We start from the raw sequence: 57671 nt of genomic DNA, 5'->3' as shown, positions 1-57671 counted from the left end.
GCGCGCGAAACTGCTTATTGGATTGCTGATTCATGACTCTCTCCTGTTGCCCGAGGGCTTAAAAAAGGAGAGGGCAGCGGAGAACCCGAGTGCCCAGATGAGAGCAAACGCTCAACGAGACGTGTCGGGGTTATTGCAGATGCGCTGTGAACGCGCGGTACGGCTCAAATCGTCGTGCCGATCCAACGGCTGAAGTCATTCTACACCGGTTTCGCGCCAAGATCGCTCGGCAGCCAACGCGATCGACGTACATCGATCGCGGCCGGGCGGCAGGTCCCCCTTCGACCTCGAAGCACTGAGGAGGCGGGCCGTAGCATTTTGTCGTGGCACAGTTGCGCTGTAAGATCGAAGAATCAATTCCCCACGTTCACCCCATGCGTAGAATCATCACCCGGCGGTCTTCGGTTCACGGCAAAGGCCTCTTTGCACTCGCGCCCCTTCGTGAGGGCGAGCGCCTGATCGAATACAAAGGGACTGTGAAGTCCTGGCGCGCCGCGACGCGCGACTGGGAGCGTAGTGGCGCGCCAGGGCATACGTTCTTCTTTGGCCTATCGAACGGCCGCGTGATCGACGGCGGTAACCGAGGTAACAGTGCGCGATGGCTAAACCACGCGTGTGAGGCCAATTGCCAGGCCTTCGAAGAGGCCGGGCGAGTATTCATCTACGTTTTGCGGGACATTCAAGCTGGCGAGGAGCTTTTTATCTCCTACGACCTCGCCCTCGACAATGACGCCGGTGATGCGTCACGTCTTGACTACGTCTGCCGGTGTGGCAGCGGACAATGCCGTGGGACGATGCTGGCCGCTTGATCCCCTGCCAACGAATCCACCATCGAATATCTGCGAGACGCGGAGCGTTCACGGTGAGTCGGATTCTCTCGCAAGCCGCCCACGCGATAGGTCCATGTGGGGCGTGCGATATCGAATCTTCTGCGTTTGGGGTGCCGCCTTGTGGGCGACACCAGCCCGTTGTGGTGCGCTGGCGTCCATGAACCTCGCGGTAGGGATGCGCAACGCGTGCTCGTCTGCGAGGGGGCGATTGCTAACGTAGGCCGCAATAAGTTTGTCACTAGGGCGTCCCCAACGTGGCGGGGCATCTCGACGCCGAAGTGACAGATTTGCTTCCACTCGGATCGCAATAAAGACGTCACTTCGCGTGAGTCCGCAATAAATCTGACACTTCGCATCGTAGTTCGGCCGGCCGGAATTGCGGCAGCTTGATCAGCTCGAGCGCAGTTTTGTTGAAAAACGTAGCTATATCGCAAATACGTGTTAGCGACAGGGCCCCGCTTTTGTGGCAGGGTCGCCTCATGCTGGCCGACGCGAATGGCCGTTCTCTGGCGATACGTCAGGCGCTAGTCCGTCGGCCACCACCGGCCGCCCTCGACATTGCGTAGAGTGGCTGCTTCCGAAGGGATAGCCGACGCACCTTCGGCTGTAGCGTTGGTGCGTAACAAGTATGACAGTGTGTCTTGGTAGAGCGGATGAGCTGGACGTGCGCGGCCTTCGCTGTTCTCGCCACATCTCCGCACGCCGCGAATACTCGAGGCCTACCCGCCAGGCCCTTTCTCACGTTAGCCTAGGGTTTGCCACCACCAAGTGGAACGGTAGATCTTAGTGCCCTTCAGATCTCCGCATGCCTCCCACATATTCGTGCCGTTGCTGAACTTCACGGAATCGTTCATGTTGCTGTAAATGGCTTCGGTGATGTACTTGGAATGGCTGGAGGGCATGGCCGACAGTTTGGCGGCATAGTTCGCGGCCCGGCCCACCCACACCAGATCGTTCGCGCCCCGCACGCCGGTTTTCGCAACAAAGAGCTTGCTGGTGTCGATGCCGCAGACGTGCTTCAGCTCGAATGGCGTGCTTGTGTAGAAGCCGTTAAAGGCGCTCTGGACAATGTTGCGGACGGCCCAAGCGATTTTCATTGATGTCCGTACTGCGCTCGTGTTCTTTGAATCACCTATGTAGACCGCCATGATGCGATCGCCGTCATACGCGGTGATTTCGCCGCCTTCTGAGCGGATGATTTTCGCGCAGCAATGCAGAAAAGCCTTATAAACCTCCGCCGAAAACTGCGACTTGTAGTAATTCACCATGTCGGTGGAATCTGCAAGATCCGCATACAGCACGGTCGCATCAATTTCCACGCCGTCATTGCCGAGGGTCACTGAATTGTCGCCTGGAACTACCGTGCCGTTGCGCGTGGACCAAGCTGAACGAACGATTTTGCCGATTTCTGCTTCGAGGTCTGCCAGTAGCGTCATGGTTTTATGCGATCGGGCCGAAGCTCAGAATGTGGGTACGCAGGGCATTGCAAGCAGGGCCGAACTTCGCTTCAGTATCAGCCTTGGGATCGTAGACATACGGTATGGTAGTGATCCCGGCCATGTCGCTTGGCAGCTTGACACCTTCCCCGCGCGGTTCCATCAAGATGGCCCGTTTCCGGCCCAGCCGGCCCATGAACATGCCAAGCTCGAAGATGACGTTATCGCGGGGGGCCGGCCATTCCGCGCCCCGGCTCGTCGTGCTGTCATCGCCGTGTGCAATCGCTACCGCGAAATCGCATTGATCCAGCTCTCGTTCAATGTCCTCAAGGGTGTACGAGGCCACCTTGAAAACGCCTTGGTTCCACGGCACCGTCAGGAACGGATCGCGGGCGAATTGGTCCTGGAGCAGCCGCGCGACCGGGATGGCTTCGGCGCTTGAGATCACGAAGACCCTAATTTTCTCGCGCTTGGCGTTCACGAAGAGGTTCCGTTCCATCAAGCGCTTTGAGAGGGCTTTCGCCATACGTCGCCAAATGTCGGGGAAACGCGCGCCGAGTTCGGAAAGCTGCGCTTCCGTAATCTTGGCAACAAGTGAATCCTCGACCGCGCTGACAGTCGCGGAACGCCGCTGAATCGGCTCCACGGCTGCCATTTCTCCGACTGAATCACCGGGACCGCGCTGCTGCACGCGGGTTGCATTCACCGTAATATCGAAAGTGCCAACGATGATGAAATACAAGTCGTTATCCGTGGCGTCTTGCTGGATGATGGACTGGCCAGCCTTGACCGCGACCAACTCGGCCATATCGGCCAGCTCCGTTGCAAGCGTATTGTCGCCGCCGACGAGCTTTTGATTGAGGAAGGCCTCAATACGTAGTCGCTTTCCGGACTCACCGGAAAATCTCTCGATCATTTTTCTTCCCCAGGGTTTGCGCCGCGTCTGCGTTGCAGCGGCAACAGACTAGCACCAATTGTTCGACGAAGCCTGCGCGCTGAGGCTGGCCACTTTGTCACCGGGCGACGCCACCGGTCGATGTCACGATTGTCCGCAACGAGATCGACAAACGGCCTTCGATCCGTTTCCTCACATGACGCTTGTGGGTCGACACCGGAAGTTTGCAGGTAGCGGCACCTGTTTGCCGCTGTCGCGTCTCGGTGCCACGCGGTTGGCATCAGGTCAGGCGCCCGGTGACACAATTATTGTCGCAACGGTGTCACTCTTAATTCGGTCTACGGCTGAGGCGCACGATTCAGGAAGCCTTCAGTAACGTATCTCGCGCGTGACGCTCAAGCATCGGCTGCTTGAGCGTCAAAGCTGTTAGCGGGAGGTGTAGTGCTTGATCAGGTACCGACGGTCTTCCGGGTGAAGACTAGGGTATGAATACGTATCGACCGAAAGCTGCTTTGCGAGCGCGTCGTACCATTCCTCTCGGACAGTTCCCCGGTCCTCGAGAACCAGCATCCCGACGGGGGCGAGCATCGTGTTGCGATAGACCGGATTCAGATCGCCGGCTGGTCGAGACAAGCTGGCGGAGTAGGCACCCGGCCAGCAGCTTTCATGAGCGCCTCGCAACGCCTCCTGCAGCATCGTCAGAAACAGGGCGGCAACCTCCTGTTCGGGAAGGCCCGAGGCAAGTTCCAGCGTCGGAATGAGGATGCCGAAATCTGCTGCACTCGTGCTACCCGGTGAGTGCCCTTCGCGCGCGACGACAAGGCTATTGAAAGCGTCGTCTACGCCGTCTGCCAACGACGCAAGCCAGGGCGAATGCTCTTCCATCCCGGCTCTGATCTCCCACGGACGGGCCTCGTGCCCGTGGTCGTCGAAAGGGACGATGAACACCCCCTGCAAAAGTGCGATGGGGCGCATGGAACGCTTGCGCGGACTGACGATCACACCAGTAGCGGCGAATTCCCAGAAAGTCGCTTGAGACTGCCTGGCGTCGTGCGAGATGGAAGCAGACGGCTTCAAATGCACGTACAGCTCGAGATGCTCAGCCTCGAGCGTTTTAGAGTGCCTATCTGGCAGCGCTCGTGTGATCTGAAACACCAACTGGGTGTTCGCTACGTTGTCGAGATAGCGCCGGGCCTCCGTCGTCACAGCGTTCGCCCTCAGATAGCGGGCCAGACCCATCGGGTCATTGACCTGCTGGAGCACCTGATTTCCCTGGAGCACGGCTTCATTGGGTGTCAGCATGAACTGGCAGATCGCGGGCCAGTTGACATTCTCGTCGGCCACAAGGGCATCAAACTTCGCGTCCTCCGCGTCGTCGTCGTTGTCGGAGATCGGGAAGACGTCATAGAGGACGGAAGTCGCGCCCATCTCCTTTACCCACGTGGCAAGTCGGTCGCTCAGCAACAGATGCTCGAACTGGGAAGGGGTAGCCGGTCCATCGTCCACCCAGCCGCCGATGATTGCAAGCGGGTGCGGCTCGACAGGCTGGACGTGGTCTTCAACGAGTCGGGCGACGTGATACTCGCGCAGGGATTCAAGCTGACGCGCAGGCAAAAACTCCGGAAGACCTGCGCCGACGGGTCGGTCACGGTACGTCGTGAAGGACTTGAGTTCGCGCTCCTCGAGCGACCAAGCGCACTGATAGCCCACTAGTGGCAACGCGACATCTGGGTCGTAGCCCAGTTCCTCAATCGCGCGCAGGACTTCCTTCACACGCGCCACGCACCGTCGATGGACATCAGGGGTCGTGAAAAGGCCGAGGTGCGCAATCAGGTCGAGGCGCCATGGCGGCGCAGCACGTCCGATCGCATTCAGGTGCTCGACGACGATTGCCCGCGCGCTCGCGACCGCTCGCTCGAACCTGGGGGAAATGTGGCCAGGACGGAACGTCAGGGGGGCGCGTTCGTTCTCGAATGGCCCCGCCGTGCCGGACTTGGCCAGAGTGGCGTTCAATTCGCCCCGTGTGGAGTAGCCGTAGATGCGGCAAAGCGCGCCCTGAGCGGACTGAAGAGGCAGTCCTGTGAGCCTGGCGAGGCTTTGCGCATACAAACCGTATTCGGCCTTGGACGTGGGGCGAAACTTACGGGTATCGGCCGGGGAGTCAGAAACTGCGGGATGTGCCTTGATCGGCATGTGAAGCTCCAGACAAAAGCGCGTGCTTCTTCCTCTCTCGCTAGCCTGGGGGCGCCGGATTACCAGCAGACCTCGCGATGAGAAAGACGCACCTGCGCAGTTGGCTGCAAGCATGTCATGGGGTACTTCAGTTCCCGTCGGTACACACCGACTTCTGCGCATCAGGATTGGATCCCGTCCGGCGGCGAACGGCCTGGGCTGGCCGCGAGCCCGAAATTTAACAGTTCCGCTGTGCCGAGGCAAGCGTTCGACTGTCGCTTGTCGCGAATCGAGCGCAGCCACACCGCGGGCGGAGGTCGCTGAAAGCCTCCCGGCGGAGCGCGGTCGCCTGAGCGGTGCTGGTGGCGGCGAGGCGTTCCCGGGATCGTCGGGAGGATCTCCCGAGGCGTTCGGCGAGCGGCGTGACGCGCCCGCGGCTAAGTTCACGAGAGGCTGACCGGGGAGCGGGAAGCTATTTGGCTAACTTTGGACAATTGCGTAAGACCCGCTTTCAGCCAAATATACTGCTGCGCGCGGCCTCCTTGCGTGACCACGGCGGTAAGCGGCGTGTAAAACGCGGCGAGCGTGATTAAACAGCGAAGGCATTCTGCCCAGATTAACTGCGTAGCGTTCCGGGAGTTCGCCGTGCGCGACGAGAGATTCGGAATCCTGATGGAGGCTGTGTCGAAAAATATGCGTCGAGAAGAATTCGCCACGCAAACTGTGAAAGGTGACGCGCGACAATTCGGGTGCCGGTCAAACATCTAGTGAATACGAGAAGAAGAACGAAATAGGCCCAGTATTCGCCGGTACTCTCCAGATAGTAGTAATGTGCCTTTGGTATCATCCTCAGCATCAGAAACCTTGACCGGTACAAAGGAGGAGTGAAACAAAATGGCGACTTTGGAAGCAATTCAGGCGCGTATCCAGAAACTTCAGGGGCAGGCCGCTGAACTCGAGGATCAATCGAAACATTTGGCGCTCGCAAAGATTCGCGATCTGATGATCAAGCATGATGTAACACTCGAGCAAATTGAAGGCGCGCTCTCGAAAAAGGGCCGTGGTGCATCCGTTGCCAAGAAGGGTGCAACGAGCAGTGGCGCGCCGATTGCGAAATACAGAAATCCTAAGACCGGCGCGACGTGGAGTGGGCGGGGCCGCCGTCCGGCGTGGATGGGCAAGCGCAACTTCGACCGCTTTCTGATTGAAGCCGGCGCATCGGATAGCAGCGCGGTGAGCACGGCAGTCAAAGCCAGCGCGAAGAAACCGGAAGAGCGCACGAAGCACACTGTCGCCCCGAAATATCGTGATCCGGCGAGCGGCACAACGTGGTCCGGCCGTGGCCTCGCTCCGTTGTGGATTCGAGGTGCCAAGGACCGCACGGCGTATCTGATCGCGTGACCATCCAGGTCAGTGAAAATCGCGACTCTCGGTAACGAGGTCGCCGAGCAGGTGTGACATGTCGACCAGGCGCTGGGCAATCAGGTGACGCACGTCGCCTTCGCGCTGCCAGGTGCCGTAGACAGCAAGGAGGCTCGCACCAAGAGCCTCCTTTCGTTGTCTCTCAACCACGCTGGGCCATACGATCACGTTCAGCGGCCCGGTCTCATCTTCGAGCGTCACGAACATCACCCCCGACGCGGTGCCAGGCCGCTGGCGGCCCGTCACCAGTCCGCACCCGCGCGCGAGCCTGCCGTTGCGATAGCCGTTGAGCGTTGCCGCGGGGATGAGCCGATGTTCGGCGAGGATGGGGCGCAGCATCGCGAGCGGGTGACGCCCAAGTGTGAGACCAGTCGAGCGGTAGTCCTGCACCATGTCGTCGACCTCAGACGGCGCGCCGAGATCGGGTGTTTCATCGTCAATGCGCGCGCCTGCCAGCAGGTCCTTGTCGGGGACCGCCGCGACTGATTGCCAGAGTGCCTCCCGACGATTGCCGGCGAGCGACACGAGTGCGTTGGCGCTGGCGAGCACCTGTAGGTCATGCCGGTCTAGAAGTGCACGCCGGGCAAGATCGCTGACGCTCGCAAACGGCCGGACCGCCCGAGCAGTCTCGATGCGCTCCGCCGCTCCGTCGCGCATTCCCCGCAGCAACGAGAGACCTAGGCGCACGACGGGCCGCTGATACCGCACATCGTGCTCGAGTACTGAGTCCCAGCCGCTTATCGTGACGTCGATCGGCTCGACGCGCACGCGATGGCGGCGGGCATCCTGCACCAGCTGGGAGGGGGAATAGAAACCCATCGGTTGCGAGTTCAGCATCGCCGCGAGGAAGGCCTCCGGCTCGTGGCGCTTTAGCCAACTGCTCACGTACACGAGCAATGCGAAACTCGCCGCATGGCTTTCCGGAAAGCCGTAGTCCCCAAACCCCTTGATCTGCTCGAAGATGCCGTCGGCGAACTCGCGCTCGTAACCGCGCTCGGTCATGCCGTTGACGAGTCGATCGTAGTACTTCTCCAGCCCACCCTTTCGCTTCCAGGCAGCCATAGCACGGCGCAGCTGATCGGCTTCACCCGCCGAAAAGCCCGCAGCGAGGATGGCCACCTGCATCACCTGCTCCTGGAAGATGGGCACGCCAAGCGTGCGCCCGAGCGCAGTTTCGAGCGCCTCGCTGGGGTAGGTGACCGGCTCGAGGCCTTGCCTGCGGCGCAGGTACGGATGTACTGCGCCGCCTTGTATCGGACCTGGGCGCACCAGCGCCACCTCGATGACGAGGTCGTAGAACGTGCGGGGCTTCAGCCTCGGCAACATGCTCATCTGCGCCCGCGATTCAATCTGGAACACGCCGACCGTGTCCGCTCGCGAAATCATCTCGTACGTCGCGGGGTCTTCTGGCGGAATGTCCTGCATCTCGAAGCGTTCGCCGCGCTGCTCCGACACGATGTCGAGCGTGCATCGGATGGCGGACAGCATGCCAAGCGCGAGAATATCGACCTTCAGGAGTCCCAGGGCTTCCAGATCATCCTTGTCCCATTGAATCGCGCTGCGGCCATCCATCGCCGCATTTTCGACCGGCACAAGCCGTGTGAGCTTTCCCCGACTGATGACGAAGCCGCCGGAGTGCTGCGAGAGATGCCGCGGGAAATTCAGTATCTGACCGGCGAGCGACGCCCACGCCGCAATCATCGGGTTCTCTGGATCAAGTCCTGCCTCGGCGAAGCGTACCAGCAGGTCACGCGACGAGTCGAACCAGTGGTGGCTCTTCGCGACGAGCTCGACAATCTGGGGATCGATGCCAAGTGCCTTACCTGTCTCGCGCAATGCGCCGCGCGGTCGGTAAGTTGACACGGCAGCCGCGATCGCGGCGCGCTCGCGTCCGTAACGTCGATAAATATACTGAATAACTTCTTCTCGCCTCTGATGCTCGAAGTCGACATCGATATCTGGCGGTTCCGCGCGTTCTTTTGAGAGAAAGCGCTCGAAAAGCATGTTGCCGCGAGCTGGATCTACCTCAGTTATCATAAGGCAAAAGCATACCGCGCTGTTGGCAGCGGACCCGCGTCCCTGACATAGGATCTGCTGGCTGCGCGCGAAGCGCACGATGTCATAGACCGTCAGGAAGTAGGGTTCGTATTTCAACTCGCGGATGAGCTTCAACTCGTGCTCGAGTTGCGCTTGCACGTTGTGTGGAATCCCATCCGGATAGCGCTGGCGTGCGCCGACATACGTCTCCTGGCGCAGATACGACTCGTGCGTATAACCCGAGGGCACGAGTTCGTCCGGATATTCGTATCGCAACTCGTCGAGTGTGAACGTACACCGTTCAAGCACATTGAGCGTTTCTTCGAGCGTGTGTGCGGGATAGATGTTCGCCAGGCGCAGGCGGGAGCGCAGGTGCTGCTCGGCATTGGGTGCAAGCTCGAACCCGCATTCCGCGACAGGCTTGCCGACACGGATGGCCGTCATCGTATCCTGCAGCGGCTTGCGCGAGCGCACATGCATCAACACATTGCCGGTTGCCACAACTGGCACGTCATAGCGTTGTGCAATGTGCTCAACGACACCTCGGTGCATGTCATCCATGGCGCGCTGATGCAGTGTCAGCGCAACCCACGCGCGTTCCGGGAAGGTCGTGCGCAACCACTCGATCTGGGAGGCGAGGATATCTTCGTTACTCGGAAAATCGGGAACCAGAAGTGCAAGGCATTCGGGCACGCCACGCAGGTGCGCGTGAGTTTTCTCGGGCCGCGCGATGTCATCAGGGGTAAGGAAGTAGCTGCCTTTTGGCGCGCGCATGCGCGCGAGGGAGATCAGCTCTGACAGGTTGCCGTAGCCCTCGCGGTTCTGTGCGAGCAGTATCAGGCTGAATGCAGGGCTGCCGTCCCGGTTTGAGAGACGGAAGAACGAGCCGATGACGAGCGGCAGATTTTCTTGTTTCGCCTGGACGTGTGCGCGCACGATGCCCGCGAGCGAACACTCATCGGTGATCGCAAGACCTGCGTAGCCGAGCTTTGCCGCGCGGTTGACCAGTTCCTCGCCGCGCGAGGCCCCGCGCAGGAACGTGAAGTTGCTGAAGCAGAAAAGCTCCGCGTACGCTGGCAGAATCTGGGAGTAGGTGGCGTCCATGTTGCGTGCGGGCCGTTAGCCAAATAGGCCGTGCAGATACCACACAACCTCATCAGACGTTGCGCTCGGCCGTTCCCGGAAGATCCAGTAGTAGCTCTTGTCGTCTGCCTCGGCAACGAAGTAATCGCGCGCGGCGTTTCCGCCATCGAACCATCCGGCCTCGATGCGCTCGGCTGTTGAGACCAGGCGCAGTGGGCTACCGTAGAACGGACGGTGCTGCTTCATGAGCAGGCGCACAGGCGGTTCGACGAGCCACGTCGGGCGCGGAAGATCGGCGGGTGCACCGGCCGACTTTGCATCCGAGTGCACGGGCACCCATCTATTCGCATGCTCAGGCCGGTGGTCGGCCGTGAGCGCGGGGCGCAGGACATTTTCGGCGCCGAGCCGTGCAGTGAGGAGTTCCAGGAGGCGGTTGTGGTCCTCGGGCGTGCCTCCTGGCTCAGGAAAAAGGGAGTCGCTTGGTGGCTCAGCGGCTTGCACCTTGGTCGCCTCGAGACTCACGGCAAGGACCGCGGCGACCAGCTCGAGGCGCCCGAGGCGTTCCTTGAGCAGGCGCACGAGGTGATCTTCCTTCCATGTTGGCTCGGCGAGCGCGACCTCCAGCGTTGTGGGCTCGATCGCCTCCCGTCCGCGTTCGTGCTCAAGGATGAGCGTCGCCTGTGTAAGCGCCAGCTGCTGTGCGCTCAGCCACCCGCACATCTGCGCGATGAGACGGCGCGCAGCGAAGAGAATGGCCTCGGCGTGCTCGACGCGGTCGGGTAGCTCGACGCGAGCATGGAAGGTAGGCGGGAGCTCCAGCCACTCATACAGTTCGGGCGAGAGGCCATAGGCCCTGTCCATTGAATCCAGCATGCCTGCACCACATCTCTTTTTCAGGCCGGCGCGCGGAAGGCGCCGGATATCACTTAAATCATTGCAGCCGAGTCCCTGTAGCCAGTCGGCGAACCTGCGAACCTCGGGGACGGCGGTGAAGGCAAGCACGTCGAGGTTTCGCTCGAGTGACGACATCTTGAGAACGCGCTTGTGTCGACGCCTGGCCAGCAGCCAGGCGCCCTGTCCGGTCGGCGCCACGCACATGAACCCGGAAACGCCGAGCGTGCGGACGGTCGCCCGCATCTGGTGGCAGATGCGGCGGATTCCGCCGAAGAGGCGCAAGCTGGCGGACACGTCAACGAGCACCGTCTCTTCCTCGCAGAGCGTGACCATTGGGGAGAACTGCAGCAGTGCGAAAGCGATCGCGTGTAGCAGGTCCGATTCCTTCAACGTATCCCTGTCGTAGAGCAGCGCGTTCGGCGCGAGCGTAAGCACGCCGCCGCGCTTCATCCCCAGGCCGACACCAGCGTCACGCGCCCGGGCATCGGCGATGAGGACCTTGTCCCGTTCGAGGACGACGCAGCCATACTCCGCCTCACGCGACCACCGCGGACGGAACGCCTCGAGCGACAGTCGGGGCAGGTGAATGGCGACGAATACGGCCATACGGGCTAAGCAAGATCGGTGAGGGTTGAAGGGTGACGGATAGGGATTCGTCTTTTGTGGGGCCGCGGCGTTTGATGACGTCGATGACTAGGCCTCCCGCCGCAGGTCGCAGGCCTAGCCGTAATGTCGCGGGTGAGGCGTCGGCGGCGCATGCCAAGGGCCGCATTAACAAAAAGAGCACGTCCGAAGATTGGGCCGCCAGGTGCAGACGCCGCAGCGCGTCCGAACGGATGTGTTGCTGCCATAGGAGCAGCGCGCCACAACTGCCAGTGCGCAAAATCTGCTCTGCGCTCCACAACGCATCGGCGGTCTTCGGCGCCCGTATGCGCAGCACCTTGTCGACTGGCAGGCCGAGGTACGCAAGCGCCTGTGCGTTAGGCGTGTGCGGCGGCTGGATAAGGGCGACAGGCCGCTTCGCTACCTGTTGCAGAGCCGGCTGCAGGAGCCGGAACTCCCCGACGCCCGGCTGCTGTACCAGCAGTTCGACGAGCGCGCTCAGCGGCCAGCCTCCCCCCGGAAGCTCGGCGGAGAGGGCCGCGTAGCCGGTGTCCACGATCTTGTCGGTGCCGCGCGCGAGCTGGGACCCGAGCCAAAGGGCCGGATGAATACTCTCCACGTTTTTCGCTAGGGCAGCCATGACGATCGACCTGTATAGGGTGACGAGTACTGTACGTCCATACAGTATATTAGCCGAAAAGTTGGCTTCCAGGTATCCGCGCACAACAAAGTGTGCGGGAGCCGCGCTGTACCGCACGACGACTGGCTCAGCGGCCGGCGACCCACTTCTCCCGCACACTCTGTGCGACCACCACGCCCACGGTCCCACAAGGTTTTTCCCGAGGTTTCCCCGAACACTTTGTGGTACGCGTCTTCCTGGGCGAGTATTTTCTGTGCGCCGATGCGCGAATGCCCAATGGCTGAAGTTCCGGTGTACCGTTCCCATTTGGCGCTCTGTTCAATCTCGACAAGAGTGGGTAATGGACTATCTGGAGCGCGCAACTCAAGAGTCGCCATTTGCGGACGCTTCACGTTCTTGCGAAGAGGACCTGCCGTACATCGGTCCCTTTGCGGCGCAGGCCAACGCGAGCGCGACCCAGTCGAGTGCTCCAACCGTTTCGACTGATCCAATCGCTGCCAGGCATGCGCGCTCGCGGAGCGCCGGTGGCGTTGTCAGCGCAATCGTCCGTGACCGTGAGGCTCAGATTGTCCCGGCGGCCGGGCTTGCCATGGTCGCCGTGTGGATCGTGAGATACCCTCGAAGCTCGTGCGTGGTGCGCGAGGCAGTCGGGCCGCGAAACCGGATGACGGTGAGGCGTGATTTTGCCGGGCTGGAACGTCGGTCCCACTGGTCAAGTCGTCTGTAGCGACTGCGCGTATGCTGAAGCTCGGGGCAGGGCCGGTTCCTTCGCGTCGACTGGAGTGCGTGGCTAGGCGGTGGGCGGGCATGAGACTGAAGCGGTTCATTGCTGCAATCGGTCAACTCGAGAACGCGCTATCCTGGGCCGCCCTCATCCTCGTCGTCAGTCTCCTCTTCGTCATCATCCCCATCGTCGTTCTCTTTCTCACCGCCTTCTTTGTCCGACCCTTCGGTGTCGCCACCTTCACTTTTGGTACGCGACGCGGTGGTCGCTCTTTGAAAGTCGGAAAAATCCTGTGGGTAGTAGTAACGGAATTGCCGGCTCCAGAGTTGCCAGAATCGCCTCTGATTCTCCTCCGTATCCGGCAACAGGAATCCCAGCTTCTTCGTTAGGGCGCCGAGGTAGAGGTCGTAAGCGCTCCTGTATGTCTCGCCCCACCATGTCAAGGCCGACTGAGTCGCCAGGAGATAAAACGCCCAGGAAGCCGCGAAGGCGATAGCGATAGTGATGGTGAACTGGGTGAGTGAGGGGTCCCAGGTGTAGTGGTTGCCGACAAAGCGGGCAATACCTCGACCGATTGCAGTTGCTGCTATGACGAGAGAAACGACATAGAGGCTAAGAAACATGTCAACCGACGCACGCGCGTCCGAGAGAACTTCCTTGTAGTCTTTCGATATGACGTCAACCAGTCGCGGCCACATGACAACCGAACTAACGTTGTACATCTGATGCGGGTACATCTCAAAGCAGCGGATCACGTTCCCGAAGCTGGTACCTAAAATGAACTCTTCATTCTCGTAGTCGTAATAGTGCCGGTTGGATTTCTCAAGCAAATCGTTGCACTCAACTCGTAGTTTCTCTCTTCGGTAATAGCATTCCTGAAGCGCGTTGGCGAGCCGCCTACGCGGCGGCCCCCCATCGGTCAGTTTGCGTAGCCTCCTTATCTTGATGTCCGTTCTATCAAGTTGCCTGCGGGCGTCGTTAAATGGCTTTCGAAGCTTCCTGCTTCGACGGACTTGCCACTGTATGCAAAACCTGTTGTTGAAGGGGCCAACGTATCCTTCCAGAAGGCGGTATGTCAGGTCGTTCAGTGCCATCAGGAACACGGCGACCGCCCAGATAACGAACAGCGCCACCACCACATCCCCGAAGCCTTTCTCGCCCTCTTCGGCAGCCTCCAACCAGCGACAAAGCAGCGGAAGGTCGCGATTTGCAAAAATAAAGGCCATCAGGCCGAGAAGTGATGGCAAGAAAAACCCCATAACAAATGGCTTATCGGCAAGCTTCGATAGTCCAGAAAACATTGAATGTCCCTTTGTTGGTATGGTCTTTTTGGCACAGCTAGTTAGTTTTTCTTCGACGGGCTCGCGACGTCGAAGCCGGTGTCAGCCGGTGTGTCGCCACCAGGTTGGCGCCCAATCGCGAGGGAATTGCTACCCCGGGTAACCGCCACCGTTCCGCTCTCGAGAGCGTTCTTCGCTGCTTGGGATAAATTCCCGCTGCTCGTGGCGATGAGCCACCACGCTAAGAAGCCACACACGGCAACGATGAGACAAACCAGGACGAAGGGACGTAGAAGCTGGTGAAACCGCATTCTGGGCGTCGCGGCAGGCGTCCTCTTGTGATACAGCGACCGATAGACCAGCACCAGCACGCCAGCCACAGCCGCAAGGCTTAGGGCCATCTTTACCAGCTCAGCGCCCATTGGGTAGCTCCTTTGGTCTCAACGCTTACGTCATGGCTATCTTGTCGGGTGCGCTAGGTCGAAACCGGTGTCGGCTGGCCGGTCTTCTCCAGGTTGGCGTCCAATGTGTTGGCTCGGTTCGAAACCCGGGTCCGCTGGTCGGATGGACGGGGGCGACGTTAGACCGTCCTGCCGCTGTTGAGGCGCCCTCGGCGCACGGTGGGCGTCCGCCTGTTGCGATTGCCGGTTTTGCGCTTGCTGGAAGGCTTCGTCGGCCTTCGCTGGGTCAGCGCTCGTCATCGCGCCAGTATCCGATCGAGCGAGCGGAGAGCCCACCAAGGCTGCTGCTGCCGACAGGAGAAGCAGAATGGCTAGGCACGTTTTCTTCATCAGTGCCTCCGTGGAGGGTAGTTGTGCGTCCAGGACGCCGTTCTGTTTGACCGCGCGAAAGTGGTCGCGCGGTTTTAGTTAGTTCTTTTTTCGCGGCATTGTGACGTCGAAACCCGCGTCACCCGGTGTGTCGTCGCCGGGCTGGCGGCTGAAATTGGTGTCGTGCTCTTGGGGAGCGGGTTCGTCGTCGTGTTCAATGTCGTCGTCGTCGTGTTCAATGTCGTCGTCGTCGCCGGGTTGGGGGCCGACGCTGGTGTCACGGTCTGGGGGGGCGGGCTCTTCGAGGTCGTCGTCATCGGCGTCTGGCCGCGATGGGTCGTTCCGTCTCGGGGTAAGGGAGTAGGAAGGGTAGAAGCGCGTGATCTGCGGATGCTTCAATGAAGCGTCCGTTGAACCTTCAGAAGTGTCCATACTGGCAGCTCCAACGTTGCTGCGTTGTCGACGATTGCTACTGAAGTCTAGATAGTGATTCTCACCCCCGCAAGCCGCCACCACCAGTACCGGACGAGCGACTGAGTCGCTGCCGGCGGTGCCTGCACAGCAACGCACGAGTCACCCGGTCGCCCTCAGAACGTCGCCACGGTGACGCCGCCTGACCGGGCAAACTGGCGCATTGCTGGCGGAACCCTGCGCGCAACACCCAGGGGTTACGCGAGACCCGCTGCCCGCCCGTCGACTGCGGGAGGGGGCAATCGAGAGATCTTCTATAGTACGCCTCAGACATCTACCAGCTCGAAGGCTTAGCGCTCGCAACCGTTGGAAGTACGCACGTCAGCGTGCTCTGTGGATGATGTTGCGGTGAGGCGGAGGCGGCCCAGGCTTATTCGCCTTAGGGCGCATGCAGGGAGGCGATCACCATATCGGCACTCGGGAGGATGGCACCGGAAAAACGTCTGTGCCGGAATGCTCATTGAGGGGCGGGCGCGGATGCGGAAGGCGGCGTACGCGGTTCGCACGAACGGCTGGGATACTCAGAGACGCTCAAGCATAGGTTGAAGATGCTGGAGCACCCTGAGAACCTCAGGGTGTTTGACATTCTTCCCTTGTTCATATCGCTTGAGCTTTCTATCGATCGAATATGACGCGGCGAGCATTTGATTGCCAGACTTCGTCGTGTCGAGAGCATTCGTCATACCTTGGTATTTGCTCGTTGCCTTGTGCGTCTGCCATGTACTGTCGAGCGCCTGTGCTATTTCCCCCGTCTTTTGACCGGTCCCCCAGTCATACATCTGCAACGACTTGATGGTGGGCCCCATCTGCGAGAGCTGATGCATTCCGAGCGTCGGTTTATCCAGGTGCTGTGCGTGAGTGCCAGGATCATCTTGCGCAAAGATTACCTTGCAATAAGGGAATGCATGCGCGATCATTGCTGCGCACATTTTGCATGGCTTTAATGTTGTGTATATGGCAACCACACCCTCACGTCCTTGCGCAAACGAATCGAACTTTGACATGTATGCCTGAACGAGATTTACCTCGGCATGATAGGTCTCGTTCTTCGCTTTCATGTTTTCAGCTATTGCGAGCACTCGACCTTGCGAACTGACCAACAGGGCAGCGATACTGTGTCCGTGGTCTTTGATCATGCCGGCGCCTTGGCTCGTGTGTCCGAGCATGGCTCCACGAAACCCCGCTCTTCGGTATGCCGCAGCCATATAGAGGCGATGAACATGCGTAGCGTTGCCTGAAATGACGTCGACGACAGGAATTTCCCCGGTTTTCGGGTTCGCACAACCCGCTAGGTAGGGCCTATCGAGCACAAGCTTAGGGTCAATCGCTGTGAAGCGCACGGTTTGTGCACGTTTATAAGCTGCCTTCACTGCACCATCGCGGTCCGGGTCCTCAACGTCATAGATTTCATCTTCCTCGAGTGATCTGAGCGAGACCGGGGTGTTTTTAAACTGGTTGATGGCGTAGAAATACTCAAGCATTCCTAAGCACATCATGGTTGCAGGGGATTTCAGCGTACTATTGCAGACGACAAAGTTTTTTGGCGAAAGTTTACGATCGCATACACCCTGAATCAGATTTATGATCGGCGGCCACGATTTATATGCGGGTGCGTAGAATATCTCGTCTGGAGTGCTCTCAAAATAGCCATACGCAATGTTGGCACTCCCCAGCAGATCTCGCAAATGATTCATGATACATGCGTGCTCGATATCGCTAAGCATGGGAGATTCTCCGCTTTGCACGTCGGCGACTGAGGTCTAACCGCGCGTCAAGCCGGTTGAAGACGCTCGCTAGTTACGGATTCTGTAAAGCGTTATAGGCCGTGCAGCACGCCTACACTACTTGATGACTTTAGGATAAGTGCGAAGAAATCACCAGGGGCGACGATTTTCGTCAGAAAGAAAATGCGTATTGAATTTGCTATTCGCCTGGCGTGAAGTCTCCAATCTTTTTCGCCACCATTACCGGGTGGCAGTACTTCAGGCTTTTCGCCAGAGCTTTTTCAACGCTGTCGTATCGGGTTCAGGCGCTCGAATGCGCCCGTGATGGTCAGTCGCGCGCTCGTGGCGTCGTTGGTGTAGACCCCTGCGCCCGTCATTAACTTCGGTGCCGGCGGCAGCGTCACGCCGTCGGTGCCGACCAAAGGCCGGTCGTATCCGACTGCGCAACGAACTCGGTCACGGCGACGGCCAGGATGACGGCGACCATCTGCAGCAGGATGGGGATGCCACGCTGGCGGGCCGCGCGGCAGAGGCCGCGCGAGGCGGCCGGCAGGGTATGACGTCGGGACATCGAACACTCCGTCTGGGGGCGCCTGAAGGTCATGACTGCGTGACCGGGCGAGCGGCAATCGGACGGTATAGTGCTGCCGCGGACGGATGACGCCGGAACTGGCGGGCACGTACTCCGTATATCTCGGGGACCCATGGGCGGCCCACGGACGTTAGGAAACCCGTTGGTTTTCGCGCGCAATGGCCCGCGTGGCGGCGCGTGTCTCACTAGGTTATCGTACGGGGCTGACACTGCGTCGATGCGGGAGGCCCAGATGTGCCTGTTCCGGCTTTGCGTGCTCCTAGTCATGGTCGCGCTCTTCGGGAGCGGCCAGTTCAATCTGGTGCATTCCGCCGAGTCTAATGCGCAGGACATCTGCCTGCACCACGAACCGGATTGGAGCGTGACCGAGCGCAATGTCTGGGCTTCGGGTTGCCGTCCGATCCAAACCTACGCACGGTGGTGCAGCGAACTACGAGGCTTCCGCGAAGCCTTGATGCCCCCTCGAAGGCCACCACTTCGCGAACTGGCGCGGCCAGGTGAATTCTTCCGTCTGGGAGATAGAATTACAAGTCCTCCAGAGCTTGCCTATCTTACCGCTCACGGTGACACGTACGCGCGCTGTTTTGATGGTCCCGGGCGTGGTCCGCGCTTCTACGCAGGGACAACACAAATAGGCGGCGCAATGCAATCCTTTTCAGGAATGGACTGGAGGCACTCTTGCAGCGGCTCGCCTTCAATCATCTCGGCCGCTTTTGTGTTTACGCTGCTGACTAAAAGCCCATATCGTGAGCGAGTGGCCGAAACGGGACTAGTGCTGAGAGATGTGCGGATAATCGGCGACCTTGACCTCTCACAGCAGGCCATCGGAGGAGACATTCGGTTCATCTGCTTTTCGTTTGAAAATTCCACTTCGTTTTACCAGGCCAAGCTAGACAAGCTTAGCTTCATTTCCGGACAATTTACCGGGATCCCTAATTTTTCGGGTAGCCGAACTACTTGGCTGGAGGTGGACGACGTATTCTTATCCAGCTCGCCGCCTGTTTATGATTTCTCGTTTATGTCCGCTCATGAGCTAGATATTGGCAACTTAAAGCCGGAAGGGTCCGTAATTATTTTGGAGTCTGGTAGCTTCGAAGGCATGAAACTCTTCGGCCTTAACGCCGATAAGCTTGTTGCAAGCAAGCTTAAAGTGCAGGGTGACGTGACGCTGACCGGAAGCGCCCGCGAAGTGTCTATGTCAAACACCGATATTGGCGGTTCGTTGAATTTTTCCGAGTTGGACTTCACCAACTTCGACGCATCGAGTAGTCGCATACATGAACTCGATATGCAACCCCGTCGCCACCCTATTCCCGCAGTCTCTCCACCCACGGAACAGAATGACGGTTCATTTCTGAACCTCGCCGGCACGCATATAGACGAAATTCGCACCGCCTACGATGAGGAAGCATGGCCTGATGTAATCATCCTGTCTGGTTTTTCATTCAATGCTTTTCGGGTAATGGACTCGAGCTTGACCATGATACCGATAGGCCTAACCGCAAAAAAATGGTTTCCTTCCTGGCTTGAGCGGGCATCGATATTTAGTTACGACGCCTACGCCTATCGCGTAGTAGCAGATTTCTTGGAAAAATCAGGAGAAACCGAAGCTGCCGCGGCGGTTGGATTTGCAGGAAAGAACAGGCAAAAGACCGAGACCTGCATCGGTCTGCTGAAACCCAACGCATACGACTTCGTGTTACCTTGCGCCTATCTGTGGCTTTCCTGGGCGCTGGTTGGGTACGGTTACCGGCTGTACCTGTCAATTCTCTGGGCCGCGTTTTTCGTCACTGTCGGCACGATAGTCTTCAAACACATGGAGGACGCCTATTACAGCAAGGTGCCCATCGGCCTTGCCTACAGCTTCGACATGTTCCTGCCGCTCGTCAAACTGCGGGAAGAGCACTACAAACTCGATGTGAAGTCTCGCGCCCGGTATTACCTGTACGTCCATAAACTCGCAGGATGGGTGCTCGGTTCGTTCATCGCCGCGGCACTGACCGGGCTGACCAAGTGATGGGCCAGGCATTCGCAAGGGGCATGGCCTATGTTGGCGCGCCCACGGGCGGCAGCGGGAATCTCAAGACTACAATCGCCTCACAACGAATTCAACGAGCTACGGGGAGTACGCAGCGTGTGACGGGTGCCGCGCGCAGGATGCCGACGACGTCCGATGGCGGTCTCTCTGCCTGCACCTGCCATTCTCCTCGAGCATAAACGGCTGCCAACGCGTGCCATTTTGCGGCCGCTGTGCGGTACGAAGCTACAGGTTCTTTGCGCTTTCACGCCTGCGCCCAAATCTCGGGCCACGCTTGTATGCGGCCTTCGCACATACTCCTAGACCTGGAATTAGGCACCTACGAAGCGTTTTAGCCCAACGGTCGAGTGCATGGCGTGTCGGGATTTTGCTACGGTAGGTCAAGCGCATCGAGCATCTCGAGCGTTATCGTTTGACTTACCTCTGGGTATCCTGCCCACGCGTCGAATCCAAGGCGGCGCTGCCGGACGACAGCTGATTGCATTGACCATTGCGCGCCGCCGGTAACGGCGTCCAGTTCCTCCCATGACACCGGCATCGATACACCCATGCCAGGGCGCGCACGCACCGAAAACTCAGCAGCAGATGTTGCGCCCCTGGCGTTGCGCAGATAGTCGATAAAGATTCGTCCGACGCGATTGCGCGGTCCGGAGACGGCCGAGAAGCGATCTGGAACGACGTGCGCGACGTGCCGCGCGAGTGCCTTTGAAAATGCCTTCACCTCTGACCACCCCAGCTTACCAGTCAGGGGGACCACGATATGTAGTCCCTTGCCGCCGCTCGTCTTGACGAACGAGCGTAGCGTCAACTCGTCGAGGACAACTTTCATCATCTGCGCGGCCTCGAGCATTCTTGACCAAGGCAATGCAGGATCCGGGTCCAGGTCGAAGATGACGCGATCGGGGTGTTCGAGGTCGGGCGCGCTCGCGTTCCACGAGTGCAACTCGATGACGCCCATCTGCGCTAGTCCGACTAGCGCGCGCGAGGTGTTCGCCAGCATCAGGGGCGCTTGATCTGGGTACGTCCCAGCGCGCAGTTCTTCAACACCCGGGATCGGAGCGCGTTCGGCGTGCTTCTGGAAAAACATCTTGCCTCCGATACCCTCGGGCGCGCGTACGATTGAAAGCGGGCGGTTGTGGATATGCGGGAGCATCCACTCGGCGATTGCCTCGTAGTAGCGAGCGACCTCCAGCTTCGTATGGCCGGAGCTCACATCGACGACACGCCCAGGGTTGGAGATGCGCACACCTGCAGCGATAGCCGCCCCGCGCGCGGCGATGGTCGGCTCGGTAGCTTCGGGGTCTATCGCTACCTCCGCGGTAACATCACGGGCATTCTTATCGGTTCGCATGCCCTCAAATATTGGATGACGCAACTTGCCCGCTTTGGTCCATTCTACAAACGAGACCTCGCAAACGAGTTCCGGGCGCAGCCAGATGACGGAGTGTGCATCCCGCGGCCGACCCTGGAATGGCGATCCATACTGGGTGAGCTCACGCGCGCGAGCGAGGAAGAGGTCAGTACCTCGCCCCTTAATGGTCGGCTGCACGCGCCCAACGTAACGTAGATCTCCGTCTATATCAAAAAGGCCCAGCAGCAGAAAAGCGATGCGTCCGGTAGTTCCGTCGCCCCGAATAAAACCGCCAATCACGAATTCCTGGCGCTGCCCACACTTGAACTTCAGCCACGTCGCGGTGCGGCCCGACCGATAGGGCGCGTCCGCACGCTTGCCCATTAAACCTTCGAGCTTGAGGGTGCGCGCCGCAGCGAGAAGCGATGGAAGGTCATTGGGAAACGCCTGAGAGACGCGCAAGTGCTCGCTGTCGACGTCACGCATGACGTGCTCGAGCTTCCTGCGGCGCTCCGCAAGCGGCAGGGGCCGAAGGTCGACACCATCGAGCCACATCAAATCAAAGACGAACATGACGATGCTGACGGTGCGCTTGCGGTCAAACGCGTTCTGGAGGGCATTGAAGTCCGGGCGCCCAGTCTCGCTCAGCACAGCGATTTCGCTGTCGAGCCACGCCTGCTTCACCGGCAGCCTGTCCAGTTCCTTCTGCAGGTGGCGTAGCTTCTGCGTCCAATCGTGGCCGCCGCGGGTGATGAGACGCACATCACGGGCGTCGATACGCGCGAGCATCCGAAAACCGTCAAATTTGATCTCATAGACCCACGCTCCACGCTCAGGGGCTTGCTTTGCCGCGCTTGCGAGCTGCGGCTCGATGCGCTCTGGCATCGTCGAGGGCTCGATCGGCGGATTCGCCTTCGGATGTCTCATGGGCAGGCACGGATATTGATGCGACGCCAGGCGCTCAGGTGACGGATAACGGCTTGCGTATCATCTTCGAGCTTGTCCATCAGCGATCGCAGCCGCTGCAGTGCCTCGTCGTGACCAGGGTTGATCTTAAGGCAATCGATATACGCCTTCGCCGCGTCATCGAGCCGACCCTTGTCTTCGAGAATGGAGGCGTGTGCGCAAATCGCATCCTCGTTACGGGCGTTGATCTCGAGGCACTTTAGATAGCTCGCTGCGGCGTCATCGACTCGATTCAGAAGCTCAAGGAGCACGGCCCGGTTGTAGTGGAGCAATTCGGCACCGTTGAAGTGCGTCAGCGCCTTGTCGAAGACTGCCAGTGCATCCGCGCTGCGCGCGTGGTCGCGCGAGATTAACGCGCCGAGGTTCGCGTATGCCATGTAATGGGGCTCCGGCGCAACTTCGAGCGCCTTCCGATACGCGTCTTCGGCGCCGACGCCGTCGGTGTCCTGCAGTTCCTCGGCGAGCGCGTACCAGTCGGCGGCTTGCCGCCGGCGCGAATTGACGCTCGTAGGCGCGCTTTGCATTGAGGCGATGGTGCTTGACTGGGGCGGATCGGTGAAATCGAACAGTTGCTGGTCGGAGGATGCATCCCACAGCGCGTTCCCCTCCCGCACGGCCACCGCACCGCCGACGGCGACGATGCGCATGCTCGTCAGTGGGGTTCCCTCAGGGTCCGTGTAGCGGATTCGGTTGAGCGCGTCGAGAATCCGGCGGCTCGGAATGCCGGCCGATTGCAGTTCGAAGGCCGTTCGCAGTAGTGAGACTTCCCGGAAGCTAAAGCGCATCTCATTGCGCGGCCCGCGCACGGGGCTCACGAAGCCTGCGTCAATGAGTCCGGTCAACACCCTGCGCGAAACGCCAAGGAGGGACTGCAGGTCGCGCAGCGAGTACCCCTGCGCGTGCTGGTGTCGATTCACCGGCGCGCCCGCTTCGCTGGCGCAGCGTCAGGCGCGGCCTCCGCCCGCTTTACAGATCGCTTAGGCTTCACCGGTATGGGGGCAACTTCAGCCGCGTTTGTCAGCGGTGCGTCCTGCGTAGATCCCGGGTCCTTCGCCTTCCCGCGTGTCAGGCTCGCACGCAAAGCTTCCATGAGGTCGATGACCTCCCCTCCAGCCGCTACCGTCTCTTCGGGCGGGGCTACGATCTGCTTACCGGCGACCTTTGCATCGATAGCTGCGAGGACCCGCCGCTTCTCCGTATCGACGTACTGCTTGGGGTCGTAGGTGTCGAGCTCGCCCTGCTCGATGATCTTTTTTGCAAGGTCCAGTTCGGCCTGCGTCACTGCCACATGTTCGATGTGCAGGTCGCCAAGCGATCGGACTTCATCAGCCCAGAGTAGCTGCTGGAAAACCAGCCCGTCCTCGACCGCACGGATCTGAACGATGTGCGTCTTTCCCTTGCTGTTCCATCTTGCGAGCGCGCAGTGCTGGGTTTCGCGCAAGGCGTCCTGCAGCAGTGAGTAGGGCTTCGCACCGCGCTTGTCGGGCGCCACGAAGTACGCTTTGTCGTAGAAGATCGGATCGACGGATTTGTCCGGCACGAACCCGAGGATCTCTACAAGGTGACTCGGGCTTTCTTCGATCGCTTTGAGTTCGTCACGGTCGAAGGTTACGAACTGCCCTTGCGAGAATTCGTATCCTTTAACCATGTCTGCGCGCTCGACCCTCTCACCTGTCGATTTTGATACGTATTGCTGCTCGACTCGTGATCCGTCGGGCGCCAGAAGATTAAATTTGACGTCGGATGAGGTTTCGGTGGCCGAGTAAAGCTTTACGGGGATTTGAACCAGGCCGAAGCTGAGTGCGAGGGATGCTATCGAGCGCATGACCGTCTCCTTACTGGCCGGCATAAGTGATGTGCGTATGACCGGCGCACGTGCGCGAAACATGCAGTCATTATGGAGCGATTCCACCGCTCAGTCTCGGCAGATGCAGGCGGCACGAGGGACGTTCCCGGTCGCGCAGCGACGCGCAACGCTCCCTATAATGCGGGAGTTGCCGTGCGCCGACGCCAGGGAATGAACAATATGGTCGACCTTCGGAAAGTCTGGAACATTGTGTCAATCGCCTTGGGATTCGCACTTCCGTGCCTGCTGGGCGCCTATGAGGCGAGTCTGCGAACCATGGCGGGTGAGCCCGATCTGCGATTCTTCCCGCCGTCGCTGGCGTCGGCCGGACTGGCGCTACTGCTCCCCTGCTTTCCGATCGACAGCCGACCTGAGCCGGGAACCACCCGCGAGGCGCTTCTCGCCGCCAGGCTTTACAACTGGAACGCCTGCGTACTGGTTGTGGCCGGCGCCTGGTTTCTCCTCGGCGCTCTTCTGTGGGTCGTGGTCCTTTCATTTTCGATAAAGGGGACGTATCCGACCTGGTGGCCCGAATGGAGCCTCGGTGAGCGGCTCGGTCCGGCCGGAACCCAGAGCGTGCTTTACTACGTGATCGCCGTCGTGCTCGTGATTTGCAAGCTGGCGGCGGCATGAACGCCTTCCTCACCTTCATTCAAGGCGATCCGGCAGTGGTCGTCCTTCCCACGTTGGGCCTCGCCGTCTCGCTAGCGATGGTGCGTCTCAAGCGTCGTTACGTACGCGGCGATGCAAAAGCCGACCGTGACGCCTCCCAGGATTGGATTTCATTCGCCGGGCGGCGAGAGGCGACAGTTAGCCGAAACGGGCCCGCTGTTGACGAGATCGCCGACGAGTTAGTTGCTGTTCTAAGCGAGCTCCACGGCCTGAGGGACACATTGCGATCTCTTTCTGATACGACTGTTCCGCCCGCCACGATCTTCCTAACCTTGCGCAGGCGCGTGGACCTGGTGGACAGGAAGTGGAACGCGGCGATGAGGAGCGTCATTCGTGCAGACGCCCCGGCCTGGTGGGACGCAGCGCAGGCGGCTTACACCGAAGTGCAGGAGGCGGTCCTCCTTGTGCTCGACGAAGTCGCGGCGCGCTATGACGAGCGTATCGATGTGGACGTTTCCGTGGCGGTTCAAGCCATCGGGACCCTTGAGGCGCATATCAAGAGCGTTGTGTTTTGGCGATAACTGTGCCGACAAATGCGGGTGACTCGCGCCAAAGCAATGCGGACTACAGCAGACGGGCGGCGCTAGGCTTTTGCGGAGGGGGGCGAAGAATCGCATGTGCCGCATTGACGCCCTGGTGTTGCTGAGAGCCTCGGAGCCGCTGGTCGGAACACGTTATCCTCGAATGGATCAGTATGATTTTTAGCGGTCGCTGGCGACAAACCGCCGCATACGATTTCCTTACATTCACATTTATAGTTGAAATGTCAACCTGATCCTCGGTTCCCTTTTGAACTCCCATCGAAGGCAAGGTTGCTTTCGTTTGGGTTCGCGCGAATTCCGCTCAAATCCGACCATTTTTTACCATCCAAAGATTCTTCAGAGCTTCTACTGCAGGACAACTAACGATGATTTACACCGTTGTTTTCTCTATCGCCCTGATCCTCCTGATTGTCTACAACAGCACTCCGGGTGCGAAGGCGAAGCGGGCCATCCGTGATTTTCGCTGGCGCTGTTCACGTCATGCCGACACGATCCATGACTACGACGAGCGCGTGCACTATCTACGCGAGGCCGCATATATGCGCGACTGGATTGTGGCTTCTTCGGTCACACCTGATGTACCGTACAAGCTCGCACGTATCGATACGGTCACGCTAGAACTGCGATCAGACCACGAGACGGAATTCAACACGGATTCCCGGGTCTCACAAGCGAGTGGGGAGCGGCGAGCTACTGGAGACGTGCGTTGCAAGCCAGTTCCGACCGTCGAGCCTGTGGCGGCATCGGTTGCGCGCAAGCCCGAAACCAAGGCGCAGACTCTGAAGACCGGACCGCTCGGAGCGGCACCTGCTTCATTGTCGCGCAAGCAAGAAACGGTGCGTCGCGAAGAGCGCCTTGAGCCGACGTGGAGGGCAAAATAATCATCTTGATGGATGGTGGCCTGCGCCACGTTCGGAGTGCCACACAAAGTGAACGCACAAGACAATCCTCGCGACGCTCGATCGCCGGTTCACTCGGCGGGCACCTGAGGACCTATTGCCTGCGAGAGCCGAGAGCAACTTTCTCATAGGGAGTTCTGCGCGCAACGCGTCGATGACGGATGTCCCCTTGGCGGGCCGGCATTTCGCGGCGGCAGTGATGAGTATGTGCACGCGGGCGTTACTGCTGATCCTCGACCGGCTCAACGGGCCCGTCTTTCGCTTGTTGCGCTGCTTGCGCCTTTGCCTTTTCAATTGCTTCTTGCGCCTGTTGCGCGTTGTACGCAACAACGGCGGCGGAAATGCTCTGCGACGGCGCGGGTGAAGTTGGGGATCGTCCGGGCACCTTAAATCCGACATAAACGAGACTCGACACGCCCATCAGGTACAACGCCTGCTCGCTCAGAGGAACGTTGCAATCATGCGTGGCGCCCACCTGAATAAAGAAATAGGCTCCGTAGACCAACGTGAAGAGCACCATCTGGAGGCGATGGAGGCTGTTTCCGTTTTCGTCTACGAGGAGGTCTCTGAGAAATTGAGTATGTGTCGCGGTCCGCCTGTTTCGCTCGATCACCACGGCGGGCTTGGTCATGGTCGCCCTGTACCGGGACCGTTGCTCCTTTAGCGTCTGCAGTTGCTGGCGCGCGAGTGTGCCAGTGACACCGCCAGCGGAGCCCGCCGCGACCGGTAGTGTCGACGCGATCTGCCTGTTCAGGCCCACAATGGCTCTCGCGCTAGCCCGAAAAGTTGCCGCAGCGGTTTGCACCATTGAGTCCTTCTGGGCATCCACAGCCGCAGAAACAATGCCTGTCGCGCCGCTGATTCCCAGCAACGCCGCCAGGTTGCCATTGATGTTGCCTTTAAAGTTCTCGGGGATGCCGCCCTTCACTAGGTGGAACGCATCCCACGCATAGATGCCAAGCACCCAGAACAGGGCGCCGACAACCAGCACCGTCCAGAATGCCATCTGGACTCTAGCAAGGCTGTATGACGTCGTCTGTCGATCAGGGTTGTCCGGCGTGGGGCCATCGCGCAGGATTGGAAAGCTACGGTCGAGGATGATGACGAGGGCTCCGCAGGCGAGAACAAGCAAAAGGTACGGGAGCATCGTTGATATATTCACGACTTTTCTCCTCAGTGAAGCGGTGATGGCGCGCCATTTGCGCGGTCCGGCTCCAAGATCGCGTGGGTTAAGAAACTGCGACCCCGCGGAATGTGCCTACGGCCTCTGCGGCGCCCAGTATGATCTGCGAAGTTGCGGCTGAGTCGGCAATCTGCGTTTCAAGACTTGTGAGGAGGCCATCAAGTACCGCGATCGAATCTGGATCCATTTGTGGCACCGTCGCGGGCGCTCCGTAGGACAGGTAGAGGTTGTGAAGAGCCTCTTCGTAGTCGGTAACCGCAGTGAACGCATTCGGGTCGTCAATTGGTCTAAGCGCAATGGCATCCGCCGCGTCGCTGAGGGCGGTAATCTGCCTCAAGATCTCGGTCTGCATGTCGGTAGCAGTGGTGACGTCGCTCATGATTTCGCTCCTGGTTTCGCCCCTGGTTTCGCGGGCTCCGCCGCGGTTCCGCCTGATGCTGCTCCACCAGCCGCAGCGCCGCTAGCCGCAACGGCGCTGGCTCCGGTGGTCGGTGAAGCGGCGGGGGCGTTCAAACTGGTTCCCACGCTCTGACCATAGGCCACCAGGAATTCAAGGTTTTCCTTCCGGCCAGGCTTTTTCGAAAGGGCGGACAGACTTGTTGCGACTGCGGCAAGCTTGTCGGTCGGCAGTTGGGCCGGCGACGGCTGCACGGGTGCCGTTGTAAGCTCGGCGGACAAGGATGCCGCTCCCTGGCTCTGCAACGTTGAAAAGACCGCTCCGGGCGTTGTGCAGGCCAGGAGTGCCATCACGTTTTCCGCCTGCCCGGCGGTAGCAAGGTCTCGAGATGTCTCGGCCACGCGTTCACCGTTGATGGATGCCAGTCCTTTCTGGTAGTTCGTCAAGTCGGCCTGCAGGTTGGTCAGGTCGACCTGGAAAGCCGAGACGTACTTGGCCGTGACCCCCGCGGAGTCTGCCAACCGGTCACTGGCGCAACCCGCGATCGCCACACAGGCGGCGATGAGGTATGGCGCCCCAAGACGACGCTTGCGATTTGCCGGGATCATGATCGAAGTCTCCAGGTGTCACTTCGCGGCGATCGCGATGATGCCGAATGCCTGCAGGAACGCTGCGATCGTCGAAGGCTGCACGCCACCCTGACCGTACGCGCCGATCTCATTGATCACGATCTCGATGACCGTGGCACGTGCATTGGCGACCTGCTGCGTTCCCTGAAGCCTCTGGCTGAAAGCGACGTTCGAAGCCTTGACGAGATCCACACGCGCCACGCTCAACCCGTTCGAGAAACTCTGGTTCACTGCCACGAGAGCTTTGGCAACGGCCTCCTGGTACTGTGGTGAGCACCCAGCCGAGCGATCCGTGAGAGCGCGCCCGAACCCGGCATTGAGGCACGCGGCGCTGGGAGGCGGCTTGCTTGTCCGCGCATCGTTAAGCCGCGAATGAGCATCCAGGAGATACCCCAGCTCGAGCACAAGGTGGTCCCGTTCGTCGAGGCGTAGCGCCGCCTGTTGCTTGATCAAGGCAATCTGGGTTTCAGCGACATTCCCCACGGCATTCTGATAGGCGAGCGCCACGGAGGTCACGCCAGGGTCCGGTGGATCGTTGAGCGCCGCGAGGCCTGCCGAGATGTTCCCGATTGCGGCAGTAACCTGCCTTGCTACCGGGTCCGGCTTGTCACCGGCGCAGGACTTCCCTGCCTCCGCTGCGATGACATCGCAGAGGCTCGTCTTCCTGAATTTCACATTTGCCAGGGCCGTGCCCGGCTGCTTGATTCCAAATGCGCCAGCCAATTGATCAGCGGTAGTGAGCGTGTCGCCGAGATCGCGGAGAGCATCGGTCAGGCTGGGCATGGAAGCAGCGATCGGCGCAGACGCTGCCCCTTCAGACGCTGCGGAAGCCGCGGCAGCCAGTACTGCCTTCTTCTTCGCGTCCAAAGCGTCCGCCTGCGCCTTTTCGGCGGCTTCTGCTGCAGACGCTTGTGCATCGAGTACGGCGGCAGCACTCGCCGCTACAGCTATCTCGCCGCGGTAACGTGCAGAGCCATTGCCTAGTTTCGATATGGTGCTCTCCTTTCTGGCCACATTCTGACAGGCGAGGTCAAGCTGGGTAGCGATCTCAAGGATATCGCCGGTCAATCCTGCTGGCGGCGTAAACGGGCAAGCCGTTGATCCTTTCCCCCCCGCCGCGCTGTACTCCGCAGCACGGCTGGCGACGTACATCTGGAATATCAAAAGATCAGCCGTGAGCACCTTTAGATATCCTGAATTCTTCAGCACATCCGCCGTTGCGTCTGAGGCGGCCGCCGCTGATACCTCTGATGCCCCTGTGAGGCCTATCACCCGGTCTGAAATGTACTGCTCCAGGACCTCTATCGAGGTTTTGCGGCCGGCCTGCTGGAGCAGAAGTGGCGCAAGTAGGGCATCGCGCGCGGCGTTCTCGCTTGCGATCACGTTTTGCACGGTAGCTGAAGCGAGCGCATTCTGCGCGGCCACCGAGGACGCGAGGGCGTCCTTGATGTCGGCCGACTTATAGGTGCTGACGACGTTATCGGTCTTCTTCTGCAAGGCGTCGTCGTGGAGGTAGGTACCGCAACCCCCAAAAAACGCACACGCCATTACAGCCAGGCGTAGCCTGGCGCGTGGCCAGGCCATGCCCGCCGAACTCATCACGGATCTGATGCGATGCATGTTCACAACCTCTCAGGCGGCGACCTTCCGCTCTTCTGGTGCGAATGCAGTGTTCGCCCAACGCGTGTTCTTAGGCATCTCAAGCGGCAAATGACCACGCGAATTGCGAACGCAACCAATTGGCATATTTATGGCAGACGTCAAGGGAATGGTGTGCAGACTACTGACTTCGCGTATGCGCGTTGGCGCACACTTCTCGAGCTAGTGCGTGTTTTCCCTGACGCTAGCCAGAATTAACGTTAGGGGTACGTAATGTAATCGTGGAGGAAATGCAGGATATAGCGTGCCGTGCCACTAGCTGTTTACCTCACCTCCATTGCGCTATGCGGCAAGCCAGCACGAGTTACGTTCCCGTCCTTCCGCGAAGGATGCGATCTTGCCTGCGGCATCCTCGTTTTGGACAACGTGAATCTCGGTCGTTCCTTGCCGAAACGCAAAAAGCCCGCCGACTCCAAGGAGTGCGGCGGGCGTGGTCATAAATGGATCTGTCTTCCTTGTCGCTGCATGCGACGGAATCCCCCGATTGGACCGCGTGCATGCGGGCCGCCAGGAGGGTAACAACGAGCGGCCATGGGAATCGGCGAGCATTCACTGATCGGCGCCAACCGGCCTCGGCTGTAGCCCACCCGTTGCCTGTACACCGATCGCTGCTGGTTTGCCGAAGCGCCCGAAGTCGGGCACTCCACCGAGGCTTTCGAGGTAGGACTCGGGGCAAACACCATTGCGTGGCGCGAGTTCGCGGAACTCGTCGAGTACCTTGGTCGATTTTTCGATCATGGGCGAGCGATCACGCAACTCGAGCGACAGGATGAACCCTGTGCCGCGTGCGCGCTGGATATTGGTGAGGGCGGCTTCCTCTTCGCGCAAGCGGGAGAGTGCGAATTCAAGGTTCCACTTCACGTCCGCAGGGACCAGGCCGGCGGACTTCGCTTCGATGGTTGTAGTCAAGATTAACACTCCATAGCCGGACAACCGGCGTTGAGAAGGAGTGAGCGTGAGCTCTCCGGTCACGTGGACGGGAAAGCATTTCCAAGTCGCTGATTTGGGGCGCGCCACTCCCTGTCGGGGTGGCGCACTCGGTTGCTATCGCGTGAGTCCCGCGCATTCCAGTGCTTTCGGCCACCAGCGCCGCGCTCGATCGTTTGCCGGGTGCAGGCTGATGTTCGTGAACGAACCATCGTGCATGTCGCGGCCACCGTACGCGGTGATAGAGCCGTTGCCCCCGTCGCTTAGTTCCGCGTGGAGATAGTCGGATCGCAGGCGGTCAACGAGCCCACGAAACGAGTCTTCGACGTTTTCGAAGTCGAAGCCGGTTTCGGCGGGTTCGCACTTCGCAGCGGATTCGTCGGTGATGATCTCGAAGGTCTGGTTAAAGCGCATCGGTTCCAGTGCCATGAGCGTCTCTTTCTTCTGATTCATGTTCTCTCCTTTTTGCCTATAGGCTGGTTAAAGGAGTCGAGCGCGGGGCTCGCGCCGCGCGTAACGCTGCGGGAGATGGACGCTGAGGAGGGAACTCGAGCGTCTATGGAGACGCCCGTATCCCCGCTGCGGGTGGAGTGGTTACGAGACCTCGCAGATCCCCGACCCAGGGGTCTAGGCGCGCGAGATCGGAGTTCGTGTGAGGAACGCCACCGAAGTTCAGGCGACGGTACAGTTCCTTGAGTGTCGCCTCGTTGTCGCCCGGTATTTCAATCCATGGGAACGCGACATGCAGGAACCGACGGCGTCGATCGCGCAGAGGGAGATCCGGGAAGCGGATCTGGCCGAACACAGCAAAGTCCCCGGCATGAAATCGTGCTAGCGCTGTCAAACGTTGTTGACCGTCGATCAGCAATGCTGAGAGCGGCATCGGCCCGTCGTTATCCCAGTCGGCCTTGCTCGCAACGAAATGGCCGGTTCCGAGACCGAGGAAAATTCCCTCGATAAAGGCGATCTGTCTCGCCTTCTCCCATACCGGATCACGCTGCCACTGCGGAATCGCAAAATTTCCGAGCTTGCGCAACGAGGGGTGCCCCGGATGATCGGCTACGCCAATTCCAAGCGCGAACTCGATATTGGTCTGGCGTGGTGTGCCGGCGAGCAGCGGCTCGGGCAGCGAGGTGAAATTGCTGTTCAATGGTTCTCTCCAGTTGCCAATGAAGGCGATCTAAAAAGGAGAGGGCACTGGAGACTCCCGGTGTCCGGCTGAGCGCATGCTCGGCGAGACTCTGTCGGGTTTGTTGTGGCGCGGGGCGCTTGGGGAGGCATTCTGGTCGTGCCGATCGAACGGCTTGCTCGATTGTACATGACTCTCTGTGCGACCGTACGCCATGCATACGGAGGGGGCGCCGCCCGCTCGCTATCGAGGGCGGGCGGCGGGCGGGATTTCCGATAGATGCTGCAAGGCGAAGTTGGGATCAGGAACAATCGCGATTTCCGTACCACTAGCCCTTAACCTACAAGAGCACGACTTTCCTGGTAGTCGTATTCAGGCCGGAACCGACGATTCGAATTCAACGTGTGGACGGTACGCAGTCCATCCTCGTCGCGTGTAGTGATCGACATCGTGTATCGCCCATTTGAAAGGGTCCGGCCAATCACCCCGGTGTCGGCGTGTGCATAGAACTCATCGTAGGAGAGGTGCATCGCCGTTTTGTATTCACCGACGATGTGCACGACGCCGTAGGTGCCATGGGGTGGCAGTTCCCCACTGAGCGATAGTCCAACGCCCTTGACCCAGGCCAGAAAGTTCTCGCGCTTATTGAACGCGATATGGGATCTGCCGCACGTGTGCACAAGATACCAATAGTCGCAGGTACGATCGTGCCCCTCCTGATTGCGCGCGATGGCCATCATTTGCCCATATCGTCTTTCCGCGGGCCGACACGCACATTGATCGATCAGGCGGCTCATTTCCTCTGCGCTCCCGGTTCGACCCGGCTCGATCATGTTGCTCAACTCCGGCGACGTGTTCTTGCTGGTCATATTTTTCTCCTTAATCTGCCGCATTGAGTGGGCTAGTTAAAAAGGAGAGAGCGCATCGCTCGGCCAGACATATGCCTGGCTGAACGAGCAGCGGTTCAGCAACCCGGAAGGGGCGTTGTCAATTGATTCAAAGCGAGAAGCGGGAGCGCACCGAGATGGCACGCTCCCACGACTGCCGTTACCCCTGTTGCATCGCGGCGACCAAATGTGCCGCGCGCGCAGCGTCGAGATCGGCTTGCTCGATGTCTTCGAGCTCGACTACCTCGAAGAACGCGCAGATCTGTTCGACTACAGTGATGCGGTGAGGGCGGTCGCGAAAGTCGACGTCCCTGGAGGTGACGAGATCGTTCGTGCTATCCGTGTCGTCCTCCATTGCATGAATGACACGGAGATCGCAGGCAAGAACTGCGGAGGTCACGTCGATGGGCTCGGGATCGCCTACGGGGCGGAAATTGAAGTCTTCGGACTGGAACGTCGCGATGATCTCCCGCGTACCATACTCGATTTCGCTCACCGGATCATCCTCGGTGTTGGCCTCGGCGGCAAGCAATGCCTCGTAGAAGCGATCAGGGTCGTCGACGACGAGCTTTACATCACCTTCTGCGCTGACAAAGGCTTTCAGCTTGAGCAAGACGTCCGATGAAAGCTTCAGGCGGTAGTCTGATCCGCTTGTGACCGCCACGCCCTCGCCCAGATCAACTGCGCCATCGATGAGTACGTCGACAGATCCCAGAAGAGCGCCGTCAACCCATAGCGCGCCTGTGGCGGCCCGCCCACTGTCCTGTGAGAGGAGGGCGAAAAGGCGTGCGAGATTCTGCGCTCGAGCGACGCTAGGCGCGCTCTCGTGGTCATCAGTGTAGATATCGCCGATACTCGCTGCCGCCGCGATCGCGTGCGAAACGATACGCGAGGCTGAAAGGAGCGACGCAATCAGGGCTTTCGTGCTTTGGGTGCAAGTCATTATTACTCTCCGTGCCATTTGGCGTTGAAAAACGGGAGAGCGGAAGGCTCGGCTGATGTCAGAATCAGCGAAGCGCAGGACGGCCCAATTCGGGCTTCGAAGTCTGCGTTGCGAGAAAGTGGGAGATGACCGCGCCAAAGGGCAAAGGGCTGGCAGGGTTAAATCTGAACTCGCTCGGTTGCTTGCGGCGCAACGGGAACGATAGGGCGAGTACCAGTCTTTCCGAGGGGAAGACTGGTACCTGCCTGTTACGCGTTGATTTTGCTGACGTGATGGATGTTCACGCGGCCGCTCTGCACGAGGTGGCGATCACGCTCTGTGTTCAGGCGGTTGTCATCCCACTTGATGGTTGCGGTGTCGTCGCTCCAGAGCATTTCAACCTTGCCCTGGTGAACTTGGGGCGGCCGGGCCTCAACGTCTTGTACGAACACGCGGGTGCCAGTAGCAATGCCACGAAGTTGGGAAACGGCGACAGCTTGAGTTGCTTGATTCATGATTTACTCCTTTTGCGAGAAATCGCCTTGGAAAGGAGTCGGCGCAGTGCGCTCGGTTGAGGCTAAAGCCTCACTGGAACGCGCGGGGGATCACGAATCGTGTTGTGTGGTCAAAATCGTGCCGATCTAACGGCTGTCCGAGACAGTACCAGCGTTTCGCTGGCGGCACAAGCGTCAGGCCGCGCCGCCCGAGGAGACGCATGCACGCTTCCGCGAGGGATGTGCAGACGTAGAGTCGGCCCCACGGGACGTTGCGGAAGCGCACACCATCGCGGGACCGCCGGTGGTTGGCGAGGTTTGGGAGCGACATCGTGTGCTTGGCTGGTACGCTTTCGGAGTTTCCGCCAGGGCGCTCTGCGCTGGATCGTCTGTGTGCCAGGCAGGCGGTTTGCGTTCGTGCACTGGTGCGCTATCTTTGCACTTTGTTGACCGATTACCCTGGAAGAGGAGGCGATTCGACTATGTTCCTGCTGCTTGAACTGTTTCGCGAGAAAAGCGAGCAACCGCTCGGCCGTGCCAGCAAAGCGCTACTGGATTTTGAGCATTACCGCGAGGATACCGGGCCGGTCGTCATGCCCATCCAGGCGGCAGCGATTGTGGCCTTCGAGCGCATCCACGTCACGACCACGGGGCGGCTCAACTCAACTGAGGCCAACTTAGCGGACCACACGACGGGCGTGCGGCTGCGTCTTTCCGACCGGACGCAGTGGATCGTGCTGGACGGAACAAACTCGACATTCGAGACAAACTACGCAGCGGCGCGCAGGAGCGCCGGAACAGTATTTTTTGACTGCGGACCGTCACAGTATACGGAGAGATTTGCGCCGGTAGAGAAGGCCGTACGCCTACGGCGCGCTGGAATGCTAGCGGAGTGCGAATGAACGCGGATCCGCGACCGCTTCGCGGCGAGGCTTTTCCGTCCGCGCATTGAAAAGCGCTTCTGTCAATGCGCCGATTTTTTTAAAAACGCTCAAACTGAATATACCGGCAGCGCGCACATTCACCTCGAAACGCGCTGCCGCGCGCATTTGCCTTTAAGGCGGTCGGCGATTTTCGTGCCAGCGACACCGAGTACTTCTCCAACCCACGGACGCGCTCGAAATCTGTGCTATTCTGGGACTAGCCGTTAAATCGGCACGATCAGCGTTTTCAATCAAAGCCCTCTCGGGCTTTTCTCACACAGCGGCGACACCCCTTACGGTGGCGCTTCATTCTGCGGCACTTCCTTTATACACGCGTCAGCGTGGGATCTGGCCTGTCCTGCAGCCGTTTGGTGAAGTCACGCTTCGCCAAGCACCCGAAATGTTGCTTGATTCTTTCATTTCGCCCACATGGGCATGGGGAGTCAAATCATGAATCAGGCAACCACCGCTACGGCTTCGGACCCGCGTCAACTCTTGCTGGTGTTCGCCGAGCCGCCGAAAGACTTCACAGCGCGCGCCAAGAGACCTGCAAGTGAGGGTGTCGCGGCTCTCGGCAACGACGATTTCAATGACCACAGGAGCGCCAGCTACCGCTACGCTGACACGGGGTACATCGCCGGGTCTCGCAAAGAGGAAGCGGCCTCGCAGGTTATTCTCCGAGCTAAACGGGAAGGTCTTCGCGTGCATGCGCGAGCGATCGACTGGAAAGCGCTCGAAACCAATCCGCGGGAAGCACGGGAGCTCATCACGAAGTCGAACCTGTTCGGCGTGGTGGACTGGCATGGCATGCGGGTGGACGGGCTCCAGGCGGCTGCCGGATTTCTCATCGACCGGGTGTACGCTGCAATCGCCCAACAGCCCGATCAGGATGCACCACAAGCCCGTCAGGACTACACCGTGGCGCTGCAAACGCTTCGGGATCAACTGGAGGCCTGCAGGACAGTCGGTGAGGTCGTCGCCGCACTCGCGGAATTGCGGGAAGAGCTCGAAGGCATCAAGCTGACCGCGGAGGAGCAAATCGAGGTCGGCGACCTGCGCGCCCAGACCCGAACGCTCGTAGAGGAGCGTCGCGAACTCGAGCAAGTGAGCGACGCAGCCTACCAGGCGATGAATGAGGCGGCGGCGGAGCACTGCGCGATTAAGCGGGGGCTCGAAAGTCGCGAGCGCCGCGGGTGGAAGGTATCGACCGAGCATCTGGAGGGGCAAAAGGAAGCGAAGGCACTGGAAGATCAGCGCCGGGCTGAATGGATTGCAACTCGCGAAGGCAGTGCGAAAGCCCGTCGTGAAGAGATCAGGGACGCTGAAACGGCGCTCGGCAAGCACGTCAGATCGATCTACGCTGCCGCGCTCGTGCGCAATCAGGCGGAAAATCCGTTTCATCGCGGACTGAACCTGATGGGAGAGCGCCTGATCAAGGTAGTGCTATACCGCTCGACGAAGGGCTCGGAGGCATTCGCCCGACACGTCACGGCAGCGACAACGGGTCTCATCGCGGACTGGTCGTGGCTGGAGGCCGAAGTGACACGCGCGCCGCGCGTCACCAAGGAGTCAGTGCGGTTCCAGTTTCGCATCGCCGAGAACTTCGAACGCGTGGGTGGTCGCACCGTCGTCCCTGATTCGACAGCGGAGCTGAAGGAGATGTTCCAACTTCGCAATGTACAGTCGGGTCATTGGGTACAGAGGGATTTCGCGAGTGCGAAATTCCATACCGAGCAAACGGCGGCAGCGTTTGCGGATCTCGCTGACCTGATAGGGATCGAAGACCGCGCTGTGTCGCATGGTGGACGATTGGCAATGGCGTTCGGCGCACGCGGCAAGGGTGCTACGGGCGCGAAGGGTGGCGCTCCGTCGGCACACTACGAAACGGTTCATCGCGTCATCAATGTGACGAAGGAGCGGGGCGGCGGCTCAGCGGGTCACGAATGGTTCCATTCGCTTGATGACCTGATTGTCGAAGTGGTCACGGGGAATCCGGGCGTGGTGCAGTTCGCCACGATGAGCCCCGATATGCTGCCGGCCGGCGAGTTGCGTGACGCGTTCCACGCACTTTGCTATGCGATGACAACGGGAACGCAGAGGGCAACGCGTATTCTGGTCTACACGGCAAAGGACGCGGAGCTGGCGGCAAAGAACGTGGTGCCCGGAAAGGGTGGGAAAATCCCGAGTCTGATCCGCAACGCCGGCAACCTGAGCGCGGCCCTTCAGGGCCTCGAGCAGCACTTTCGGGTTCAGCCAGGCGAGGTGCCGGTGGGGCGCAACAAGAGCAACTACTTGGGGTGGCGCCGTATCGCAATTGCCTTCTACGGCGGGAACCCCGACGGTGGCGAAATTGAGGTGCAAACCGGCCCGACGATGTCGTCCTTCAAGGCGGAAGCCGTGAAGCTCGATGGGAAGGGAAAGCCGTACTTCACCGAGATCTACGAGATGGCCGCGCGAGCGTTCCAGTCGTGGATCGAAGATCGGTTGGCAGAGCAGGGCAGACGTAACGACTACCTGTCGGTTTTCGCCGACAACGCGTTTTATGTCGATCCGCTTACCGGCACCAACTGGAAGCCCTATCCGGAAGGAGAGGAGCGCAAGCGTATCAACGCGGCCTTCGATCAACTGGCCGCAGCACTGCGTAAGCACCTTTATCCCTGAGCAGTACGCAAGCCTGCCGCTCGCCTCGAGAGAGAGGGCGGTTCGCTTAACTTCAACTTGAGACAACCCGCTGAACGACCCCATAGGGGGCTTCAGCGGGAGTCCATTTCCCTAACCCCGCTTCGCAAGAATCACTATTCTTGCCGAGCGTCGTCCACTCTCATTTCCTTCCCTGCAGTTTGCTCACACGATCGTCGTGCACGCGCCGCGGGCAGGACGCGTATGCCGCTACTCGGCGGCATTCCATCAACGCCCGATGCGGCGGGACTGGTGCCTGTTGCTATAACGGCTTCAAGCGGTGAAGAGGCGCAGTCAGGCCCGGCCTGATGTACTGTACCGACTTTCGCACCCCAGACCAGAGCGCTCATCGGCCCCCATGCGTCGTTCGTCGCTGCAGGGTGCCGCTCGTCCGATTGTTGCCGACATCACGCCATCGATTCGAGATACTCCTTCGTATGCCGCCCCGCCCCGAGTCGAGTACCTTGAGCGGCCAGAATCCACTCGACTGCGCACCCGGGAGGCAGATCCACTACGTGCCATTTGCTGCACCACCGGTAGTGGTTCAGCACCTCGGCACTCCGCTATCAGATGAAGGAGAGCCGGGATTGACGACCAACCCGAGAATTGGATTTTAGATATGAGCCTGATTGTGATTGCCGCATTCTTCTTCGTTCCGATTCTCTCGCTTGTGAGCATCCAGATGTTCGCAGCTCGAGTTCGCAATCTCACGGTGTCGCGAAAACCGTATGCCACAGGGAGCATTTTCAGCTTCGTGGCGCTGATGATTGGATTGCAGATCTTGCTCGATAGTTGGGCCGGCGTGAGCGATCCGCCTGCGTTTAACACGCTATTTTGGACCCGGTTACTGTCGCCCTCGATTATCAGTCTCGTCGTGGTGCTTGGCGTGGCGCACATGCTGAAGCTGCGGTTTTCCCGCAAAGCATACCTCGCCGGATGGCTGTCTGGGCTCGCTGGGGCTCTGGGTACCGTCTGGTTGTTCTACTGGTATTTCAACGGGTGATTTGCCGAGACCGCTGTCGGCAGCGTTTCAGCATCAACAACAAACAACTTACAGGAGGCGATCTTGAGTCTGCTGGTCATTGCGGGCTTCGTTTTCGTTCCGATGCTGTTGCTCCTCGGCGCTGAGTATTCAGCATCTGCGATGTTTAGGTTACGCGTATCACGCGGTCCCTATTTCACTGGACTGGCAACGGGCTACGTCTCGTTGTTGTTTGGAATCGTTTTGATGATCGAACGGTGGGGCGATGAGAGCAAACCGGAATACTACAAACCGGTTTGGGATGCGTTGTTGACGCCTTCGATTGTCAGCCTCGTGACGCTACTCGGATTGGGATACATGCTGAAGATCAAGTTTTCGCGGAGAGCATTTATGCGGGGATGGATTTCCGGTCTTGCCAGCGCGCTGGGTACGCTCGGATTATTTTGCTGGTACTTCACTTGATTCTTCGATTGAGCGAAGCCGTGCACTCGTTGAAAGCGACGGACACACGGCACTAGCTTCTTGCCGTCTCGCGAGCGAGTCGTCGCCTTCCCCAGCGACTTCTGCGATTCGGATCTTGGGGGCGGGGCAGGACTTTGAAATCGGGGAGGAGGCACAGCCGAGCGTTCGTGCCGCCGGCGGCGTCCTCCGGGCCGCCATGGCTATGCGCTGTCCTCATGGGGTGGCGATTCTTTAATCCAGCGCTCAAGCTCTTCAAAACGGTCGAAGGTGGGTCGCGCAAGCCATGATCCGAATACTTCGGCCCACTCGCTCCAGTCCAGATCGCGTGGGTCGAACTCTTCCTCGATGCGTGCTTCGTCGTCCTCCCGTAGATAGGCGAACTCGACGCTTCTTCCATTCCACCAGGCGATCACGAAGCGGCTGAGGTGAGCTGCCGACCAACGAGGCTGGTCTCGTAACAGCATGCCGACGTCCGAAACAAACGCATCAAGGGTGATCTGTGCCACGGAAGCCTCCGGTTTTGCGCTGTTGAGAACCGAGTCTAACTCTCGGCGTCGACAGTCGCGCTGTAAGCGCCGTATCTGGGGATGGCGGCGGGCGTTGGGGCGACCACTCGTTCCCCAGTTGCGAGGTCAAAGACGGTGATGCAAGCGTTGCGGCGCGCGTTGGCCTCCCTGTAGCGCACCCAGACATCCATGTCGCCCCACCTCGAGATGTCCTCGGAGAACTCGATCGGCTCAAGATCCTTGTCTTCTGTGCGCAGGATGATCGCGCCGAGGCAGACGGTTTCGAGAAAGGCGCGAGTGTCCGAAATGGATTTCAAGGGCCCTTGCCACGATTCGCTGCTGCCGCGTTTGTACGGGGAAGGCCCGAGCACATAGCTTCGGATGACGCTGCGCGGCACGACATGCTCGAATCGAAACCGCTTTGAGGACTCGCGCGCACCGTCGGCCCACGCCGCCAGCGCGGATTTTGACCAGTACCGAACGCCATCCGGGACCTTGCTGTACTGGTAGTACTCGGTGCGTGATACTCGGCGCATGTCCAGTTCGCGCTCGACCGCATGATTGGCTCGGACGAATCGATCGAATTTGCCAGACCACTCAGGCCAGACGGCGAGCACGTGCTCGAGCACTGCTAGCTTTGTTGCGTAGGCGAGATCGCAATTGGTAATGATCCGGAAGAGGTCATTGGCGATGTCTCGTTTTGTCATGTAATGTTGCGGTGCCGGCGCCATTCGGTTCACCCCGGTTAGTCGTTTCTGGTTTCGCGCGGGAGTGAGATGATCCGCCGCACGCCTGTGTTCTTGAGCCCCGCACATTACCACTAGGTATCGGCGGCCGAGACAACTCATTCGTGCCCAGAATCGGGCGTCGTGGAATGTGCGGCACCCTGCGCTCCTTTGCGAGGACGTGTCGGAGCCGTGACTCGTGCGCTGCGAGCTTTCGTTTCACGGGGCCCACCCGTCAGGAGGGCTGCGCGGCGATATGCTTTGGGTTCCCGAATGTTCTCACCTTCGTGTGGGAACACTCAGATGCATGCCGTCTCCTACCGACGCTGGTGCACACCAGGTTCTTGATCAACGCCTTAACGTTCATATGGGTGGCGTTGCCCCAGATGCGTGTGCCCGCGCCGCGGAATGGATGGCAGTGTACGGCAGCGCCGAGACTTGGGCGGGTGGTTCTCGCACGGGACCTTTCGAGGCAGACGTAACGTGCGCACCTGCTACCCACCGTGATGAAGGGTGCTCGGTCATTGAGGGTGCCGACGGCGAGGTGGTGCGGCTGGTCTGTGTTATATTACCCCCAGCCGTTCAATCGGCATCAGATTTCCACTAGGCCCCGCGCCGCATCAGCCTCCCACCGGGAGCGCTTCGCAAGTATCCCCCGCATCCCGAACGCTGTGATGAGAGTCACTCATCAGAGCGCTTGCGCTTGCTCCTTTTCAACCACCGCTGTGCGGTAAAGAGGAGAACGTCATGAATAGCAAGAACGATCGGAAGCTGCCGGAAATCGATGTTGAGGCACTGGAGCGCGAGCGTGGACTGCTCTCGGACCAGGTGAACAGTTTGCGTCAGCGTGAAGACGCAGCCGTAAGCTGGGTGAAGCGGAACGGGTTCAAAGAGAAGCGTTTTGCGGCACAGAACCGACTCGATGAAATCGACAAGCTTCTGAAGCAAGATCAGCAACGGAAAGAGCAGGAAACGGATGATCCGACCTTTGACGTCAAGGCGTTCGTGGCCGAGCGTAGCGGCACGAGTGCAGCGGACTGGGAGTTCTTTGACGGTCCGGAGACGGGCGTTGGCACGGAGTATTGGCTGGCAAGCGAGGCGGACAGCCTGGAGGCGTATGTCTGTATCGATCAGGGCGAGGTGGTCTCATGCGAGATCAACGAGACCAAATCGAATAGCGACGACCGGAAACTGCCGAAAACGAGTGGTGAATTTCCGGTCTTGTTCGAAATCGACCCCACATCGAACGAGGCAACCGGGACCGTCATGCCATTCTGCTCGACGGCTTGCCGCGATGCTTGCGGTGGGACAGCCTACCCTGGGTTCCGGATGGCGAAGGAGGGCACGTCAACACTGTCCGACTTCGGCTATGACCCGCAGTGCGAAGAATGCGGAGGCGACATCAAGTCGATTGCCGGCCTGTCGGATGAGCGGAAGCCGGTGGATAGCTCTACAGCGAACAACTGGCGAGTCATGCTGCATGAGGCACCGGGTGACAAGGTCCAGCTTGTATTCGACTGTTTTGCGGATGATGCAGATCATGCCGCTGAGCAAGCCGAAGGTGCCTATCCGGGCTGTGAAGTCATCTCGACGACGCAGTTGGAGGATATCGAACAGCGGGAACTGCAGGATGCCGTTGTCAAGGCCGCCGTCGGAGATGAAGTCATCGTCAACGTCGGTGTTGGGCCATCCAGGACCATCTTGGCAGTGATCGAACGCGAGGCCAACGAACTCGGACTGTATACCGCGCGCGTCGCCCAGGAAAGCCGCAAGATCTTCGATCGGGAGACCGTTCTGTTTTACGTGCAACAGATCTCGTCCGTGGTTCGAAGCAAACCGGAAATCCAGCCCGGCATGTAACCATCAACTCGCAACCCCCGCCCGCCGTGTCCCGATTTTTCGGGTCCGGCGGGCGTTTCTTCTTTCTGACTTGCCTGTTCTCTGAATGCCCGCCATTGCGCCCGCGGCCTTTCTCTGCCTAGGAGCGGTCCCGCGCAAAGGTGAGGTCATTCGGGATTCCAAACAAATCGCCGAACAGCCAACCCGAAGGTGTCCCGCGCGACCCGCTAGATCGGGCAAGGTGAACGAAATGTGGCAGTTCTGTTGAAGAAGTGCGACAAGCGCCTTCAGATTCAGGAATTGTGTAGGGGTGGCGAACGCCTTCCCGTGGTCCCTCTTCCCACAAGCGGGCCGCGCGTGGAAGACCGCGCCGCCCGGATGCTGCAGACGAGGGGGATATTGTTGGATTTTGGGAACTGCTATTCCTCTAGTGTCGTTGTCAGCGGAAAAATCGAGCACAATCTGACTGCCACGGGACGGTAGCGTGGGGCTCGCAAAGGAGTTCTAATGAGCTTGAGTTCGCACATGGCGTTCGCCCTAAACGGGGCAGGGCAGGTTGTCGCGGCACACGACTTGCCTCGGGTTGGCCCCGCGATTTTCCGTTGCGCGAATTGCGGTGGTGAGGTTAGCCTGTACCGGCCAGATAACTCTCACGCCTATTTCCGCCACGCGCGAGGCAGCGCCTGCGAACAAGGTGCCTTACATGCGCTTCGTGCGGCAGCGCTACAGACGCTGGTCGAGAGCCGGTTTGTTCACGCCCCGCCGTTGAGCAGGAGCGGTAGCGGGCGGGTGAAGCGGCACATGATAGAGGCGTGGGGCGCGGAGGCGTCGACCTGCACGCGTGTCGACGGCGTCGGCGTGGACTTCTATGCAGAGACCCTTGCAGGACCCCTGATTATCCAGATCGCCATGCGTGCCCTGTACGACCCCAACAGCCGGCTGGCCATACGCGCACTTGGCTATGCCGCGCTTGAGATTTCGATCCCCAGGCCGGGTGTAGTCTTGTGCGTCGGTGACCTCCGGGAGGTCGTTCTTCATGGGCTGACGAACAAGATATGGCTGTGGCACCCAGCAATTGGCAATCGCGAGCGCCAGCCTCTGGCACAGAGGCGAATGGCCGAAACGGCCCTGCTCTTTGGTGAGGCCAAGAAGGCACCGTCAAGGCTTTCCATGCCCGTCGTGATCTCTCCGTGGGCTGATGTAGGCACCATCGCGACGGGTGTTCCTTACCGACAGCTACCAGTCTCCGAAAGGATTCGCGAGATCGAGCAGCAACTTGGGGAGGCGTGCGAGGACTGGCCAGATGCCGTCAATATCGATGTCGCAGGGAAGGACTCGTTCGGCGTGGACCCGCGTCTATGGCAGGCGGATGTCTTCGGGAGATTCGTATTCCATCGGGGGCAAGGCGTGAACGCACCGGATTTTTCTAGTCTCGCCGTGGTGCGGTGGCTGTCCATGCGCTATGCGAGCACGCCCGGGTTCGAGAGGGCGGAAGCGGTCGCCATCGACGAGTATCTGCGCGCGCTAGTGACGCGGGGCTATCTGATGGGGCTGCCGGAGCAGCATTTCAGGGCCTTGCCACAGCCGATTCCTCAAGGTCTCGAGACGCTTAGGTGGAGGCCGGATGCGAGGCTAAGTGTTAGCGGTTTGAGAGTATCTTCCGAGCAGGTGCGCCTGGATATTCCGGTCACCCAAGTTCAGCGCATTCTCGAGTATTTCGAGGATGGCCATCCTGCTGCGCCGGTGAGGGCTTTCGTCGAGGATTTGATGGTCCGCCTTCACGCACCCGAGCGGACGGTCGTCGCGTTGCTCCGTGAAGCTGGGCTGGTCGATGGCTGAAACGTACCGTGCGCTGCTGCGTGTAGCCGCCAGGAATGTGCGGCGCGATGCAATCACTCAGTAAAAGGCTTTCGCAAGGCCCCCGAACGCGGGGAGGTGCACCATGTGCGAACCAAACACTACGCCGTGTGGTTGAAATTCACCCGCTTGACCGCGCCGTACGTCGCCTCCATAATGCGCTTCAAGGGAACACCGGCCCCGACCTCCCACACTGGTAAAACCTCTCTGCAGGCCCGGCGCAGCGCTCTCGAGTTTGCATTCAACGACAACCAGTGAATGCCTCGCCAAGTGGGATCGCAGGCATCCTCGACTGGGAGTCCATGCATGCGCACCTATTTCCGCTCAACCAAGCGGGTCAAGCAGATTGCCAAGGCCCTTTCGGCCGCCATCCCTTCATATTCGCTCTGTCGAGCTCTTGACGCGGTAGCAATGATGTTCGGCTATCGCGACTGGCACGATCTTGACACGTTCACAGCAAATTATCGCGGTGAGCCGACGCCGCCGATGGGAGACCTCGGGTCCCGGGACCCACTGGATCGAAGCCGGCACGACGAGGAGCAGTTTCAGATCGAGTCGTTGGCGAAGGCGCTCGGGCCGCACGGCTCTCATGCGGAGGATGTCTACTGGTGGATCACCGGCGGATTCGAAGGCATTTCGCGGCGGCGTCTCTCCGATGAGCCAGAGGGTCGGCAGATCCTGCGCTGCATGGCTTACGACCGCTTTCCCCGTAACGCCGCAAAGTTTTATGCGTGGGCAGACTTCGACTACGGCGACGATGGCAATTTCGTGTGTGGCATCGTCCCCGATCTTGAATGCCACTATGGCGGGGCTGCGAACGCGTTCCTGAAATGGGTCGATCGGCATGAAGACAAACTCACTGCGATGACGATCGCCGAGGCCACGCGGACGGAGATCCGGGACGAGACAGTCTCAACAAAGCTCGACGATGGTTCGATGCAACAGGGGCGCCTCGTGCGCATTGTCGCGTTTGAGGCAGGCACCGACGTCATTCAGGGCATCGCGACTGTCGAGCTTGTCATGAGGGTACTTCCAGTCGCAGGTATCGAGGTCGACGTGATCGTTCATGCAGCGCAAACGCGCTCGGACGAAGACTTCTGCGAGGTTGCGCTCGCGACCACGTTGCTGATCTACCTCGAACATGTAGTCGACTTTACGCTATGGTCGAACATTGATCATGAAGATCTCATGATTGAATTCGACGCGATCCCCATGAGCCGCGGCGCAGGGGACATGGTTGACTGCATCATGGATCTGCTGCAAGACAAGATCAATCAGGGCGAGTTTGCGATGGACTGCGCGGGGCTGATTCAATCCGAGTTTGAGGTCATCGAGTTTGATAATCGGTACCCGGAGAGCCTTGACGCCGTCCCCGGCTAGCGAGAGCCGCCGGCGGCCGGGTGCGGACCGTTGGGCGGCGTAAGCCCCTTGACGGTCAACGCCTCAAGCGAGGGAACATGCGGGGCCGAGGGTGCGCACCATCTTCGAGATGCTGTCGCGCGATCGTCGGGGCGCGACTCGCAGAACTATAGTGCAGGAGGTTGCGTCGTCTTCGCCATGGCGCACATTGACACGCAACCATCGCCCCCGGTCTCGCAGGCCGCCCCCTCTTGACAGTTCTACCCCTGTTTGCGGCATACTTCCGCACAGAATAGGAGCAGGCTAGCGTGGGCCGCTGCGTATTGACAGCGGCTCCAGATTTCCCACCGGCAGTCTTGTGCGCCATACGGTGCGCTTGGGTGGCGAAGGATATGGCTATCGCAAGGCGCTTGGCAGGCGCGTTCCTGACGACGATCGTCGACGGGCACTGTGGTGGTCGATAACTATTCAAATCGGCGTCTGGCCACGGGCGCCAATTTTGAATATCACTTTCGCCTTTAGGGAAATTGCCATGGACACGAGCACCAATTATTCTCCACCCGCGTCTGACGAAAGCCCCAATCGAAAAGCCGTCCCGGTGCCGGCTGTGGTGCTGCCGTTTCGCAAAAGCATCTGGCGCAAAACGACGGACTATCAGTTCGGAGGCTGTTCCCAGGAAGAGTTCAAGGTCCTGTCGCAGCTTTACGACGTCATCTCCGCCAAGCTGCAAATCGCGTTCCCGAATCTTGCTGATAGCGTGGCGCTCGCCTCGGCCATCGATTCGCTGCCTGACGATCCGGCGACAGCCGAGAGTAGCGAACTGGAAACAGCGATCAAGGCTTTCCTTATCCGCGCGTTGCGGCTCCGCGGAATTGGCATTGCAGTTGCCGTATGCGCGCTGGCCGTCCTCAAAGGAGGGCGCTACGCACCCATCGACCGGAAGGTCGTGGGTGGACTGCTCAATCTCGGGATCGTCACCGCAATCGACGCAAAGGCGCTTCTTCGTAATGACGTTACGGAATTCGCGCGCGTCTACGCGTTCACGGTCTTGCCTGAATGGCGCAAAGAAACGCAGCGACGCACGCCTGAACAAGCGGATGCCTTCTGGGCGTCGCACGCCTAGCACGAAATCGAGGCGCGCCATCCGGCGGTGGGCGTACTATGCCCATAGCGGGGTGAGAAGTCCCTGTGCTCCCTCCGTCCATCGAGACACGCCGGTGCGGGCTTGGGGACTTCACCCATGCGTTTGCACTTTCAGAGCGCGTCCATTGGCGGATTGGAGACAGGCATGCCGAGAACCCCCGAGACACTAAACAAATGCGCCGCTGTTTTGCGCCTGCGTCCGCGTTTGATCAGCGCCCTATATACCGTCTTCAGAGAGATAGACCAAGCTTGGCGTAGGTGTCAAGTCGTGTGAGCGAGCCGACGCCGTGAAGCGCGTGACCGGTAAAGATCCCCTCAAGCTCACACGATGAAGCTCGGCGCGGATCGTGGCGGCAAGGTCGCCACAGAGATGTCGATGTAGGCAATGATCTGCATCCCTGCAAGCGTCAGGGAGCCGTCTTGTATGTCTACCTTGCCAGCGGTGCCCAAGGGGCCGATCGCGAAGGAGCTGTTGATGGCGCTCGCGTCCGCTTCATTGAACTGTGCGGACATCACGACATTGCGCACGACAATGAACTGGATCGGGATCTGCGCCAGCAGCGCCCCGGATGCACCGTCGATGCCCGGGTTCAGCTCACCCCGTCGGGCATCCGGAATGTACCAGTTCATGTCTATCAGAAAAGGGGTATAGAGCCAAGGTCGGTCGATTTTCACGACGGTGTACTCGAATGAAACGTCCACGTGATCTTGCCCAATCGGATCGGTCGTGACGGTATCAGGGAGCACCACCTCGCGCAGCGCCACAGTAGTTGCCGGCGTGGTCGCAACCACTGGAAGGCCCTCCACCATATCGCTCAACGGCGTCGCCAGTGCAAGCGTGCGGAGCGCCCGTACCTGTTGGGCAAGCGCCGCTGTGTTGAACGCCGGACCGCCGAGATACCCAGTAAGGTCGGTCCAGTGCTTATCGACCGCGGGGCTGGTTATTACAGGAGGCGCAGGGTCGATCCATCCTGGTCGATGGAGTAGATCACTGAGGTTGGGTGGCGGCCACTTCGCGAGGCCGGGTGATAGGGCAAGCTTTTTGCGCAGCGCATCAGGGTCGATTCGCCTCAGACTCAAAGCGGGCTCTGCTTCGCTTTTTGTCTGTGCGACGAGCTTCACCTTGCTCCATATCGAAGCAGGTCCGTTCGGATTGAGCCAGTCGGCCGGCGTCGCGTTACTGCCTTGATATTTGTGGCCGTCGATACCGACTAGCCAGTTTTCCATGCTCCGCTTGGCCTCCGCCAAATGACTGTTGAATGCGGTCCGGCTCTTCTCCACGAGTGCCTTGGCCTGATCCTGCCGTTCGTAAAACGTCGCACGATCGAGTACCGCAGCATCGATAATGTCGGCGAGGCTGTCGGATCTTCCTAAACGAAGACCATTCACGAGCTGCCCCGCGCGGTCAGCGATCCGCCGCGAAAAGGTTTCGTCGGCCAGGGTCTTCTGGAATCCACCGTTGCTGTCCAGGAATTCCCCTAGGACCTCGGGAAACATGACGTAGTGCAATCCAACCTGCTGGTCCGCCAACACGGGCCCAAGCGCGGAGGCGAAATAGTCGTGCAAGGCGTTCGTGAACGCATCAGCCATGGCGCATCTCCGTTGGGGCAGGGAAGGACCTGATAAGTCTCAGGCGGGCCGCTTCTAGGCGTCCTCGGAAGGCGAGCGGGGTGTGACCTCCAGGACCCACCCGATGACCTGTGCACCATCGACGACGAGCCACCCATCCTCCATGTGACTCATAACCGTTTGCTTGTAGCTGTCATCGCCCGTGGACCCACCAAGGCTAAAGGGCCCCCAGCCGAATCCGCCGCCGCCACCGGAATGCTTGGTCAGTTCGTCGAGAACCTGCCCCTGATCTCCGACATAGATGCCGAGCTGCTTGATCACAATCATATGTGTGGGAATCGAGGGTAGGAAAAACGCATCCAGATCTCGCTTGTCCTGACCGGCTTCGCCGCTAGAGACGACCCCTGCCTTCTGCCCGGACAGACCCCAACCTTTGATGTTGAGTAGGATCGTGCGCAACCACGGCCGGTCGATCGTGACAAGTCCGTACGACATTCGGATGCCGGTGGCTTGGGAGTCGAACTCGCCGTGTTCCGTACGCGAGGAGCCGCCACCGCCGCCACCAATGCTAAAGAACCCGAAGCTCAGACCGCCGTGTGCGCCCCAGTTGTGCGTCTCGACGCTGTGCTCGCTTCGCCGTTCGGTCGAACGGTAGCTGTAGTTATTCCAGCCGGTGAGCCCTGGCATGGGTTCGGCCCAGTCCTGAGGAATGCACGCTGTGTAAGCGTATTTTGCACCCGTGTCCGCCACCGCAAACTGGTAGCTTTCGAACGTGTCCCGGCATTTCTTGATAATGTAATCCACCGCGTTGGCCCCCTCCGCATCCAACGTATCGCTCGCCGCAGACACCTCAGCTTTCCTGCCGAGAGTGACCCAATCGTCCATCGCAGACTCCACACTTAGGTAAGCGGCTCGACCGGCGGTCGGCCAGTTGTCCAGTCCGTGTGGAGTATTCGCGAGACTGTTGTACTTGTCGCTGTAGGCGGTGAGGGCGTCACTGTATAGCTTCTCGTACTTCTTGTAATCCTCGAATGCTGGCGTCATTAATGTATGACCGTCCTTGACGGTGTATAAGACAGCCTCCGCAGCATCCAGGCGGGCTTTTGTTTTCTCCGTTTGCACGGGCACGTCGCCCGCGGGCGTAGCCGCATGCACGATGCCGTCCCATGTCTCACTTATAAGACTGCCCACGGGCACGAACTGGCCAGACCCGTCCATAAGCAGCTTCCTATCGACAAAGCGACTAAGTTCGTACGCGGCCGCTTTCCGTTTTGCGGTCTCCGCGTCGGTAGCACCTGTCATATCTCCAGGCCGAGCCGGATTTCGGAATTGATCACCCGACACCGGTAGCGCCATAGGCATCAAGGTAAGCCGGATGTTCGGATTTTGGGGTGTGGGATTCTTGTCGTCGATGTTCAAAATCCTCTTGCGCAGGTCATCGAAGATCGTGAAGACGTCATCCTTTTCCATCATCGCTCCTTTATCTCGCGCTCGGCCGATATAGATTACGTGAAGCTAACGAATGGATTTATGGTACGTAAGGAGTTGTGTGCGGTAGCGCACAAAGATCCTGTCGCGGGACCCGCTCCAGGCGACATTGTTCACGGGCATTGATCTGCTTCTTAGGCTGAGCACTAGGGACAAACGCCGCTCGAAACGCCCATCACCCGACGGCAGTCGGAGAAGGGCGCGTGCACGCGCTGATCAGGGCGACGGTGTGTCTCAGCGGAGCGGTTGGCACTGCCGCGCGGCCTTTCAAAACTTCTATGGTGCTTTCCCGAGAGACGATTTCGCGCATATGTTTAAGATGCAGGCAGGCGCATTCCAGCGTGACGCAAGGAAGTCATCAGGATCCTCGCGTCCCCCCACAGCACGCGGGCCGTCTGAAAGCGCTATGGGAAGCGAGGCCCTCGAGGCAGCATGAAGAAAACGATCAAGCAACCCGTGATAGACCTGCCGCTGACATCGCGAAACGAATCGAGCGCGCAGGGGCGCGAATAAGAAGGTATCCGTGGCGGTAGATCACGTAATCGCCATTGTCAAAGTCACCTGTCCGATCAGGACTCCGATTCGATTTTACATAAGCTAATTTATCGCATCTTTTGATAGGAGTCCGGATGACCATATTGGTCGTCGCTGCTGTGCGGGATTGGCTTGTTGCGGACTCTCGATCAACTGCCGAAGGAACGAAAGTCGCGGTCTCCACTGCAAGCGGACACCAAGAAAAGGTCACGACACCCTGTCATCGTCAGTCTCGTCACGCTTTTTTTTTCAAACCGCTGGATAACCACGGGCTTCTCGCGCCTACGCCATGTTGGGGACACAACGGTCCAGCCTCTATGTGCGGTGACACACATTCAGCCTCACCTCTGCCCTGTGTATTCGGAGTAATCGTCTAGCCTTTAGCGAGAAATTGTCGCCGTACTTTCACTCGGTCGACAAGAGCCAATGGGCGTGCGACCCAGGTTGGTGAAACCGGACCGAAAATCCCACGAGTTTGCCAGCCGACGTTTCCGTCCGCTTGAGCTAACTCCGCGTTGCGGAACTATTCCCTCTTACACTGTCCGCGCCTGTCGCGCCCGTCGGCCCAGCCGTCCGCGCTACCAGCCGGTTTATCATTAGAAATCGGAGGCGGTGATGGTCACAGTGGCTCTCAGTGGACCGCTCGAATTCGAGGTGGCCAGTTACGGCGATTCCGTCGCGCGTGATACGCAAAGCGACGCGATTCCGATAGACGCGATGGTCACCGCGTCGATCAAGCCGTCCTCGACGCCGTTTTCGATCACCTCGGTCACAGCATACGACGTTGCGCTGGTGCCAATGGTAGTTCCACCCGGATATGTCGGACCGCCGCCGAAACGCAGGGTGTATAGCGAGGTTGCTCACTCCGATGGCAAGTCACCCATCAAGGTGCTTAAGAGCCAAGTCCTCACTGTGACCATTGAACTCGTGGTCCCGATGTATGCCGTGACGCCGGGCGATGTTATGGCGACTCTCTCGGTTCAGGGGGACTCATGGGACACGGCGGCGGAGGTCCCACTGCGCGCCACGTTACTCGCGGTCGACGAGGCAACACCGATCGGCGAGAAGTGGCGAGATCTCGGCGGGCTCGCTTTTTCCGGAGCAGTCCTTGCAAACGCGCAGACCATGCCCGACACGCTTGGCGCATCACAGACTTTCGCGAACGGCGCCATAGTCTATTCACCCGATTTTGGCGCCGCCTGGCTTGTTGAGTCGGTCTACGCGAAACTGAATGCGCCAGAGGTCACGGAGGGACAAACCGCGGACGGCGAGCACATAAACGATTATCTCGGATATCCGACGGGCGACACGCTGCCGACAATCGAGCCCGGCGGTCAAGCAGCGATCTTCGAGCGCGGCATCATCGTTGTTCGGGCAAGCGGCGAGGCCTTTGTAGTGTACGGCTCGATCTATGTTCACTACACGAACCTTGGCAGTATCGCAGCGGGCGCGTATCGCGTGCCAGTCGTCGGCTTGCCACTCTCTGACGAGGAAGCTGTGCCAGACGGTCGCCGCTCCCGTTTCGAAGGTGGTGAGATCTATAGCAAGAGCGCTACAGGCGCATGGGAAGTGCATGGCGCGATCCGCGAAGCGTGGGAGGCGCAGGGCGGGGTGAGCAGCGTCCTAGGTTATCCGACATCTGACGAAGTCGGTGTGATGAGCGGGCCGGCGGAGATCGGCCGGAGCAACACGTTCGAGAATGGGACGATGTTCTGGAGTGCCGCGACCGGCGCGTTTGAGTGTCACGGCGAGATCCTCGCGAGATACCGCACCAGCGGCGGCCCTGCAGGCGCGCTTGGTTTTCCCACGACTAACGAGACCGACACGCCCAGTGGGGGGCGCTATAACGCTTTCCAGAATGGCTTTATTGTGTGGCATGGAACCGGAACGTACGCGGGCGCATTTACGGTTGGGAACAGCCTGCAGCTGCAACTCTACAGTTTTCAAGACGCCAGCCACGACAACTTCAACGTGCAGGTACATGTCGACGATTCGCGCGGTCAGAAGATCCGTGTCCGTATGCCAGGCGGAGGCGAGTTTGGTAACGGCAATAAGCAGTTTGATCCACCTACCGTACTGGTCGCCGCCGGTCTCACAAGCGACTACACGATCGATGTCTGGATGGAGGCGATCAGTGAGAATCTGATCGGCGACGACGATAGGGATGGCACGGTCACCGCCCACTTTGGGATTGACAATCTGTGGGGCACAGCCGATTCGCCGCAATACGCCAACGGTGGCTTTCACGTCTATATGAAGCCGATGCCGCAGCCGCAAATATTCGAGAGCGACGCAGCGCACTTCCGCAAAAATCTGTTCTGGCCATTCCATAACTGGAAGACCCCCGCCTTGACGTGGAGTCAGTTTAGCCAGAGTTACACCAACGTTGGCGAAGGCGACCTCGCATTCAACGTGCTTCCCTGGGCCTGGCATCTGTGGGAACGCGCATTCTTTGAGCTAATCTATCGCTACCTCGCGCAGCACGGCAACTGCTTCGGTATGTGTCTCGAATCGCTTTACGCGCGCGAGAACCGCGCGCCGTTCGTCGAGCCGATCTACGACAGTCCCGACAACACATTCAGCGTCGACCCTAAGGGCACAAGACCCGACCCAGCCAGCGCGAACAACACGGCCGTCATTGACCGCGTGAACGTCAAAATGGGCTACCAGTTTGGCGCGGATTTCGCCAGTTGGTCCATTGGAATGGAGACCGCGAACGAGGTTCAGGACGCCGTGCTTGCCTTCAAATCAAGCCGCGACTCCTACGCGAACGGCAACTGGCCGATCATCATGCTTTCAAGTGATGGCCTGGCCTTCGATGGGCACGCGGTTGTGCCCTACGAGTGGCTAGTGAGCTTCGATGGCGCACAGCCTATCGAAGCGACTGACGAGGCCATCAATTCCCAGCCGCTCCCCGTTCAAACGTGGATTATCCGAGTCGCGAATCCGAACGCCCCGCCCGAAGGGTCGCCCGACGGATCGCGAGACGGGTGGCCCGACAATGATCCTCTCTGCGAGATCCGAATTTCACCGTTTGAGAACAGTTGGTCATTCATTACGGGGAGCGACGGAGTGAGTTGGAGCGGTTCGAGGGGCTCCGGCGGGCGCATCTACAGTGCGCCGTTCAGTCTGCTGAGCTACGAACAGCAGATGATCGGAAACTTTGTCGTCGCACTCATATATGGCTCGATGTACATTATCTTCAGCGGTGACGGAGAGACGCAGCAGATCACAGATGAGGCTGGACGCACATATTTTGTGCGCGGCGAGCGCGAGCCTCTTAGTGCGATAACGAGTACGACGCGGCCTCCACGCGAAATCAACCACGCCCGCACCCGCATCCCGGAAATTGGCTCTGTACCGGCTTTCCGCGCGACGCGGGATGAAACGCCGCCTCGCTACGAGATTTTCGGTATCCGTAGGCCCGCTCCGGCAATGCGTTGGCCACGTCCCGGTTCTCGCCAAGTCGCGCCGCGCTCGCAAGGTGTCCTGATTGCGACGAAAAAGATGCTTTTCGAGTCGATGCAGGGCAAGCGCGAACTGATTTTTCGCCTAGCTGTTGCTCGCGCTTCTCCATATCGCTGGAATCTGAATGCCCCGCGAATGTCGATCGACATAGTATGCGTCAGACCCGCTGACGCGATCGACGAGGTCCGCATCACCGGCGCCGGAAGCGCGGCGCAAAGCATCACGCTCCGCACGGATCCTGTGGCGACGCAGCGCGAATTTGAAATCACGATAGCTGGTTGGCCGCGCCACGACCGCAAAGGAAATAGAGCGTTTAGTCTCAAGCAGCTTCCGCTCGCGCCGGGCAACGCGGTGAGCGTGGGTGTAAGCGACGGCGGGAGGGAACTGTGGCTGCACAACCCCGGAACGACGGTCACATGCCTTGTCGATGTGTTTGCGCCCGAGCTTGCCAGACCCCTCATTGCGAATAACAGCCTGACTCTGCCGGCAGGAGCGACGATGCGTGTGCGGCCGTCGCGTTGGACCCTGGAGCAAGGCGCCCCGAAACTCTGCCTCGAAAGCATTGACGATCTGATGCAAGATGGCTATCAGGGACAAGACCCCGAGAGTAAAGAAGACACGAGCATCCAAGACGGCCGCCCGCACTCTCGTCACGAACGAGGGGAACACCTGACCCTGACCGGCAAGATAGTTGGGTTGATGTTCGATCACTTCGGCGACTTCGAGGGGTTCATTCTAGAAGACGACGTGGGCGAGCGACGCTTCTTTAGCCGAACGAAAGAAATACAGGTCCTCGCGGAGCGGGCATGGAAGGAGAGCCTGCGAATAACGGTGATCGCCGAGCGCGGCACACCAGAACATCCGCGTAAGGTCATCGTGCGGCAGCGACCTATGCCGTTCGATCACTGACGCCGTTTAGGCGACCCGGTGAGCCGCGGTCGCCGTTGCACTCCTACTGGCCTGCAGTGCGCGACAGGAATGCTCGTAAGCGGGATGGTATGAAGGTCACGCCGCGCGTTTTCAAGAGTTGTAGTTTCATATGTAAACATAGCCATTATGATAAGAATAGTTATCACAATGGCGCAGTTGCAAACGACTCCAGAGGGCGATGCGTAGTTCGTAGGAGAGTCGCCAAGTTGGTAAAGGCACCGGATTTTGATTTCGGCATGCGTAGGTTCTAATCCCGCTTCCCCTGCCAGCATTCAGCGCCCGGACATCGGTCCGGGCTTTACGCCGCCTCGTCGATCTGTATCGCTTCACGCTCTGGACAACAAGGCCTGCAAAAAGCATCGGTGAGTCGAATCAAAGGGACGGAAGGCTTGTTATTTTCTTGTAACGACTGGGTAACCTTGCCGATGGAACCACCTCCCTACACTGCAACCACGCAGTAACGCTTTGCCTCGCTTGAGCCAGGTTTCAAGCTATCCCTCTCCAAGCCAGACCTCGCGTCCATGCGTCGATTTGTATCGCTCTGTATCGCACCACCCTCTGGACAACAAGGCTTGCAAAAACCGGCATCGGTCGAAACAAGCGAGATACATCGCGGCAGTCAAATACCGACATGCAGGGTTGATTCAGAGCGCTGCAAACGTTTTAGGCGAGACACCACGGCCGCTGGGCTTGACGTGATTCATGTCCCACTTGAACCGCGGATCGCTTTCACTCAACGTGAGGAGAAATGCCATGAAGCTCGTTCAATCGCTCGGTTCGATGGCCGCCGTGAAGGCTAACTGGAAGGCACCCGTCGGCGGGTTGATCCTCCTGTCTGTCTGCGCCTACGCTCAAGCGAGTCCATACACGGATTGCGAGCAATCGTATCAGGATGCACAGAACGATCGCGGCGCGGCCTTTATTGGAAGTGTCTTTACGGGCAATTATCCGGCGGCGGCTGGTAGCTGGTTAGCCAGCGCCACGGCACAGGCTCCGGATTGCGGGACTCCCTCACCCGAAGAGGCACAGGCGAACAAAAATGAGGCCGACCTAAACGCACGTATTCGCGATGAAAATCGACTGGCAAGGTGATGATCGAGAGCCCGGACTTCGGTCCGGGCTTTATGCCGTAATACGGCCATCGGCATGTTGCCCTTATCCAGAGTCTGCCCCTTCGATGGGAGTGCGAGCTTCATGTAGCGATCGAGACGCGTGAGGTATTCGACTGCTGTCTTCAGATCCGTCGGCGCCCCCTGCTGGACTTGCGATGCAAGGGCGGCGTGCGATACTTCACACGCCGCACTACACACCACCACAGGGTCTTCGGATGGCATCTAAACATTCCGCGTCGCCGCAGCCTGACGCGTTTTGCATCAGTCTCACGCGTTCTCACGCGCCGCGGTTTACGGACTGGCGCTCGGTGCTTGCTGCTTTCGCATCCACTTTTGCTCGGTCGTTTGGGAGGAGAACATGATGGACCGCCCACGACGGAAAACCCGTGCCAAGGTAGGAATCTTTACAGCGTGCCCGGAGCGCAATACCTTTGCAAAATACGGCGCACGCGTTGTCCGCGTGCTCGGCGTAGCACGCGGTCAGCGATGCATGATCGAGTCGGTGTCCACAAACGGGAAGATATTCAGGAGTGCTGTGAAGTGGAAAAACCTCAGACAGTTGCAGGACACGCTCTTCTAAGCAGATCGGGGTCCCTTTCCGCATTACGTGATCTTTCGCAGCACTTGTGTTGCAAAGGCGGCGTGCGATACTTGGACGCCGCCGCACTACTACACCAACCTCGGATTTCCTGATGGCAACAAAACGCTCCACGCCGCTTTGGCCTGACGTGAATGGTATTTCCGACTCCGATGAACGGGGCAACCAGTCCGTAAGGCGACATCTGTCGGCGCTGTTGGTGCATGCGGCTGAAAGCGACGACGATGAGGATCGCGGCAAAGCCATCGGCATGCTTCGCGAATGCTTTGCGGCGAAGCAGTCGGCCGTCGTGTTGCAAGCACTCATGGACGTCAGTGCTACTACCCCCGAGATATCCGAGCGGGTTCTGGACCTGGCGGAGACGGCGAGTTCTCTTCGCCCGCTGGACTCAGGACACTCAGAGGCACGCCTTCTTGCGACCGCCGTCTTCCCCGTGTCGATTGGCGGGAGGAAGGGGATGCACGAGGATCTTCCCGGAGAACTTGGCGCCGACGCGCTCGCGCGCATGGCTGAAGCGTTCGAAGTTCACCCGATCCTGCCGGGAGGTACGGAGGTTGTGATCTCGCCCATTCTGCGTTGGCGTGCCGACGTCGCTGACCTTTCGTTCTGCGAGATCTCGCAGTTGGGCGAAGAACTCGAGGCTCGCTGGCGAGGTGGGTCACCTCAAGTAGCTGGTTACACGTCGGAAAATCTCACGCCGGGGTTACGCTATGTCGTGATCGGATGCGTCGGCCTCGACGACCTGTCACTTTCCTCAATAAATTCTGCCGCGCTCCCGCCCTCAGAGAAGATTCGGGCGTGGTGCGCAGCGATCCGTGAAGTTCTCTGTGCGGCGATAGGCGCGTCAAGCGGCGAACTGGATGTGCAGGTCGGCCCTGTCCAACCAATACGGTCCGGGGTGATGTCAGGCGAGCTCTTATGGGCGCGGCAGGTTTTTGAGCTCGAGACACGCAGGCACCTTGGTGAAGGTGCGGCGCCCCCTGACCTGTCGGTCACCGTGCAGGTTTGCGAGCGGTACGGCGCACCTGCAATGCTCGAAGTGACTTATGCGCGCCCGCAGGGTATTCCCGGGCCGGTGTGGGAACGCACGGCGCACTTCCCGATCCCTGGCGGCGCGGATCTCGACCTGATTCTCATGATGGTGGGTGAAATCATTGGGGCGACCGGCGTTCGTACTGTCCCACAGTTGCTTGGCCACACGCGGGAATTGAGTGGAGCCGGCTATCTGCCTCAGGATACTGGCGGCCGGATTCACTGATAGCCGAGTCGACGGGAAAATAAGGGTTGGCAATCGGCAGAGTTATGGCTTGCTAGCTCTGCCGACCACGCACCTCGCTTCGGCGGCAGCGAGGTCTGTCTGTAGCTCAGCCCACTTCGCCGCCA

The 57671-nt window shown here is 59.6% G+C and carries 46 protein-coding genes and 1 tRNA gene (1 of these 47 running past the window's edge); 18 read left to right on the top strand and 29 right to left on the bottom strand.

Features of this window, described 5'->3' with window-relative positions:
* Positions 1–34: the 5' end (the start) of a hypothetical protein gene (locus U5A52_RS15530; RefSeq protein ID WP_321935220.1), read on the bottom strand. It extends 689 nt beyond the left edge of the window; the window shows 34 of its 723 coding nt (coding positions 1–34); the start codon lies at positions 32–34; its stop codon lies off the left edge, out of view.
* A 340-nt stretch (positions 35–374) separates the two neighbouring features.
* Between U5A52_RS15530 and U5A52_RS15525 the strand changes: the two genes are divergently transcribed.
* The gene (locus U5A52_RS15525; RefSeq protein ID WP_321935219.1) at positions 375–809 is read left to right on the top strand and encodes an SET domain-containing protein; all 435 of its coding nucleotides are present in this window, start codon (positions 375–377) and stop codon (positions 807–809) included.
* Positions 810–1573: 764 nt separating this feature from the next.
* Here U5A52_RS15525 and U5A52_RS15520 read toward each other — a convergent pair.
* The 3 genes from U5A52_RS15520 to U5A52_RS15510 all read right to left on the bottom strand — a co-directional run bounded on the left by U5A52_RS15520 (position 1574) and on the right by U5A52_RS15510 (position 5354).
* The gene (locus U5A52_RS15520) at positions 1574–2266 is read right to left on the bottom strand and encodes an adenylate/guanylate cyclase domain-containing protein (RefSeq protein ID WP_321935218.1); all 693 of its coding nucleotides are present in this window, start codon (positions 2264–2266) and stop codon (positions 1574–1576) included.
* A gap of 4 nt (positions 2267–2270) precedes the next feature.
* Positions 2271–3182, bottom strand: a complete 912-nt coding sequence (gene pycTIR, locus U5A52_RS15515) for a Pycsar phage resistance system effector protein PycTIR (protein WP_321935217.1) — start codon at positions 3180–3182, stop codon at positions 2271–2273.
* 405 nt (positions 3183–3587) lie between these two features.
* Positions 3588–5354, bottom strand: a complete 1767-nt coding sequence (locus U5A52_RS15510) for a hypothetical protein (protein ID WP_321935216.1) — start codon at positions 5352–5354, stop codon at positions 3588–3590.
* An 873-nt stretch (positions 5355–6227) separates the two neighbouring features.
* Here U5A52_RS15510 and U5A52_RS15505 point away from each other — a divergent pair.
* Positions 6228–6734: an H-NS histone family protein gene (locus U5A52_RS15505; RefSeq protein WP_321935215.1), complete on the top strand. Its 507-nt coding sequence runs from the start codon at positions 6228–6230 to the stop codon at positions 6732–6734.
* A 9-nt stretch (positions 6735–6743) separates the two neighbouring features.
* On the opposite strand, the gene U5A52_RS15500 is transcribed toward U5A52_RS15505, so the two are convergent.
* The 8 genes from U5A52_RS15500 to U5A52_RS15465 form a co-directional block, all read right to left on the bottom strand.
* The gene (locus U5A52_RS15500; RefSeq protein ID WP_321935214.1) at positions 6744–9896 is read right to left on the bottom strand and encodes an error-prone DNA polymerase; all 3153 of its coding nucleotides are present in this window, start codon (positions 9894–9896) and stop codon (positions 6744–6746) included.
* Positions 9897–9911: 15 nt separating this feature from the next.
* A complete protein-coding gene (locus U5A52_RS15495) occupies positions 9912–11375 on the bottom strand; it encodes a DNA polymerase Y family protein (protein ID WP_321935213.1) in 1464 nt (487 codons plus the stop codon).
* Positions 11305–12012: a translesion DNA synthesis-associated protein ImuA gene (gene imuA / locus U5A52_RS15490; protein ID WP_321935212.1), complete on the bottom strand. Its 708-nt coding sequence runs from the start codon at positions 12010–12012 to the stop codon at positions 11305–11307. Before imuA ends, U5A52_RS15495 begins: the two co-directional genes overlap by 71 nt.
* Before the next feature lie 855 nt (positions 12013–12867).
* Positions 12868–14037 (bottom strand): hypothetical protein, encoded by a 1170-nt coding sequence (locus tag U5A52_RS15485; RefSeq protein WP_321935211.1) that lies wholly within the window; start codon positions 14035–14037, stop codon positions 12868–12870.
* Positions 14038–14078: 41 nt separating this feature from the next.
* Positions 14079–14438: a hypothetical protein gene (locus U5A52_RS15480; RefSeq protein ID WP_321935210.1), complete on the bottom strand. Its 360-nt coding sequence runs from the start codon at positions 14436–14438 to the stop codon at positions 14079–14081.
* A gap of 447 nt (positions 14439–14885) precedes the next feature.
* A complete protein-coding gene (locus tag U5A52_RS15475) occupies positions 14886–15218 on the bottom strand; it encodes a hypothetical protein (protein ID WP_321935209.1) in 333 nt (110 codons plus the stop codon).
* Between the two features lie 560 nt (positions 15219–15778).
* The gene (locus U5A52_RS15470; RefSeq protein ID WP_321935208.1) at positions 15779–16981 is read right to left on the bottom strand and encodes a Bd3614 family nucleic acid deaminase; all 1203 of its coding nucleotides are present in this window, start codon (positions 16979–16981) and stop codon (positions 15779–15781) included.
* 400 nt (positions 16982–17381) lie between these two features.
* Positions 17382–17552 (bottom strand): hypothetical protein, encoded by a 171-nt coding sequence (locus tag U5A52_RS15465; RefSeq protein WP_321935207.1) that lies wholly within the window; start codon positions 17550–17552, stop codon positions 17382–17384.
* A gap of 286 nt (positions 17553–17838) precedes the next feature.
* On the opposite strand from U5A52_RS15465, the gene U5A52_RS15460 reads away from it, so the two are divergent.
* Positions 17839–19590 (top strand): hypothetical protein, encoded by a 1752-nt coding sequence (locus tag U5A52_RS15460; protein WP_321935206.1) that lies wholly within the window; start codon positions 17839–17841, stop codon positions 19588–19590.
* Positions 19591–19981: 391 nt separating this feature from the next.
* Here the strand turns inward: U5A52_RS15460 and ligD are convergent, their stop codons facing one another.
* From ligD to U5A52_RS15445, 3 genes are read right to left on the bottom strand one after another with little or no spacing between them, the layout of a single operon-like run.
* On the bottom strand, positions 19982–21889 hold the full coding sequence (gene ligD, locus U5A52_RS15455) for a DNA ligase D (protein ID WP_321935205.1): 1908 nt from the start codon (positions 21887–21889) through the stop codon (positions 19982–19984).
* On the bottom strand, positions 21886–22845 hold the full coding sequence (locus U5A52_RS15450; RefSeq protein ID WP_321935204.1) for a MerR family transcriptional regulator: 960 nt from the start codon (positions 22843–22845) through the stop codon (positions 21886–21888). The genes ligD and U5A52_RS15450 overlap by 4 nt, the downstream gene beginning before the upstream one ends.
* Positions 22842–23753, bottom strand: a complete 912-nt coding sequence (locus U5A52_RS15445) for a Ku protein (protein ID WP_321935203.1) — start codon at positions 23751–23753, stop codon at positions 22842–22844. The genes U5A52_RS15450 and U5A52_RS15445 overlap by 4 nt, the downstream gene beginning before the upstream one ends.
* Positions 23754–23945: 192 nt before the next feature.
* On the opposite strand from U5A52_RS15445, the gene U5A52_RS15440 reads away from it, so the two are divergent.
* The 3 genes from U5A52_RS15440 (at position 23946) to U5A52_RS15430 (ending at position 25869) form a co-directional block, all read left to right on the top strand.
* On the top strand, positions 23946–24407 hold the full coding sequence (locus U5A52_RS15440; protein ID WP_321935202.1) for a hypothetical protein: 462 nt from the start codon (positions 23946–23948) through the stop codon (positions 24405–24407).
* A complete protein-coding gene (locus U5A52_RS15435) occupies positions 24404–24967 on the top strand; it encodes a hypothetical protein (protein WP_321935201.1) in 564 nt (187 codons plus the stop codon). Before U5A52_RS15440 ends, U5A52_RS15435 begins: the two co-directional genes overlap by 4 nt.
* A gap of 386 nt (positions 24968–25353) precedes the next feature.
* Positions 25354–25869: a hypothetical protein gene (locus U5A52_RS15430; RefSeq protein ID WP_321935200.1), complete on the top strand. Its 516-nt coding sequence runs from the start codon at positions 25354–25356 to the stop codon at positions 25867–25869.
* Positions 25870–26107: 238 nt separating this feature from the next.
* On the opposite strand, the gene U5A52_RS15425 is transcribed toward U5A52_RS15430, so the two are convergent.
* The 10 genes from U5A52_RS15425 to U5A52_RS15380 all read right to left on the bottom strand — a co-directional run bounded on the left by U5A52_RS15425 (position 26108) and on the right by U5A52_RS15380 (position 34135).
* The gene (locus U5A52_RS15425; RefSeq protein WP_321935199.1) at positions 26108–27049 is read right to left on the bottom strand and encodes a hypothetical protein; all 942 of its coding nucleotides are present in this window, start codon (positions 27047–27049) and stop codon (positions 26108–26110) included.
* A 67-nt stretch (positions 27050–27116) separates the two neighbouring features.
* The gene (locus tag U5A52_RS15420; RefSeq protein ID WP_321935198.1) at positions 27117–27449 is read right to left on the bottom strand and encodes a hypothetical protein; all 333 of its coding nucleotides are present in this window, start codon (positions 27447–27449) and stop codon (positions 27117–27119) included.
* Complete coding sequence (locus tag U5A52_RS15415) at positions 27446–28075, bottom strand: hypothetical protein (protein ID WP_321935197.1); 630 nt, start codon at positions 28073–28075, stop codon at positions 27446–27448. Before U5A52_RS15415 ends, U5A52_RS15420 begins: the two co-directional genes overlap by 4 nt.
* Positions 28076–28093: 18 nt before the next feature.
* Positions 28094–29593: a hypothetical protein gene (locus U5A52_RS15410; RefSeq protein ID WP_321935196.1), complete on the bottom strand. Its 1500-nt coding sequence runs from the start codon at positions 29591–29593 to the stop codon at positions 28094–28096.
* 711 nt (positions 29594–30304) lie between these two features.
* Positions 30305–30664 carry a hypothetical protein gene (locus tag U5A52_RS15405; protein ID WP_321935195.1) on the bottom strand — a complete coding sequence of 120 codons (360 nt, stop codon included), beginning with the start codon at positions 30662–30664 and terminating at the stop codon, positions 30305–30307.
* Positions 30665–30799: 135 nt separating this feature from the next.
* Complete coding sequence (locus tag U5A52_RS15400) at positions 30800–31135, bottom strand: hypothetical protein (RefSeq protein WP_321935194.1); 336 nt, start codon at positions 31133–31135, stop codon at positions 30800–30802.
* A gap of 103 nt (positions 31136–31238) precedes the next feature.
* The gene (locus U5A52_RS15395) at positions 31239–31832 is read right to left on the bottom strand and encodes a DUF262 domain-containing protein (RefSeq protein WP_321935193.1); all 594 of its coding nucleotides are present in this window, start codon (positions 31830–31832) and stop codon (positions 31239–31241) included.
* Between the two features lie 314 nt (positions 31833–32146).
* A complete protein-coding gene (locus U5A52_RS15390) occupies positions 32147–32680 on the bottom strand; it encodes a hypothetical protein (protein ID WP_321935192.1) in 534 nt (177 codons plus the stop codon).
* A 178-nt stretch (positions 32681–32858) separates the two neighbouring features.
* Complete coding sequence (locus U5A52_RS15385) at positions 32859–33641, bottom strand: hypothetical protein (protein ID WP_321935191.1); 783 nt, start codon at positions 33639–33641, stop codon at positions 32859–32861.
* 248 nt (positions 33642–33889) lie between these two features.
* Complete coding sequence (locus U5A52_RS15380; RefSeq protein WP_321935190.1) at positions 33890–34135, bottom strand: hypothetical protein; 246 nt, start codon at positions 34133–34135, stop codon at positions 33890–33892.
* A 461-nt stretch (positions 34136–34596) separates the two neighbouring features.
* Here U5A52_RS15380 and U5A52_RS15375 point away from each other — a divergent pair, with 461 nt between their 5' ends.
* From U5A52_RS15375 to U5A52_RS15360, 4 genes are all read left to right on the top strand, one after another.
* A complete protein-coding gene (locus tag U5A52_RS15375; protein WP_321935189.1) occupies positions 34597–35016 on the top strand; it encodes a hypothetical protein in 420 nt (139 codons plus the stop codon).
* Between the two features lie 471 nt (positions 35017–35487).
* Positions 35488–37698, top strand: a complete 2211-nt coding sequence (locus U5A52_RS15370; protein WP_321935188.1) for an LPD1 domain-containing protein — start codon at positions 35488–35490, stop codon at positions 37696–37698.
* A 637-nt stretch (positions 37699–38335) separates the two neighbouring features.
* Positions 38336–38719 (top strand): hypothetical protein, encoded by a 384-nt coding sequence (locus tag U5A52_RS15365; RefSeq protein WP_321935187.1) that lies wholly within the window; start codon positions 38336–38338, stop codon positions 38717–38719.
* A gap of 63 nt (positions 38720–38782) precedes the next feature.
* Positions 38783–39160, top strand: a complete 378-nt coding sequence (locus U5A52_RS15360; protein ID WP_321935186.1) for a hypothetical protein — start codon at positions 38783–38785, stop codon at positions 39158–39160.
* Positions 39161–39360: 200 nt separating this feature from the next.
* On the opposite strand, the gene U5A52_RS15355 is transcribed toward U5A52_RS15360, so the two are convergent.
* On the bottom strand, positions 39361–39666 hold the full coding sequence (locus U5A52_RS15355; protein WP_321935185.1) for a hypothetical protein: 306 nt from the start codon (positions 39664–39666) through the stop codon (positions 39361–39363).
* 35 nt (positions 39667–39701) lie between these two features.
* A complete protein-coding gene (locus U5A52_RS15350; protein WP_321935184.1) occupies positions 39702–40373 on the bottom strand; it encodes a hypothetical protein in 672 nt (223 codons plus the stop codon).
* 765 nt (positions 40374–41138) lie between these two features.
* Between U5A52_RS15350 and U5A52_RS15345 the strand changes: the two genes are divergently transcribed.
* The 4 genes from U5A52_RS15345 to U5A52_RS15330 all read left to right on the top strand — a co-directional run bounded on the left by U5A52_RS15345 (position 41139) and on the right by U5A52_RS15330 (position 46569).
* Positions 41139–42251: a hypothetical protein gene (locus tag U5A52_RS15345; RefSeq protein WP_321935183.1), complete on the top strand. Its 1113-nt coding sequence runs from the start codon at positions 41139–41141 to the stop codon at positions 42249–42251.
* A 486-nt stretch (positions 42252–42737) separates the two neighbouring features.
* Positions 42738–44069 carry a hypothetical protein gene (locus U5A52_RS15340; RefSeq protein ID WP_321935181.1) on the top strand — a complete coding sequence of 444 codons (1332 nt, stop codon included), beginning with the start codon at positions 42738–42740 and terminating at the stop codon, positions 44067–44069.
* A gap of 324 nt (positions 44070–44393) precedes the next feature.
* The gene (locus U5A52_RS15335) at positions 44394–45467 is read left to right on the top strand and encodes a hypothetical protein (RefSeq protein WP_321935180.1); all 1074 of its coding nucleotides are present in this window, start codon (positions 44394–44396) and stop codon (positions 45465–45467) included.
* 511 nt (positions 45468–45978) lie between these two features.
* Complete coding sequence (locus tag U5A52_RS15330) at positions 45979–46569, top strand: hypothetical protein (RefSeq protein WP_321935179.1); 591 nt, start codon at positions 45979–45981, stop codon at positions 46567–46569.
* 341 nt (positions 46570–46910) lie between these two features.
* On the opposite strand, the gene U5A52_RS15325 is transcribed toward U5A52_RS15330, so the two are convergent.
* Both U5A52_RS15325 and U5A52_RS15320 read right to left on the bottom strand, forming a co-directional pair.
* Positions 46911–48179, bottom strand: a complete 1269-nt coding sequence (locus tag U5A52_RS15325; RefSeq protein ID WP_321935178.1) for a hypothetical protein — start codon at positions 48177–48179, stop codon at positions 46911–46913.
* Positions 48180–48233: 54 nt separating this feature from the next.
* Entirely contained in the window at positions 48234–49628 is a 1395-nt protein-coding gene (locus U5A52_RS15320; protein ID WP_321935177.1) for a hypothetical protein, read from the bottom strand.
* 1167 nt (positions 49629–50795) lie between these two features.
* On the opposite strand from U5A52_RS15320, the gene U5A52_RS15315 reads away from it, so the two are divergent.
* From U5A52_RS15315 to U5A52_RS15300, 4 genes are all read left to right on the top strand, one after another.
* Positions 50796–54557, top strand: coding sequence for a hypothetical protein (locus U5A52_RS15315; RefSeq protein ID WP_321935176.1), 3762 nt, complete (start codon positions 50796–50798; stop codon positions 54555–54557).
* Positions 54558–54769: 212 nt separating this feature from the next.
* Positions 54770–54846: transfer RNA gene (locus U5A52_RS15310), tRNA-Gln, on the top strand.
* Positions 54847–55331: 485 nt separating this feature from the next.
* The gene (locus U5A52_RS15305) at positions 55332–55670 is read left to right on the top strand and encodes a hypothetical protein (RefSeq protein WP_321935175.1); all 339 of its coding nucleotides are present in this window, start codon (positions 55332–55334) and stop codon (positions 55668–55670) included.
* 712 nt (positions 55671–56382) lie between these two features.
* On the top strand, positions 56383–57546 hold the full coding sequence (locus tag U5A52_RS15300) for a hypothetical protein (RefSeq protein ID WP_321935174.1): 1164 nt from the start codon (positions 56383–56385) through the stop codon (positions 57544–57546).
* The last annotated feature ends 125 nt before the right edge of the window (positions 57547–57671 follow it).

The organism is Paraburkholderia sp. J8-2, from assembly GCF_905220195.1.
Lineage (GTDB): Bacteria > Pseudomonadota > Gammaproteobacteria > Burkholderiales > Burkholderiaceae > Paraburkholderia.
Note: the sequence above shows the minus strand (reverse complement) of the source record. Positions and strands in the feature narration are given on the sequence as shown.

Coding starts and splice junctions, on each gene's coding strand:
- U5A52_RS15525 (WP_321935219.1), top strand. CDS start 375: ATGCGTAGAATCATCACCCGGCGGTCTTCGGTTCACGGCAAAGGCCTC.
- U5A52_RS15520 (WP_321935218.1), bottom strand. CDS start 2,266: ATGACGCTACTGGCAGACCTCGAAGCAGAAATCGGCAAAATCGTTCGT.
- pycTIR (WP_321935217.1), bottom strand. CDS start 3,182: ATGATCGAGAGATTTTCCGGTGAGTCCGGAAAGCGACTACGTATTGAG.
- U5A52_RS15510 (WP_321935216.1), bottom strand. CDS start 5,354: ATGCCGATCAAGGCACATCCCGCAGTTTCTGACTCCCCGGCCGATACC.
- U5A52_RS15505 (WP_321935215.1), top strand. CDS start 6,228: ATGGCGACTTTGGAAGCAATTCAGGCGCGTATCCAGAAACTTCAGGGG.
- U5A52_RS15500 (WP_321935214.1), bottom strand. CDS start 9,896: ATGGACGCCACCTACTCCCAGATTCTGCCAGCGTACGCGGAGCTTTTC.
- U5A52_RS15495 (WP_321935213.1), bottom strand. CDS start 11,375: ATGGCCGTATTCGTCGCCATTCACCTGCCCCGACTGTCGCTCGAGGCG.
- imuA (WP_321935212.1), bottom strand. CDS start 12,012: ATGGCTGCCCTAGCGAAAAACGTGGAGAGTATTCATCCGGCCCTTTGG.
- U5A52_RS15485 (WP_321935211.1), bottom strand. CDS start 14,037: ATGTTTTCTGGACTATCGAAGCTTGCCGATAAGCCATTTGTTATGGGG.
- U5A52_RS15480 (WP_321935210.1), bottom strand. CDS start 14,438: ATGGGCGCTGAGCTGGTAAAGATGGCCCTAAGCCTTGCGGCTGTGGCT.
- U5A52_RS15475 (WP_321935209.1), bottom strand. CDS start 15,218: ATGGACACTTCTGAAGGTTCAACGGACGCTTCATTGAAGCATCCGCAG.
- U5A52_RS15470 (WP_321935208.1), bottom strand. CDS start 16,981: ATGCTTAGCGATATCGAGCACGCATGTATCATGAATCATTTGCGAGAT.
- U5A52_RS15465 (WP_321935207.1), bottom strand. CDS start 17,552: ATGTCCCGACGTCATACCCTGCCGGCCGCCTCGCGCGGCCTCTGCCGC.
- U5A52_RS15460 (WP_321935206.1), top strand. CDS start 17,839: ATGGTCGCGCTCTTCGGGAGCGGCCAGTTCAATCTGGTGCATTCCGCC.
- ligD (WP_321935205.1), bottom strand. CDS start 21,889: ATGAGACATCCGAAGGCGAATCCGCCGATCGAGCCCTCGACGATGCCA.
- U5A52_RS15445 (WP_321935203.1), bottom strand. CDS start 23,753: ATGCGCTCGATAGCATCCCTCGCACTCAGCTTCGGCCTGGTTCAAATC.
- U5A52_RS15440 (WP_321935202.1), top strand. CDS start 23,946: ATGAACAATATGGTCGACCTTCGGAAAGTCTGGAACATTGTGTCAATC.
- U5A52_RS15435 (WP_321935201.1), top strand. CDS start 24,404: ATGAACGCCTTCCTCACCTTCATTCAAGGCGATCCGGCAGTGGTCGTC.
- U5A52_RS15430 (WP_321935200.1), top strand. CDS start 25,354: ATGATTTACACCGTTGTTTTCTCTATCGCCCTGATCCTCCTGATTGTC.
- U5A52_RS15420 (WP_321935198.1), bottom strand. CDS start 27,449: ATGAGCGACGTCACCACTGCTACCGACATGCAGACCGAGATCTTGAGG.
- U5A52_RS15415 (WP_321935197.1), bottom strand. CDS start 28,075: ATGATCCCGGCAAATCGCAAGCGTCGTCTTGGGGCGCCATACCTCATC.
- U5A52_RS15400 (WP_321935194.1), bottom strand. CDS start 31,135: ATGAATCAGAAGAAAGAGACGCTCATGGCACTGGAACCGATGCGCTTT.
- U5A52_RS15390 (WP_321935192.1), bottom strand. CDS start 32,680: ATGACCAGCAAGAACACGTCGCCGGAGTTGAGCAACATGATCGAGCCG.
- U5A52_RS15385 (WP_321935191.1), bottom strand. CDS start 33,641: ATGACTTGCACCCAAAGCACGAAAGCCCTGATTGCGTCGCTCCTTTCA.
- U5A52_RS15380 (WP_321935190.1), bottom strand. CDS start 34,135: ATGAATCAAGCAACTCAAGCTGTCGCCGTTTCCCAACTTCGTGGCATT.
- U5A52_RS15375 (WP_321935189.1), top strand. CDS start 34,597: ATGTTCCTGCTGCTTGAACTGTTTCGCGAGAAAAGCGAGCAACCGCTC.
- U5A52_RS15370 (WP_321935188.1), top strand. CDS start 35,488: ATGAATCAGGCAACCACCGCTACGGCTTCGGACCCGCGTCAACTCTTG.
- U5A52_RS15365 (WP_321935187.1), top strand. CDS start 38,336: ATGAGCCTGATTGTGATTGCCGCATTCTTCTTCGTTCCGATTCTCTCG.
- U5A52_RS15350 (WP_321935184.1), bottom strand. CDS start 40,373: ATGACAAAACGAGACATCGCCAATGACCTCTTCCGGATCATTACCAAT.
- U5A52_RS15345 (WP_321935183.1), top strand. CDS start 41,139: ATGAATAGCAAGAACGATCGGAAGCTGCCGGAAATCGATGTTGAGGCA.
- U5A52_RS15340 (WP_321935181.1), top strand. CDS start 42,738: ATGAGCTTGAGTTCGCACATGGCGTTCGCCCTAAACGGGGCAGGGCAG.
- U5A52_RS15335 (WP_321935180.1), top strand. CDS start 44,394: ATGCGCACCTATTTCCGCTCAACCAAGCGGGTCAAGCAGATTGCCAAG.
- U5A52_RS15330 (WP_321935179.1), top strand. CDS start 45,979: ATGGACACGAGCACCAATTATTCTCCACCCGCGTCTGACGAAAGCCCC.
- U5A52_RS15325 (WP_321935178.1), bottom strand. CDS start 48,179: ATGGCTGATGCGTTCACGAACGCCTTGCACGACTATTTCGCCTCCGCG.
- U5A52_RS15320 (WP_321935177.1), bottom strand. CDS start 49,628: ATGGAAAAGGATGACGTCTTCACGATCTTCGATGACCTGCGCAAGAGG.
- U5A52_RS15315 (WP_321935176.1), top strand. CDS start 50,796: ATGGTCACAGTGGCTCTCAGTGGACCGCTCGAATTCGAGGTGGCCAGT.
- U5A52_RS15305 (WP_321935175.1), top strand. CDS start 55,332: ATGAAGCTCGTTCAATCGCTCGGTTCGATGGCCGCCGTGAAGGCTAAC.
- U5A52_RS15300 (WP_321935174.1), top strand. CDS start 56,383: ATGGCAACAAAACGCTCCACGCCGCTTTGGCCTGACGTGAATGGTATT.